General features: G+C 59.6%; 57 protein-coding genes (2 of these 57 only partly in view). 28 read left to right on the plus strand and 29 right to left on the minus strand.

Going from position 1 to position 56,130, the window contains the following annotated elements; translation table 11 throughout:
• The 3 genes from J8Z22_RS01675 to J8Z22_RS01685 all read right to left on the minus strand — a co-directional run.
• Positions 1-58: the beginning of a SulP family inorganic anion transporter gene (locus tag J8Z22_RS01675; RefSeq protein ID WP_028112812.1), read on the minus strand. It extends 1,430 nt beyond the left edge of the window; the window shows 58 of its 1,488 coding nt (coding positions 1-58); the start codon lies at positions 56-58; the stop codon falls past the left edge of the window.
• Between the two features lie 547 nt (positions 59-605).
• Positions 606-3,068 (minus strand): prolyl oligopeptidase family serine peptidase, encoded by a 2,463-nt coding sequence (locus J8Z22_RS01680; RefSeq protein ID WP_252008466.1) that lies wholly within the window; start codon positions 3,066-3,068, stop codon positions 606-608.
• 75 nt (positions 3,069-3,143) lie between these two features.
• Positions 3,144-3,731 (minus strand): aminodeoxychorismate/anthranilate synthase component II, encoded by a 588-nt coding sequence (locus tag J8Z22_RS01685; RefSeq protein ID WP_028112814.1) that lies wholly within the window; start codon positions 3,729-3,731, stop codon positions 3,144-3,146.
• A gap of 105 nt (positions 3,732-3,836) precedes the next feature.
• Between J8Z22_RS01685 and J8Z22_RS01690 the strand changes: the two genes are divergently transcribed.
• Positions 3,837-4,865 carry a kelch repeat-containing protein gene (locus J8Z22_RS01690; protein WP_252008468.1) on the plus strand — a complete coding sequence of 343 codons (1,029 nt, stop codon included), beginning with the start codon at positions 3,837-3,839 and terminating at the stop codon, positions 4,863-4,865.
• Positions 4,866-4,877: 12 nt separating this feature from the next.
• Here the strand turns inward: J8Z22_RS01690 and J8Z22_RS01695 are convergent, their stop codons facing one another.
• Both J8Z22_RS01695 and J8Z22_RS01700 read right to left on the minus strand, forming a co-directional pair.
• Positions 4,878-5,561, minus strand: coding sequence for a hypothetical protein (locus J8Z22_RS01695; RefSeq protein WP_028112816.1), 684 nt, complete (start codon positions 5,559-5,561; stop codon positions 4,878-4,880).
• A gap of 163 nt (positions 5,562-5,724) precedes the next feature.
• Positions 5,725-6,156, minus strand: a complete 432-nt coding sequence (locus J8Z22_RS01700; protein WP_028112817.1) for an autonomous glycyl radical cofactor GrcA — start codon at positions 6,154-6,156, stop codon at positions 5,725-5,727.
• A 305-nt stretch (positions 6,157-6,461) separates the two neighbouring features.
• Between J8Z22_RS01700 and J8Z22_RS01705 the strand changes: the two genes are divergently transcribed.
• The 5 genes from J8Z22_RS01705 (at position 6,462) to J8Z22_RS01725 (ending at position 12,430) form a co-directional block, all read left to right on the plus strand.
• Positions 6,462-7,547, plus strand: coding sequence for an HDOD domain-containing protein (locus J8Z22_RS01705; RefSeq protein ID WP_252008470.1), 1,086 nt, complete (start codon positions 6,462-6,464; stop codon positions 7,545-7,547).
• Between the two features lie 324 nt (positions 7,548-7,871).
• Entirely contained in the window at positions 7,872-9,089 is a 1,218-nt protein-coding gene (locus J8Z22_RS01710) for an aspartate aminotransferase family protein (RefSeq protein WP_305881810.1), read from the plus strand.
• 40 nt (positions 9,090-9,129) lie between these two features.
• On the plus strand, positions 9,130-10,152 hold the full coding sequence (gene astA / locus J8Z22_RS01715) for an arginine N-succinyltransferase (protein WP_252008472.1): 1,023 nt from the start codon (positions 9,130-9,132) through the stop codon (positions 10,150-10,152).
• An 11-nt stretch (positions 10,153-10,163) separates the two neighbouring features.
• On the plus strand, positions 10,164-11,624 hold the full coding sequence (astD, locus tag J8Z22_RS01720; protein WP_028112821.1) for a succinylglutamate-semialdehyde dehydrogenase: 1,461 nt from the start codon (positions 10,164-10,166) through the stop codon (positions 11,622-11,624).
• Positions 11,625-11,638: 14 nt separating this feature from the next.
• Positions 11,639-12,430, plus strand: a complete 792-nt coding sequence (locus J8Z22_RS01725; RefSeq protein WP_252008474.1) for a DUF1338 domain-containing protein — start codon at positions 11,639-11,641, stop codon at positions 12,428-12,430.
• Between the two features lie 73 nt (positions 12,431-12,503).
• Here J8Z22_RS01725 and crp read toward each other — a convergent pair whose 3' ends face one another.
• The 7 genes from crp to J8Z22_RS01760 form a co-directional block, all read right to left on the minus strand.
• Complete coding sequence (gene crp / locus J8Z22_RS01730) at positions 12,504-13,139, minus strand: cAMP-activated global transcriptional regulator CRP (RefSeq protein ID WP_028112823.1); 636 nt, start codon at positions 13,137-13,139, stop codon at positions 12,504-12,506.
• Positions 13,140-13,361: 222 nt separating this feature from the next.
• Positions 13,362-14,276: a phosphoribulokinase gene (locus J8Z22_RS01735; RefSeq protein WP_028112824.1), complete on the minus strand. Its 915-nt coding sequence runs from the start codon at positions 14,274-14,276 to the stop codon at positions 13,362-13,364.
• Positions 14,277-14,392: 116 nt separating this feature from the next.
• The gene (locus J8Z22_RS01740) at positions 14,393-14,638 is read right to left on the minus strand and encodes a YheU family protein (RefSeq protein ID WP_028112825.1); all 246 of its coding nucleotides are present in this window, start codon (positions 14,636-14,638) and stop codon (positions 14,393-14,395) included.
• A gap of 2 nt (positions 14,639-14,640) precedes the next feature.
• Entirely contained in the window at positions 14,641-15,588 is a 948-nt protein-coding gene (locus J8Z22_RS01745; protein ID WP_252008477.1) for a DUF3187 family protein, read from the minus strand.
• Between the two features lie 68 nt (positions 15,589-15,656).
• Positions 15,657-16,619 (minus strand): hydrolase, encoded by a 963-nt coding sequence (locus J8Z22_RS01750; protein ID WP_028112827.1) that lies wholly within the window; start codon positions 16,617-16,619, stop codon positions 15,657-15,659.
• Between the two features lie 89 nt (positions 16,620-16,708).
• Complete coding sequence (locus J8Z22_RS01755; RefSeq protein WP_252008479.1) at positions 16,709-17,209, minus strand: TIGR02444 family protein; 501 nt, start codon at positions 17,207-17,209, stop codon at positions 16,709-16,711.
• A complete protein-coding gene (locus J8Z22_RS01760; protein WP_252008481.1) occupies positions 17,210-19,114 on the minus strand; it encodes an ATP-binding cassette domain-containing protein in 1,905 nt (634 codons plus the stop codon).
• A gap of 73 nt (positions 19,115-19,187) precedes the next feature.
• On the opposite strand from J8Z22_RS01760, the gene J8Z22_RS01765 reads away from it, so the two are divergent.
• Positions 19,188-19,391: a YheV family putative zinc ribbon protein gene (locus J8Z22_RS01765; protein WP_028112829.1), complete on the plus strand. Its 204-nt coding sequence runs from the start codon at positions 19,188-19,190 to the stop codon at positions 19,389-19,391.
• Here J8Z22_RS01765 and lpoB read toward each other — a convergent pair.
• Genes lpoB through J8Z22_RS01785 form a run of 4 tightly spaced genes read right to left on the minus strand, consistent with a single transcriptional unit; the run spans position 19,388 to position 22,099 of the window.
• Positions 19,388-19,981: a penicillin-binding protein activator LpoB gene (lpoB, locus tag J8Z22_RS01770; protein WP_028112830.1), complete on the minus strand. Its 594-nt coding sequence runs from the start codon at positions 19,979-19,981 to the stop codon at positions 19,388-19,390. The genes J8Z22_RS01765 and lpoB overlap by 4 nt on opposite strands.
• A 14-nt stretch (positions 19,982-19,995) precedes the next feature.
• Positions 19,996-21,342, minus strand: coding sequence for a COG3014 family protein (locus tag J8Z22_RS01775; protein WP_252008483.1), 1,347 nt, complete (start codon positions 21,340-21,342; stop codon positions 19,996-19,998).
• Complete coding sequence (def, locus tag J8Z22_RS01780) at positions 21,342-21,887, minus strand: peptide deformylase (RefSeq protein WP_245595582.1); 546 nt, start codon at positions 21,885-21,887, stop codon at positions 21,342-21,344. Before def ends, J8Z22_RS01775 begins: the two co-directional genes overlap by 1 nt.
• Positions 21,887-22,099: a SlyX family protein gene (locus J8Z22_RS01785; RefSeq protein WP_028112833.1), complete on the minus strand. Its 213-nt coding sequence runs from the start codon at positions 22,097-22,099 to the stop codon at positions 21,887-21,889. Before J8Z22_RS01785 ends, def begins: the two co-directional genes overlap by 1 nt.
• A 141-nt stretch (positions 22,100-22,240) precedes the next feature.
• On the opposite strand from J8Z22_RS01785, the gene J8Z22_RS01790 reads away from it, so the two are divergent.
• Positions 22,241-22,621, plus strand: a complete 381-nt coding sequence (locus J8Z22_RS01790; protein WP_028112834.1) for a YacL family protein — start codon at positions 22,241-22,243, stop codon at positions 22,619-22,621.
• Here J8Z22_RS01790 and J8Z22_RS01795 read toward each other — a convergent pair.
• Both J8Z22_RS01795 and narQ read right to left on the minus strand, forming a co-directional pair.
• A complete protein-coding gene (locus J8Z22_RS01795; RefSeq protein WP_028112835.1) occupies positions 22,612-23,235 on the minus strand; it encodes a response regulator in 624 nt (207 codons plus the stop codon). The two genes, J8Z22_RS01790 and J8Z22_RS01795, sit on opposite strands and share 10 nt — an antisense overlap.
• A complete protein-coding gene (gene narQ, locus J8Z22_RS01800; protein ID WP_028112836.1) occupies positions 23,228-24,928 on the minus strand; it encodes a nitrate/nitrite two-component system sensor histidine kinase NarQ in 1,701 nt (566 codons plus the stop codon). The genes J8Z22_RS01795 and narQ overlap by 8 nt, the downstream gene beginning before the upstream one ends.
• A 203-nt stretch (positions 24,929-25,131) precedes the next feature.
• On the opposite strand from narQ, the gene nrfA reads away from it, so the two are divergent.
• The 4 genes from nrfA (at position 25,132) to J8Z22_RS01820 (ending at position 29,471) form a co-directional block, all read left to right on the plus strand.
• The gene (gene nrfA, locus J8Z22_RS01805) at positions 25,132-26,439 is read left to right on the plus strand and encodes an ammonia-forming cytochrome c nitrite reductase (protein WP_252010435.1); all 1,308 of its coding nucleotides are present in this window, start codon (positions 25,132-25,134) and stop codon (positions 26,437-26,439) included.
• A gap of 217 nt (positions 26,440-26,656) precedes the next feature.
• Positions 26,657-26,995: a P-II family nitrogen regulator gene (gene glnK, locus J8Z22_RS01810; RefSeq protein ID WP_028112838.1), complete on the plus strand. Its 339-nt coding sequence runs from the start codon at positions 26,657-26,659 to the stop codon at positions 26,993-26,995.
• 14 nt (positions 26,996-27,009) lie between these two features.
• Complete coding sequence (locus tag J8Z22_RS01815; protein ID WP_028112839.1) at positions 27,010-28,260, plus strand: ammonium transporter; 1,251 nt, start codon at positions 27,010-27,012, stop codon at positions 28,258-28,260.
• A gap of 266 nt (positions 28,261-28,526) precedes the next feature.
• The gene (locus J8Z22_RS01820) at positions 28,527-29,471 is read left to right on the plus strand and encodes a Dyp-type peroxidase (RefSeq protein WP_035415770.1); all 945 of its coding nucleotides are present in this window, start codon (positions 28,527-28,529) and stop codon (positions 29,469-29,471) included.
• Between the two features lie 65 nt (positions 29,472-29,536).
• On the opposite strand, the gene argR is transcribed toward J8Z22_RS01820, so the two are convergent.
• Positions 29,537-30,007, minus strand: a complete 471-nt coding sequence (argR, locus tag J8Z22_RS01825; protein WP_028112841.1) for a transcriptional regulator ArgR — start codon at positions 30,005-30,007, stop codon at positions 29,537-29,539.
• Between the two features lie 209 nt (positions 30,008-30,216).
• Here argR and mdh point away from each other — a divergent pair, with 209 nt between their 5' ends.
• Complete coding sequence (gene mdh / locus J8Z22_RS01830) at positions 30,217-31,155, plus strand: malate dehydrogenase (protein WP_028112842.1); 939 nt, start codon at positions 30,217-30,219, stop codon at positions 31,153-31,155.
• A 64-nt stretch (positions 31,156-31,219) separates the two neighbouring features.
• Here mdh and ispB read toward each other — a convergent pair whose 3' ends face one another.
• Complete coding sequence (gene ispB, locus J8Z22_RS01835) at positions 31,220-32,188, minus strand: octaprenyl diphosphate synthase (RefSeq protein WP_028112843.1); 969 nt, start codon at positions 32,186-32,188, stop codon at positions 31,220-31,222.
• A gap of 274 nt (positions 32,189-32,462) precedes the next feature.
• Between ispB and rplU the strand changes: the two genes are divergently transcribed.
• The 7 genes from rplU (at position 32,463) to J8Z22_RS01870 (ending at position 36,680) form a co-directional block, all read left to right on the plus strand.
• Positions 32,463-32,774, plus strand: a complete 312-nt coding sequence (rplU, locus tag J8Z22_RS01840) for a 50S ribosomal protein L21 (protein WP_028112844.1) — start codon at positions 32,463-32,465, stop codon at positions 32,772-32,774.
• A 16-nt stretch (positions 32,775-32,790) separates the two neighbouring features.
• Complete coding sequence (gene rpmA / locus J8Z22_RS01845; protein WP_028112845.1) at positions 32,791-33,048, plus strand: 50S ribosomal protein L27; 258 nt, start codon at positions 32,791-32,793, stop codon at positions 33,046-33,048.
• Between the two features lie 148 nt (positions 33,049-33,196).
• A complete protein-coding gene (gene cgtA / locus J8Z22_RS01850; protein WP_028112846.1) occupies positions 33,197-34,360 on the plus strand; it encodes an Obg family GTPase CgtA in 1,164 nt (387 codons plus the stop codon).
• 135 nt (positions 34,361-34,495) lie between these two features.
• The gene (locus J8Z22_RS01855) at positions 34,496-35,203 is read left to right on the plus strand and encodes a threonine/serine exporter family protein (RefSeq protein ID WP_051252633.1); all 708 of its coding nucleotides are present in this window, start codon (positions 34,496-34,498) and stop codon (positions 35,201-35,203) included.
• Positions 35,200-35,661 carry a threonine/serine exporter family protein gene (locus J8Z22_RS01860; RefSeq protein WP_028112848.1) on the plus strand — a complete coding sequence of 154 codons (462 nt, stop codon included), beginning with the start codon at positions 35,200-35,202 and terminating at the stop codon, positions 35,659-35,661. Before J8Z22_RS01855 ends, J8Z22_RS01860 begins: the two co-directional genes overlap by 4 nt.
• Positions 35,662-35,670: 9 nt before the next feature.
• On the plus strand, positions 35,671-36,168 hold the full coding sequence (gene folA / locus J8Z22_RS01865; protein WP_252010436.1) for a type 3 dihydrofolate reductase: 498 nt from the start codon (positions 35,671-35,673) through the stop codon (positions 36,166-36,168).
• Between the two features lie 122 nt (positions 36,169-36,290).
• Positions 36,291-36,680, plus strand: a complete 390-nt coding sequence (locus J8Z22_RS01870; protein ID WP_028112850.1) for a DUF3718 domain-containing protein — start codon at positions 36,291-36,293, stop codon at positions 36,678-36,680.
• Positions 36,681-36,786: 106 nt separating this feature from the next.
• Here J8Z22_RS01870 and J8Z22_RS01875 read toward each other — a convergent pair whose 3' ends face one another.
• From J8Z22_RS01875 to lptD, 7 genes are all read right to left on the minus strand, one after another.
• Positions 36,787-38,811 carry a methyl-accepting chemotaxis protein gene (locus tag J8Z22_RS01875; RefSeq protein WP_028112851.1) on the minus strand — a complete coding sequence of 675 codons (2,025 nt, stop codon included), beginning with the start codon at positions 38,809-38,811 and terminating at the stop codon, positions 36,787-36,789.
• Positions 38,812-38,954: 143 nt separating this feature from the next.
• Entirely contained in the window at positions 38,955-39,776 is an 822-nt protein-coding gene (locus J8Z22_RS01880) for a symmetrical bis(5'-nucleosyl)-tetraphosphatase (protein ID WP_252008485.1), read from the minus strand.
• A gap of 2 nt (positions 39,777-39,778) precedes the next feature.
• On the minus strand, positions 39,779-40,159 hold the full coding sequence (gene apaG / locus J8Z22_RS01885) for a Co2+/Mg2+ efflux protein ApaG (protein WP_028112853.1): 381 nt from the start codon (positions 40,157-40,159) through the stop codon (positions 39,779-39,781).
• 4 nt (positions 40,160-40,163) lie between these two features.
• Positions 40,164-40,964 carry a 16S rRNA (adenine(1518)-N(6)/adenine(1519)-N(6))-dimethyltransferase RsmA gene (gene rsmA / locus J8Z22_RS01890; protein ID WP_028112854.1) on the minus strand — a complete coding sequence of 267 codons (801 nt, stop codon included), beginning with the start codon at positions 40,962-40,964 and terminating at the stop codon, positions 40,164-40,166.
• Positions 40,961-41,947 (minus strand): 4-hydroxythreonine-4-phosphate dehydrogenase PdxA, encoded by a 987-nt coding sequence (pdxA, locus tag J8Z22_RS01895; RefSeq protein WP_028112855.1) that lies wholly within the window; start codon positions 41,945-41,947, stop codon positions 40,961-40,963. Before pdxA ends, rsmA begins: the two co-directional genes overlap by 4 nt.
• Positions 41,944-43,233, minus strand: a complete 1,290-nt coding sequence (gene surA / locus J8Z22_RS01900) for a peptidylprolyl isomerase SurA (protein WP_028112856.1) — start codon at positions 43,231-43,233, stop codon at positions 41,944-41,946. Before surA ends, pdxA begins: the two co-directional genes overlap by 4 nt.
• 83 nt (positions 43,234-43,316) lie before the next feature.
• Entirely contained in the window at positions 43,317-45,644 is a 2,328-nt protein-coding gene (gene lptD, locus J8Z22_RS01905) for an LPS assembly protein LptD (protein ID WP_028112857.1), read from the minus strand.
• A gap of 281 nt (positions 45,645-45,925) precedes the next feature.
• On the opposite strand from lptD, the gene J8Z22_RS01910 reads away from it, so the two are divergent.
• From J8Z22_RS01910 to J8Z22_RS01945, 8 genes are all read left to right on the plus strand, one after another.
• Complete coding sequence (locus tag J8Z22_RS01910; protein ID WP_252008488.1) at positions 45,926-46,921, plus strand: aminoglycoside phosphotransferase family protein; 996 nt, start codon at positions 45,926-45,928, stop codon at positions 46,919-46,921.
• Entirely contained in the window at positions 46,918-47,589 is a 672-nt protein-coding gene (gene murU / locus J8Z22_RS01915; RefSeq protein WP_252008490.1) for an N-acetylmuramate alpha-1-phosphate uridylyltransferase MurU, read from the plus strand. Before J8Z22_RS01910 ends, murU begins: the two co-directional genes overlap by 4 nt.
• Complete coding sequence (gene djlA / locus J8Z22_RS01920; protein WP_028112860.1) at positions 47,573-48,334, plus strand: co-chaperone DjlA; 762 nt, start codon at positions 47,573-47,575, stop codon at positions 48,332-48,334. Before murU ends, djlA begins: the two co-directional genes overlap by 17 nt.
• A 21-nt stretch (positions 48,335-48,355) precedes the next feature.
• On the plus strand, positions 48,356-49,408 hold the full coding sequence (locus J8Z22_RS01925; RefSeq protein WP_252008492.1) for a hypothetical protein: 1,053 nt from the start codon (positions 48,356-48,358) through the stop codon (positions 49,406-49,408).
• 51 nt (positions 49,409-49,459) lie between these two features.
• The gene (locus J8Z22_RS01930) at positions 49,460-49,786 is read left to right on the plus strand and encodes a hypothetical protein (protein ID WP_252008494.1); all 327 of its coding nucleotides are present in this window, start codon (positions 49,460-49,462) and stop codon (positions 49,784-49,786) included.
• A 355-nt stretch (positions 49,787-50,141) separates the two neighbouring features.
• On the plus strand, positions 50,142-50,522 hold the full coding sequence (locus J8Z22_RS01935) for a hypothetical protein (RefSeq protein WP_028112862.1): 381 nt from the start codon (positions 50,142-50,144) through the stop codon (positions 50,520-50,522).
• 40 nt (positions 50,523-50,562) lie between these two features.
• Positions 50,563-51,516, plus strand: a complete 954-nt coding sequence (locus J8Z22_RS01940) for a D-2-hydroxyacid dehydrogenase (protein ID WP_252008495.1) — start codon at positions 50,563-50,565, stop codon at positions 51,514-51,516.
• A gap of 112 nt (positions 51,517-51,628) precedes the next feature.
• Positions 51,629-53,578, plus strand: coding sequence for an exoribonuclease II (locus J8Z22_RS01945; protein WP_252008498.1), 1,950 nt, complete (start codon positions 51,629-51,631; stop codon positions 53,576-53,578).
• A 56-nt stretch (positions 53,579-53,634) separates the two neighbouring features.
• Here the strand turns inward: J8Z22_RS01945 and J8Z22_RS01950 are convergent, their stop codons facing one another.
• On the minus strand, positions 53,635-55,965 hold the full coding sequence (locus J8Z22_RS01950) for a zinc-dependent metalloprotease (RefSeq protein ID WP_252008500.1): 2,331 nt from the start codon (positions 55,963-55,965) through the stop codon (positions 53,635-53,637).
• Between the two features lie 47 nt (positions 55,966-56,012).
• Positions 56,013-56,130, minus strand: the 3' end of a protein-coding gene (locus tag J8Z22_RS01955) for a YbaN family protein (protein ID WP_252008502.1). The gene runs 356 nt beyond the window's last position; 118 of the gene's 474 nt are visible here — the last part of the coding sequence; the start codon falls outside the window, past its right edge; the stop codon is at positions 56,013-56,015.

Below are 56,130 nucleotides of genomic sequence, written 5' to 3' on the forward strand. Positions count from 1 at the left end.
CGGCCAAAAGGTCGGCGCGAGTGTTGGAAAACCAGTGGGTTTTTAGGTGTTTTAGCATGAATATTCCAGGTTGCACACAGCCGCACGCCCTCCAGAAAGCCTGGAAGCGACTCGGTGTGTTAACAAAAGTGACGGGCACAACAAACCCTGCAGCGAGGTGCAGTCAGTCGCAGAGGACCAGAGTGTGTGGCGCGTGAATTGGCAATGAGTGCCGAGGGGGAGGATGAATTAAGGCGGCGTAATGGACACGGGGATCGAATCGTTCTCTTGTGGATTGTGGGGGCCGCAGTGTAGCAAAAGTCGCGGTGAAGCGTCCATGTGAAATGCGGGTCACCTTCCGGGTTAGCCGGGCTAACGCCTCGAACGATTTATCCTGCTGCCGGTGTCGCCGCAGTGTTGTTGCGGGCAAAAAAGAAAATGCCCCACCAACTCCGTGGCGGGGCAAAAGTAGGACGAACACAACCATTCAAGGTAGTCACAGTGTCAGTGACAGTTTCAAGTTAACGTGATGTGATTAAATATTCAACATTTTAAAATAAATATTTAACCTTTTTTAAACCACATTTCAGTCATTGTCATTAATAGTCACCCGTGACTGCGTTTTGCTAGGGGTTGAGATTTTCCTCGAACAACTCAAAAATGCGTCGATATTCATCCAGCCAACTGGAAGGCTGGCGGAATCCATGCGGTTCCACCGGGTAGATGGCGGTCTCAAACGTCGGCTTTTCCAGTTCAATCAGGCGCTGCACCAGGCGAACGCTGTCCTGGAAGAATACGTTGTCGTCCAGTACGCCGGTCATGATCAGCAGCGGTTTCTCCAGCCCCTGGGCAAACTCGATGGGCGAGCTGCGTTCGTAGGCGATGGGATCGACCTGCGGCGTATTGAGAATGTTGGAGGTGTAGCCGTAGTTGTAGTGGGCCCAGTCGGTGACCGGCCGCAGGGCGGCACCGGCCTGAAACGCCTGAGGCTGGGTAAATAGGGCCATAAAGGTCAGAAAGCCGCCGTAGGATCCACCGTAGGTGCCGACGCGCTGCTCATCCACCTGCAGCGCCTGGGCCATCCAGTTGACCCCATCGAGCATGTCTTCCACCTCGCTGTGGCCCATGTTGCGGTAGATGGCGGTGCGCCAGTCGCGGCCATAGCCCTTGGAGCCGCGGTAATCGATGTCCATCACCACGTAACCCTGCTGAGCCAGCAGGTTGTGGAACATGAACTCACGGAAATAGCCGGACCAGCCATAGTGGGCATTCTGCAGGTAGCCGGCACCGTGATTGAAGATCACCGCCGGATAGCGGCCCTGCCGCTTCTTGCTGTCGTTCTGTGGACGGTAGATGCGGGCGTACACCGGTTTGTCCTGATGGCTGGAGGGGATGGCGACCACTTCTGGCGTTTGCCAGGCGTAATCAAGAAACGCGTCGCTGCTGGTGTGAGTCAGCTGGCGGGCCTGGCCGCCAATGGGCTGAATGAACAGCTCCGGCGGGCGGGTGCGGCTGGAGGCGCTCAGCAGCAGCTGGCTTTCGTCCGGGCTGAGCCGGTAGTCCAGTCCCCCTTTGAGGTCGGTCAATTGCTGAATGTCGCCGCTGGCGGTGGCCACGCTGAACACCTCGTACTGGCCCGGGTGGTTGGCGTTGGCCTTAAACAGAAACTGGCTGCCATCGCGGCTCTGGGTCAGGTTGGAGACCACGTACTGCCCCTGGGTCAGGGCACGGGCCTTGCCATTCAGCGGCTTCAGATACAGCTGCGAGTAACCGGACTCCTCAGACAGGTAGTACAGCGATTCGCCATCGCGGCTCCAGCCAAACTCATTGTGGGTGTAGTTGACCCAGGCGTCGTCATGGAGTCGATGCTGACTGGTCAGGGTGCCCCGCTGCAGATCGACGGTGGCCAGCCAGCGATCCTTGTTGTCGGCACCGGCCTCCACCATCACCGCCAGCTTGCTGCCGTCCGGTGACCACTGAATGGCGCTCTGCTCCCAGCCCCAGTCCTGCATCAGCCGCAGGGTGCGCAGCGCCTTGGTCGACTGGTATTTTTCGCCATTGCGGGCGGCATTTTCCCGCTTCACCTCGGCCAGAACGTCGGCGTCGAAACCGGGCAGTCCTTCCCAGCTGACGTCGGTATGCTGGCCGGTGTCAGTATCCAAAATCACCAGTCGCTGCGAGGCCACTTCGGCTTCGGCGACCCGGGCGCGGGCTTTGACCGCCTCGACGTAGCCGCGTTTATCCAGGTAGTTGGGCATGATGTCGTGGTCTTTGCGCCAACTGCCGTCTTTGTCGGTGACCACCGCCAACAGGTAGCGCCCTTGGGGAGACGGGCTCAGGGTTACCAGCTTTTCGCTGCCATTGAGGTAGAACGGGCGCGGCGCCAGGGTCGGATCCGCCTGTTGGCGCTGCTGCTGACGTTGGGCCTTGTCGGCGGCATCAAGGTACTGCTTGTCGACGTAGCGGATCAGCCGCTTCTGTTGCTGGGCCAGGTAACTGTCCGGCACCTTGGTGGCATCCGGTTTCTGGCCGAACACCAATTCGCTGTGCAGCCGGGTCAGGCCTGAGCTGGGATCGATGCGAAATAGCTTATTGCCACGGCGGATCAGCAGTTGGTTGTCCAGGGTAAAGCTGAAGTCATCCAGGGCACTGCTGTCCCGGGTCAGCTGACGCGGGCTACCGTCGGCAAGATCCATCACCATCAGGTTGCCTTCGTACAGCCAGGCGGCCAGTCGACCGTCTTCGCTCAGGCGCTTGTGTTCGGCCCGGTGCCACTGTGGGTAGGCCAGGGCCTCGGTGTGGCCTTGCGTGTCCACAAAAAACGGTACGCTCAGTTCAGAGCCGGCCTGTTTCTGCCAGTAAAAGAGGCCACTGCCGTCCAGGGCCCAGCTGGGGTCTTGCGGGGCGTTGCCCATCCAGTCCGGGTTGGCCATGATCCGCTTCAGGGTCAGGGGTTGGTCAACGGTCAGTGGTGCCAGTGCCGGCAGGGTGACGGCGGTGGCGGGGGAGGGGTCGGTGAAGGTGGGGGTGACCGAGGCGCAGGCCGTCACCAGGCTGAGCGTGCAACCCAGTCCAATCCATTTTTTCATTGTTGTGTTTCCTTCATGGGGGATAACTGTGGGTTATATCACACCTTGAAGGGCAGCTTAAAAGTTCGCGCCGGCTCAGTTGTGGCTGTTTTGTTTCAAGAAGTTATTCAGCAGTGTCAGCCCCTGTTCGGTCAGGATCGATTCCGGATGGAACTGCACCCCCTCCAGTGGCAACTGCCGGTGACGAAAGCCCATGATCTCTTGCTCGCCGGCGGCGTTGTCGCACCAGGCGGTTACCGTCAGGCACTCCGGCAGACTGGCAGGGTCCACCACCAGGGAATGGTAGCGGGTGACCCTCAGCGGCTGGTTGAGGCCCTGAAACACGCCGCGGCCATTGTGGTTGATCAGCGAGGTTTTGCCGTGCATTACGGTGTGGGCCCGCACCACCCGGGCTCCCAGGTGCTGGGCGATGGTCTGGTGGCCCAGACAAACGCCAAGAATCGGAATTCGGCCGGCAAAGTGGCGCACCAGCGCCAGCGACAGTCCCGCTTCATTGGGGCTGCAGGGGCCGGGGGAGATCACCAGGTAGTCCGGCGCCAACGCTTCGATCTCCGCCAGACAGGTCTGGTCGTTGCGACGCACCACCACTTGCTGCCCCAACTGCTGGAAATACTGCACCAGGTTGTAGGTGAAAGAGTCGTAGTTGTCGAGCATCAAAAGCATGCGGTCATCCGTTGTCTGCGGTTGCTGGGGGTAGTCGGGCGGTGGCATTCTACCTGTCCGGCACGCCAAGATCACCTTGGGGTGCACCATCAGTATGAGGTAAGGATGTCTCTGTTTGCGCTTTTGTTGGCGACGGCGCCGCTGTCGCTGCCCCCCATGCCTGAGCCGGTCAGTAACAACGCGGTGGCTGGCGTTCACGTCGATGGCCGAAATTACCTGCTCAGTTTTAATGGTTTGGGGTCGAACAAAGACCACCGGGATGTGCACAACCGGGCCTGGGCACTGGCGCTGGATGGCGTCTCCCGTTGGCAGTCATTGGCTCCGGTACCCGGCCCGGGGCGATTGGCGTCGGTGGCGGTGGGCATCGGTGAATCGGCGTATGTGTTCGGTGGGTACACGGTGGCGGCAGACCACTCTGAGGTGTCGCTGGCGGACGTATGGCGGTTCGATGTGGCCAGCAATCGCTATACCGCGCTGGCGCCCATGCCGGTGCCGGTGGATGATGCGGTAGCGGTGGCTTATCAGCAGCGCTACCTGTACCTGATCAGTGGCTGGCATAACGACGGCAACGTCAACCTGGTGCAGCTGTATGACACCCACACCGATCGTTGGCAGCAGGCCAGTCCCTACCCGGGCACGCCGGTATTTGGCCATGCCGGTGCCCTGGCCGGCAATAGCCTAGTGGTGTGCGACGGTGCCAAAGTGGTGTATCACGAGAGTCGGCGCCGCAGTTTTGCCGCCGAACCGGGCTGTTACCGGGGCGAGATTGATGCCGATAATCCGGCTCGCATCGACTGGCGCCAGGCTGCGCATCACAGCGGTGTGGCCCGATACCGAATGGCCGCCATTGGCCTGCCCGAGCGCGGTGAGCTGTGGTTTATCGGTGGTACTGAGACCCCGTACAACTACGACGGTACCGGCTACGATGGCATTGCCGCCCGTCCCAGCGATCGCATCAGCGTGTATGAGCTGGCCAGTGACCGCTGGCGCAACCATCAGGATGCGGTGGCCACGATGGACCACCGCGGTGCCCTGAAGCTGGGGCAGCAGTTGTTGATACTCGGCGGTATGGGGCCGCAGCAGCGGGTGCTCAACACGGTGCGTCAGATTCCGTTGTCGGCGCCTAACCCCTGATTGCCGCCACGGTTACAGGTCTTTTTCTGCCGCTTCCGTCAGGCCTTCACTGGCGTCTTTGATCAGGGTAATGGGCGCGGTCAGTACCCCTTTGACCGAGCCTTGGACCACCCCTTCGGTGGCTTTGGCCACCACTTGCTCGGCGTCTTGAGTCAACCGCTGTGCTTCAGCCAGCACCTGGGGCGTCAGGGTACGGACCTCGGCGGACTCCGCTAACAGGGCTGGAATGGTGTGATCCTGCAGTTGTCGGCTCTGGGCCAGCAGCGCCGGAATGGTGTGGTCCTGCAGTTGTCGGCTCTGGGTCAGTAGCGCCGGAAGGCTGTGTTCGTTGATCAGCGCCACTTGAGTCAGCAGCGGCGGCATCACCTGAGTGCGAATCAGGGTCACCTCGTTGAGGATCGCCGGTACCGTCTGCTGCTGGAGCCGGGTCACCTGCTCCAGCAGCGCCGGCAGCTGTCGGTTAACGGCTTCCACTTGCTTGAGGGCGCCGGGCAGTTGCTGATTCACCCGTTCCGCCAGAGTCAGCCAGCGGCCGATTTGCACGCTCTGCTCCAGAGTCTGAACCTGCTGCACCAGTTGCGGCAGTTGCTGGCGAACCTGACGCACCTCCTGGCCGACCTGAATCAGGGCAAAAGCCAGGTAGGCGATGGCGGCGGCCAGGGCCAGCTGGACGATCGGTTTCAGTGTGGCTGTCATGATGCGGCTTCCGCTCCGTAGGGTTGTCACTGCTCTAACGCGATGAAAATGGGGGGGATTTCTGTATGAGGCGAGTGTATCACGTTGGCGGTGGGCGACGGCAGGGGCAAACAACAACGCCGCTCGGTGAGCGGCGTTGTGGGGGTAAGCGCGCAGGGCGAACTTACATGCTCTGGGTAAAGGTACGGGTGATGACGTCCTTTTGCTGTTCCAGAGTCAGGGCGTTGAAACGCACGGCATAGCCGGAGACGCGAATGGTCAGCTGGGCGTTGTCCGCCAGCAGCGCATGGTCGTCGTCGTTGGCGGCACCGGCTTCGACGCGCTCGCGGGCGTCCATTAGCTGCTGCAGAACTTCACGCTTGAGCACGTTGACGTTCAGGTGCTGACCGCCTTCACGGCCACTGGTGGTTTGACCTTCAACCGGCAGCTCCCGGTACTCAAACTCACCCAGTTGATCCAGAGAAACCGTTTCATCGGCTTGGTACTGGTCCTTGGCGGCCAGGCAGCGGGCTTGCTGTGCTTGCTTATCGATGAGCCAAATACTGCCTACCAGAGAAGCAGTTGCGGATTGTGTAATTTGAATACCTGTAACCATCTTCATACTTCCTATATTGAGGATTGGGTCAAGATTACGACATTCAAACCGCATTGACACATGATCAATTTCGTGGTGGTAAATGAAATCCACTCATCCGACAGGGTTTTTGCTTCATGTGAACCGCTGCTAATCCAGCTGTCACGGGCGCTGCAGCCGGATTTGGGTGTTGGAAAAATGATCAGAAAAAGCCGCTAACCCCCCGGAAAAGAAGTTGAAATTGAGTAAATTGATGCAGATTTTTAGTGCGGTTCCGGTAAATGCTTATGTTATAAATGGGACAAAATCATCGACACCGAGACTCCGTGAACGCCCATCTTCCCAAGCCTGAGGTTCTGCAAAACCTCGAACGCCAGTTCTGGCAATACCAAAGTCTGGCCGAGCCGGTGTTTTCCAACAAGCCCTCCATGGACGACGAAGTGGCCTTCGTCTGGCGACATAAACTGGCGGTGGAGCGGGCGGCAGAGTTCAAGCGAATCCAGAGAAACCGTCAGCGGGACGAGCAGGAGCAGCGGCTGAGGCTGTTCTTTGATCGGGCCTATGCCGCCGAGCTGGATCGGCACCTGGAGCAGCCGCAATGGCTGCAGCGGGATCTCGGCATTCAGATAACTCAACTGGAGTTGCTGGAGGAGTTGCTGGACGACGATGGCGACATTCGCCGCCTCAGTCGCCTGATTGAGGCGGACATCTGGCTGAGTAAGGCACTGATTCGACACATCAACTCCAATCGATTCGATTTTCGGCGGGTCAATGACGTTCAGGATGTGCAACTGGCGATCAACTACCTCGGTTACGAGCGACTGCGCAATCTGTTGCCCGGGTTGATCTTCGAGCATTGGAGTTGGTCACCGAACCAGAGCCAGGGAATTCATCAACGCAAACTGTGGCGCTGGTGCCGGTTGATGAAGACCCGCAGCGCCCATTGGTTGAAGCTGGAGGAGTTGGATCCGCAGACTGCGCGGGTGTATTCCTGTGTGTTTGCCCTGGGGGCGATTCTGGTGCACCGTCAGGCCACCACTCTGTATCAGAGTATGCGCCAGTCCTGGCTGAGCCAGGCACGGTTGGAGTCCGGCAGTGAGGTGTATGAGGGGGTGCGGTTCTTACGGATGCCTTGTCAGCCCATCGCCGGGCACCTGCAGCAGCACCTGAAAGTGGCAGAGGCCTTTCTGCAGGGGATCGGCTATCAGGGCCGGTTTCTTGCTCTGATGCAGGGGCTACAGACGCCCTGGTTTAACAGCGATGCCGAGGCGCGCGCCCTGAGCCGGGCTTTTGGTGAGGTGGTGTACCTGACACTGGGCAGTCGAGTGATCAAGCAGGTGGAGGGGTTGGAGGTGATCACCGCCTATTATCAGATCCCTGAGGCCCGAGTAACGGCAGCGGTACGTTCCTGAAGCGGGTTTTTTCGCTGCATAGGCGGTCGTATTTGCTGCATGACTAAGTGAAACCAGCCTTTGGTGAAAGTTTTTTCGCTTAAATGCTAATAACTTGCATTAAGCCACGGCACGTCTATAAAAACAGCGGCTTAAATAATGTTCGTGAACGAAAGCGGGAAAAATCAGTGCCTTTTATGGTGAATAATTACCCTTTTTAGGCCGTTTTCTGTACCAGCCCGCAGTTTTGACTGCATTGCTACAATTTTATATGGTTGGTTGTTATCAGAATGATAATTAGGTCACGTTTGCATCCCCTGCAAAACAAAAGACCAAGGAGAATTTATGACAATGCAATCAACGCTAAACCGTGCTCTTTTCGACCAGGTAATGGTACCAAACTACAACCCTGCTGCGGTGATCCCCGTTCGTGGCCAAGGCAGCCGGGTCTGGGACCAGGAGGGCCGGGAGTTCATCGATTTCGCCGGAGGCATTGCCGTTAATTGTTTGGGCCACTGTCACCCTGCGCTGGTGGCGGCCCTGAAAGACCAGGGTGAGAAGCTCTGGCACCTGTCGAACGTGATGACCAACGAACCGGCCCTGCAGTTGGCCAAGACGCTGACCGATGCCACCTTTGCCGAGCGCGCCTACTTTGCCAACTCCGGCGCCGAAGCCAACGAGGCGGCCCTGAAGCTGGCTCGTCGTTGGGCACTGGAAAACGGCGGTGAGCAGAAAGATCAGATCATCGCCTTCACCAAAGCCTTCCACGGCCGCACTTTCTTTACCGTGACTGTCGGCGGCCAGCCGGCCTACTCTGACGGCTTCGGTCCTAAGCCGCAGGGCATCGACCATATCGAGTTCAACGACCTGGCGGCACTGGAAGCGGTGATCTCCGATCGCACCTGCGCGGTGATGATGGAGCCGATCCAGGGCGAGGGCGGCATCATTCCGGCCACTCAGGCGTTTATGGAAGGGGTGCGGGCCCTGTGTGACAAGCACAACGCCTTGCTGATCTTCGATGAGGTTCAGACTGGCGTTGGCCGTACCGGCAACCTGTACGCCTATCAGCACTACGGCGTGGCGCCGGACATTCTGACCACCGCCAAGGCGCTGGGCGGCGGTTTCCCTATCGCGGCCATGCTGACCACCGCCAAGATTGCCGAAAGCCTGAAAGTGGGCACCCACGGCTCCACCTACGGCGGTAACCCGCTGGCCTGTGCGGTGGCGAACGCGGTATTGGGCGTGGTCAATACCCCGGATGTCCTGGAAGGGGTGACGGTCAAGCATCGTAAATTCCTCGAGGGCCTGAATGCCATCAACGACAAGTACCAGGTGTTCAGCGAAGTACGGGGCCAGGGACTGCTGATTGGCGCGGTGCTGAATGACGACTTTGCCGGCCGCGCTCGAGATTTCCTGGTGGCGTCGGCGGACGAAGGCCTGATGTGCCTGGTTGCCGGTGCCAATGTGGTTCGATTTACTCCCTCTCTGGTCATTAGCGACGAAGAGATCGAGTTGGGCCTGGCACGCTTTGAAAAAGCCGTTGCCAAAGTGAAACTGGGCTAACTCCCTCCCCGCCAGGGGCGGGCTGGAGTGGAGACCGGCCATGCTGAAAGTACGACCGATTGCGGAGCGGGATTACCCCGCCCTGCTGCAAATTGCTGAGGATTCCGGACACGGATTCACCTCGTTGCCCATCGATGAGACCTTGCTGAAAAGCAAGATCCAGCGATCACTGCGCAGCTTCGCCAGGCAGGTGGAGGTGCCCGGTGATGAACTGTACCTGATGGTGTTGGAAGACACCGGCAGTGGCGATGTGGTGGGCACCTGTGCCATAGAAGCGGCGGTGGGCATCGAAGATGCCTTTTACCACTACCGGTTGGGGAAAGACGTGCATGTCTCGCCGCAACTTGGGATTCGCCGTGAAGTCAGCACCCTGACCCTGTGCAACGACTACACCGGTGCCGCCGAGCTGTGCACCCTGTATCTGAAGCCGGATTGGCGCAAAGACGACAATGGCCGCTTCCTGTCCATGTGTCGTTTCCTGCTGATGGCGGCCCACCCGCAGCGCTTCGGCGACAAGGTGATCGCCGAGATGCGTGGCGTCTCCGATGGCGACGGATCGTCGCCGTTCTGGCAGTGGCTGGAGCGGCACTTCTTTGGCATCGATTTTCCCACTGCCGACTACCTTACCGGCATCGGTGACAAGGTGTTTGTGGCTGAGCTGATGCCCCGCCACCCCATCTACGTCAACCTGCTGAGCCCGGAGGCCCAGGCGGTGGTGGGTGAGGTGCACGACAACACCCGTCCGGCACTGCGGTTGCTGGAGAATCAGGGCTTCCGTTGCCAGGGCTACGTCGACATCTTCGATGCCGGACCGACCGTCGAGTGTCAACGGGATCAAATCAAAGCGGTGCGGGAATCCGCCAGCTATACCCTCAAAGTCAGCGAGCACACCAGTGACGCCAACCTGATCGTCTGCGGCAGCGAACTGGCGCAGCTGAGTATCATTAAAGCCAATGCCCACATCGATGCCGAGGCCGGGGAACTGACCCTGAAGCCTGCCGATGCCAAGGCACTGGGATTAACCAACGGGGCAAAAGTCTGGGCCCTGGGACTGAACCGATAAGGATATAACCGATGAGTCTTTTTATTAATGGCCAGTGGGTCGAGGGGCAGGGTCATGAGATGCAGTCTCTTAACCCGGCCACCGCCGAGGTGATCTGGCGTGGCCACAGCGCCACTGCGGCTCAGGTCAGCGACGCGATTCGAGCGGCACGAGCGGCCCAGTTTGCCTGGTTCAGTCAGGGCATCGACGCCCGCCTGCAGGTGATTGAAGCCTACAAGGGGCAGCTGGAGCAGAACAAGGAGCAGATGGCAGTGACCATCGCCGAGGAGACCGGTAAGCCACTGTGGGAGACTCGCACCGAAGCGGCGGCGATGATCGGCAAAATTGGCCTGTCCATTACCGCCTACCACGAGCGTACCGGCAGCAAGGAGGGGGAAACCCCGGCTGGGCGTGCGGTGCTGCGTCATAAACCCCATGGGGTGGTGGCGGTATTTGGCCCGTACAACTTCCCCGGCCACCTGCCCAATGGTCACATCGTGCCGGCACTGATTGCCGGTAATGCCGTGGTGCTGAAGCCGTCGGAGCAGACGCCGAAAGTGGCGCAATTGATGCTGACTCTGTGGCAGCAGGCCGGTTTGCCAGACGGTGTCATCAACCTGGTACAGGGTGAGCTGGAAACCGGCAAGGCGCTGGCGTCCGACATCGACATCGACGGCCTGTTCTTTACCGGCTCCTCCCGCACCGGTCACCTGTTGCACCAACAGTTTGGTGGCGAACCGGGCAAGATTCTGGCGCTGGAGATGGGCGGTAACAACCCGCTTATCGTCCGCCAGGTGGCCGACGTCAAGGCGGCGGTGCACGACATCATTCAGTCGGCCTTTATCTCCTCCGGACAGCGCTGCACCTGTGCCCGTCGCCTGTACCTGCCGCGGACCGCACAAGGGGAGGCGATCCTCGAGATGCTGGTGGCGGCCACGGCCAAGATTCGCGTCGGTGAGTACAACGCCGAGCCTCAGCCGTTCATGGGGTCGATGATCTCCGCTCAGGCGGCTGCCGGGATGGTGGAGGCGCAGCAGCGTCTGCAGCAACTGGGTGGTCAGTCGCTGATCGAACTGGCGCCACTGGTGCCCGGCACTGGCCTGGTTAACCCGGGTATCATCGATGTGACCGCCATTGCCGAGTTGCCGGACGAAGAGTACTTCGGCCCGCTGCTGCAGGTGATTCGCTACGACGAGTTCGATGAGGCCATCGAGCTGGCCAACCGGACCCGTTACGGCCTGTCGGCGGGACTGCTGTCCGATGATCGCTGTGAGTGGGACTATTTCCTGGCGCGCAGCCGTGCCGGTATCGTTAACTGGAACCGCCAGATCACCGGGGCCGCCGGTTCGGCGCCGTTTGGAGGCATTGGTGCCAGTGGCAACCACCGGGCCAGCGCCTATTACGCCGCCGACTACTGTGCCTATCCGGTGGCGTCGGTGGAAGCGGACAAAGTCACTCTGCCAGCAACGCTGGCTCCGGGTCTGGATCTTTAAGGAGCGTTTGCGATATGGACATCAATACCCTGTTTAACCACATGTGGCAGGACTACCTGCATCAGTGCCCCAGTGCCGATGCCATTCATCGGTTGCTGGGCAAGGGCGAGGCGATCATCAATGACCACGTGGCGTTCCGTACCTTCCGGGCACCGGGGCTGGGCATCGACAAATTGGCTCAGCACTTCCTGGCGTTGGGCTACGAGGCCAAGGGTGAGTATCACTTCGAAGCCAAGAAGCTGTATGCCCGTCATTACGAGCATCCGGATGCCCGTCAGCCTAAGGTGTTTATCTCCGAGCTGATGCTGGAGCAATGCAGCGAGGCGCTGCAGGCCACCGTGGCCAAACTGGTGGCGCAACTGCCACCGGGCTACACCGACGAGGTGGCGCACCTGTACGGGGGCGCGCCCTGGCAGGTGACCCAGGAGCAGTATCGCAGCCTGCTGGCGGAGAGCGAGTACGCCGCCTGGTTGTCGGCCTTTGGTTTCAGAGCCAACCACTTCACGGTCAGTGTCAATGACCTCAGTGGCTTTGACACCCTGGAGGCCGTCAATGAGGCCCTCAAGGGGGCGGGATTTGTGCTCAACAGCGCCGGGGGGGAAATCAAAGGCAGTGCCGAGGTGTTGCTGGAGCAATCCTCCACCATGGCCGATAAGGTGGCGGTGGCGTTTAACGATGGGGCGCTGGAGATTCCGGCCTGCTTCTATGAGTTTGCCCTGCGCTACCCCATGGCGGACGGTGCGCTGTACAGCGGCTTCGTGGCGGCCTCGGCGGACAAGATCTTCGAGTCCACCAACGCCGGTTGATCGCCGTTTTCCGGACAGAAAAAAACCTCGCCAAGGCGAGGTTTTTTTTATGCCATTGTCAGGGCGGTGTTCCTTAGCGGGTACCGTACACAACAATGGTCTTACCGTGGGCCTGAATCAGGTTCTGCTCTTCGAGCATCTTCAGGATACGACCAACGGTTTCACGAGAACAACCAACAATCTGGCCGATCTCCTGACGGGTAATCTTAATCTGCATGCCATCAGGGTGGGTCATGGCATCAGGCTGTTTTGCCAGGCTCAGCAGAGTCTGGGCAATACGGCCGGCAACGTCGAGGAAGGCCAGATCACCGACTTTCTGAGAAGTGTTCTGCAGGCGGTTGGCCATTTGAGCAGACAACTTCATCAGGATGTCAGGGTTAACCTGAATCAGCTGACGGAATTTCTTGTAGGAGATCTCTGCGATTTCGCACGGAGACTTAGCGCGAACCCAAGCGGTACGTTCGGGCTGCTCTTCGAACAGTCCCAGCTCACCGATGAAGTCACCCTGGTTCAGGTAGGACAGGATCATCTCCTTGCCCTCTTCATCTTTGATCAGTACAGCCACTGAACCCTTTACGATGTAGTACAGGGTGTCAGACTCTTCGCCAGCGTGGATGAGCGTGCTCTTCGCTGGGTACTTATGAATGTGACAGTGAGAGAGGAACCACTCTAGAGTAGGATCCGGTTTTGGCTTGCCGATAAGCGCCATAAGTGTTGTCCCTCAGTTTGGTAAGGAAAAGATAAACAACTCAGAATTCTAGGTTCAAATGTTAATTAGGTCTAGTCCAAAGCACTATGACCTTGATCGAAGTTTTTTATATTAAATAAAAAAAATGCTCACTTCAGGTTAATTGTGTGCCTCCAGATGGCCATTTTTGGTCAAACACCATTACTCCACTACGGAGATTTTGTCAGTTTGAGTCATTTCTGGCTATTGTTCGCTGTTGCCGGTCCCCAATTCAAATTGTTCGGTGATCAGGGTTTGTTTTCGTTGTTGAATCAATTTTTTTATCACCGGAGTCAAAATCAGCTCCATGGCCAGGCCCATTTTGCCGCCTGGAACCACTAGCGTATTGATTCTGGACATAAAGCTGCCCTGAATCATCTGTAGATAATAGCTGAAGTCGACGTCCTTTACCCCTCGAAAGCGGATCACCACGAAGCTCTCATCATCGCTGGGAATGTCTTTGGCGCTGAATGGGTTGGAGGTGTCTACCGTGGGTACCCGCTGAAAGTTGATGTGGGTGCGGGAGAACTGCGGTGTCATGTGGTTGACGTAATCGTCCATGGAGCGGACGATGCTGCCCATCACTTTTTCGCGGCTGTGGCCCCGATCGCCGGTATCGCGGATGATCTTCTGAATCCACTCCAGGTTGACGATGGGCACCATGCCGATCAGCAGGTCGACCTTCTCGGCGACATTGGCGTCGTCGGTAACCACGCCGCCGTGCAGGCCTTCGTAATACAGCAGGTCGGTGTTTTCCGGCAACGGCTGGAACGGGGTAAAGGTGCCGGGCATCTGGTTGAAAGGCACCGCTTCATCGAAGGTGTGCAGGTAGCGGCGCACCTGGCCCTCACCACTGCTGCCGTAGCTGTCAAACAGCGACGCCAATGCCGGGAAGTCGTTGGCTTCCGGGCCGAAGTAGCTGATGGAGTGGTTCTCCTCGCGGGCTTTTCGAATCGCCAGTTCCATTTCGGCACGGGTATAGCGGTGAAAGCTGTCCCCTTCCACCAATGCCGCTTCGATGCCCAGCTGTCGAAAGATGTGCTTAAAGGCCTTAGTGGTGGTGGTGGTGCCGGCACCGGAACTGCCGGTAACCGCGATGATGGGGTGTTTGGCTGACATGTCCTTGCCCTTCCCTGCTGTTGGCCCTCTGTTATAAAAGGGTTACCGCCATCAGGTCAAGTGTTACAGACCGCGGGTCAATGGCGATGCTCATGAATTGATGACGGTTTCTCGTGTCAGTCCTGCCCGGCCAGAGACTCGGCGGAACGGATGGCCACCGATTCCTCCTCCTCGCTGAATTCCACCACCAACTCACCCCGCTTCAGGGCCGCTTCGATGCGGGGCAGGGCTTGGCTGACGCTGTCGCCATCCAGTTGGTCAAAGCCCTGATCGCCAATCTGCTGCAACAGGTACTCCTTGATCAGGTTGGCGAAGGCTTCCGGAGACAGGGCGGATTTCAGATCGTCATAGGGAATCAGCATGGTCAGAATTGGTACCGTAGTTTGGCGACCAGCGCCACGTCGGCGCTGTTGTCCGGGTATTTGAAGTTTTCAATGATAACCCCTTCCAGCGCCAGTTGGCGATAGTGGTAACGGTAGCCGGCGTTGATCTCATGCACCGAGCTCTTAAATTGCCCCAGATTATGCAGGATGCCGTCGGCGGCGTTGTATTCCAGCAACAGCTGGTGCCTCGGCGCCAGTTGATGGCGGAACCCCAGCCCCCAGTGCCAACTGCTGGTTTCCAGTTCGAAGCCGAACAGGGTATCGCCGTCGGTGTAGGCCATGGCCCCCATCAGGTAGGCCACGCTGTCGCCCCAGGCGTACTGGTAGTCCAGCTGCACGCTGCCATCCCAGCCGCCGCCACTCCTGGGGTTGTCGTCGTCTTCGTAAGCCAGCACCACGGTGGTGGAGAGGTTATGGCGATGGCGGTTGTACAGGGAGCGGCCGATGGAGAGCTCATACTGGCGGCCGATGGACTCGCCGCTAAAGTCCGCCACCTCGAAGTCGGCCTTGGGAATGCTCAGGTAGCTGCGGTGCTTCGGCACCTGGTCGCGGCCGTTCTGATCGATGCCGAACAGCTTATGGAAACTCAGGGTCAGTTGATCGAGATGGGCGTCGTTGGTGGTGCGACTGGCGATGGACCAGCCAAATTGCCACCGCTGCGACGGGCTCCACAGCATCCCCAGCCGGTACTCGATGGTGTAGTAGTCCATGACGTAGTCGGTATCGATGGCGTAGATGCTGGCGGCGTAGAAGGCGGCGTCAATCTGGGGGCCGCCGGGTTGGTAGTAGGCGGGCCGGAACATCGGGCTCAGTACCAGCGACTTTACCGGGGCCTGGGAGCGCACCATCAGTGGGCCATCGCTCCAGTTAACCGCCTGCACCAGGCCGGGAATAAATGCGATTAATAGACTGATTTTTATTGGTTTCATTCTGCCTTCCCCCTGCATACTGCCTCTGTTCCAGTGTAGGAGGGGTTTTTCGGCAATGACGGTTTTTCCTAGGCTGGGTTCAGGAAACTCTGAATTCTCGGCTCCAGATAGAACTGGGGGCGCCACGGTGGCCCATGGCTGATGAAGCCCACATGACCGCCCCGAGGGCACAACTCTAGGGTCACGGATTCAGACAACTCGTGGGCGGCCGGGATCACCGCCTCGGTCATAAAGGGATCGTCGGCGGCGTGCAGCAGCAACAGCGGCCGTTGCACCGTGCTCAGGAACTGCTTGCCACTGGCGCGGCGATAGTAATCGTCGGCGCTGGCGAAGCCATGCAGCGGAGCGGTGACCTGATGATCAAACTGGTAGAAGGTCACCAGCTGCTGGCACTGGCTGGCCGTCACCGGAATCTGTGGGCCATGGGGGCCCGCCAGTTTCTGGTGAATCTTGTGGCGCAGCTTTTTCAGCAGGTAGTGCTGATAGACCCGGGAAAAGCCCCGTTCCATGCGGCTGGCACAGGCGGCCAAATCCAGCGGCGGAGACACCGCCACGCCGCGCTCCAGCAGGCTGGCGTCGCCGGTTTCACCCAGGTACTTGCACAGCACATTGGCCCCCAACGAGTAGCCTACCGCCCGCAGCGGGTGACCGGGGTAGCGCTGCGTCAGGTGGGTCAGCACCTGGGCCAGATCGCCGGTTTCACCGCTGTGGTAGGTACGGGGCAGGGCATTCATGACCCCGCTGCAGCTGCGCTGGTGCACCACCACACCGACCTGGTCTTGTTGAGCCAGGCTGTGCAGCATCCGCCGCACGTAATGGGAGTCTCTGTCGCCTTCCAGGCCGTGCAGGATCACCGTGATCGGGGCCAGCGGTTGCGGTTGGCCCATCCAGTCCAGGTGGACAAAGTCGCCGTCGTCCAGCGCCAGGGTGTGTCGCCGCAGCGGCAACGATTGAGGCTTGGTCAGCAGCGGCCAGATGGTCTGCAGATGGGGGTTGCGCCACCAGCGGCTGGGTTGAAATCGGGAAGTCATCCGTGTGGTCGAATCCTGAGTGTTCGAATTCGTTAGAGTAGCGGATTGGTGACAGAATTTCAGCCGGCCCGGGGCCGGCTGATGGCAGGCTAGCGTACGGCGGCTAGCTGGGGCTGGTGAAACAACTGGCTGGCCAGGTCGAACAGCTCCGACAATTGCCCCAACAATTCAGACGGCAGGTCGCTGTTGTTGAGGCCGTGGGCTTGCAAACAGGCGCTGAGGTTATCGCCTTCGGGGTCGACGTTCAGGTGTTGCAGCGCTTTGACCATCAGTCGTTGGCTGCGTTTTTCCATCACCAATTCCACTTCCAGCATCTGGCGGTAGCTGTCCTCGGGCAGGCTGGACTTGGCCAGCTTGCGCAGTTGCCGGTAGGGGCCGACCATGCGCTCTTCCCATTCGTCTTTGGCCTTGCGCAGGGTGGTGAACTTGGCACCGTCGAGAAACATCTGTTCGTGTTCCATCAGGATGGCCAGCAGCAGCAGGTTGGGGTCGATCTGGTACTCGTCCTGCATCAGCAGGCACAGCTGACGGGCCTGGGGTTGTTGCCAGACCTTGTCGCCAAATTGCCACAGGCTTTCATGGCTAATCATCTATTGGTGCTCCTTTGCGGCGTCCCGAATGGCTTCCATCTGTTCCTGGATGTCCAGCCATTCCATCTCCTGTTGTTCGAGTGAGGACTGCAGTTCGCCGCGCTCTTGTAAAAGCTCGTTGAGCGCTTTCTTGTGCTCATCGCTGTAAAGGCGACTGTCGGCCAGGGACTCTTCAATCTCAGTCAGTCGAGTTTGCGCCTTTGTCATGCGTTTATCGATGGCAGTTTCGATTTTTTTGAGCGGTGACAGTTTTTGCCGAAGCTCTGCTTCCTGACGCTTGCGATTCTTGCGCTGTTCTGACTGGGAGGGGCCGTTGTCACTGTCATCGATGCTGCGGGCCTGCTGAATCAGCCAGCTGTGGTAGTCCTCCAGATCGCCGTTGAAGTCGGTGACCCGGCGCTGATCCACCAGGTAGAACTCGCTGCAGGTGGCGCGCAGCAGGTGGCGGTCGTGGGACACCACCACCATCGCCCCTTCAAATTGTTGCAGTGCCAGGGTCAGCGCTTCCCGCAGTTCCAAATCCAGGTGGTTGGTGGGTTCATCCAGCAGCAGCAGGTTGGGCCGTTGCCAAATCACCAGTGCCAGTACCAGCCGGGCTTTCTCGCCACCGGAGAACGGTGCCACCACCTCCAGGGCCTTGTCGCCACTGAAGCCAAAGCCGCCGAGGTAGTCGCGCAGTTGCTGCTCGGTGGCATCTGGCGCCAGCAGGGCCAGATGCTGCAATGGCGTCTGCTGAGGGTGCAGGGTTTCCAGCTGATGCTGGGCGAAGTAGCCAATCTTCAGCGCCGGGTTCGGCGACAGCTCGCCACTCATGGGCGTCAGTTCGCCGGCCAGCAGCTTGATCAGGGTCGACTTACCGGCGCCGTTGCGGCCCAGCAGGCCGATGCGGCTGCCCGGCACCAGGTTCAGTTTGATCTGCTCCAGTACCGTGGTTTGACCGTATCCCCCTTGGACCTTATCCATCTGAATCAGCGGATTGGGCAGGGCTTGTGGCTCTCGAAACTCGATGTGGAATTGGCTTTGGGCGTGCAGCGGTGCCAGTTCGGTCAGCTTCTCCAGTGCCTTGAGCCGGCTCTGGGCCTGGCGGGCTTTGCTGGCCTTGTAGCGGAAGCGATCCACAAACGCCTGCATGTGGGCTTTCTGCCGCTGCTGCTTGTCGTATTGGGCTTGCTGCTGCGCCAGTTGCTCGGCCCGTTGGCGTTCAAACTGGCTGTAGTTGCCCTTGTAGTGATTCAGTTTCTGGTGTTCGATGTGCACCACTTCGCCGGCCACCTGGTCGAGGAAGTCGCGGTCGTGGCTGATCAGCACCAGGGTGCCCTGATAACGCTTTAACCAGGTTTCCAGCCAGATCAGGGTATCCAGATCCAGGTGGTTGGTGGGCTCGTCCAACAGCAGCAGATCCGAAGGGATCAGCAGGGCTCGGGCCAGGTTCAGGCGCATCCGCCAACCGCCGGAAAAGGCTTTCACCGGTTTGCCCTGGGCCTGTTGATCGAAGCCCAGGCCATCCAGCAGCTCCGCCGCCCGGGCTGGAACCTGGTAGCCGTGATAGGCCTCGAAGGCGTCGTGGCTGGCGGCAATGGCCCGGCCGTCGCCGCTGTCCTGGGCACTGACCAGATCCTGCTCCAGCTGGCGGTAGTGGCGATCGCCGTCGAGGACATAGTCCAGCGCGGTGGTGGCCAGTGCCGGGGTTTCCTGGTCGACGGTGGCCAGGCGCCAGCCCTTGGGCTGATACAGGTCGCCGGCGTCGGGTTGCACCTGTCCGGTCAGCATCGCCATCAGGCTGGTTTTACCGCAGCCGTTGGCGCCGACCAGGGCGACTTTGTGACCGGGGTAGATGGTCAGTGAGGCGTTATCCAGCAGGCGTTTGGCGCCGCGGATGAGTTGCACCTGATTTAGCGTTATCATGGGGATCGGACATTAACAGTGAATTGGTCGCAGTGTACCACAAGGGTCGCTGCCGACGCATGGGAGTCAGACAATGGGATCCAACCGGAAGAAGCGGTTTATTGCCGGTGCCACCTGTCCACAATGTCATGCCATGGACAGCATCATGTTATACCTCGAACAGAACGTGGAGGTGATGGAGTGCGTTGAGTGCGGCCATCAGCAGCGTCAGGCCGAGGCACCCGCCCAGAAGCAGGCGGGTACCGGTCAGGTTATCGGGGTGTTCCAGCCCGATTAGAGTCCCAGGAACGAGCGATTTTTCTGCTTACGAATCTCTTTCTCGTCGGCCCATTCGATCAGGCCGGTTTCCAGATCCATCAGTCGCATGGTCATCTTGTAGTACACATCCTTGGTGGAACCGTCCTGCTTAACGATGCTGGACAGGTTGCCGTACAGCATGTACTGGGCACCGATCTGGCGACCAAACTGAATGGCGGTGGAGGGGTTGACCAGGCCACCGTTGTTCTGGAAGTCCAGCTGTTTGCGCACGGTCTCGACCTTGGTCATGTCGACGAAGCGGAACTGACCGCTGCGCAGCAGACGGGTGCTGATGGTGTCGGTGATGGACTCGGTGTCGATGTGCTCCGAGGTCTTGTTCTTGATCTTGTCCACAAACACGATGGGACGATCATTGGCGGTCAGCACCATCACCGAGGGGGTGGTCAGCATCGAGTCCACCATCTTGGCAGCCACCGACTGCAGATCGGAGGAGCCGAAGTCGACGGTGACGGTTTCAGTTTCCGTTGCGTCCCGGTACTCCACCTTTGACTGACAGCCGCCGAGCAGGGCGATGGCCGCCACGGCCACTACGAATTTCAAGCTTTTCATCTTCGGTTTCCTTCTTACAAAATTATGGAATGGATCCGGTAACGGGGTCCGGTCTGTACGGCCCAGATCAGGGTGGTTTTGCCCGCTTGTACCTCTATCGGCTGCGGGCTGCCGTTGATGGTCAGTTGGTACTGACCCGGGGTGACCTGATGGGGCCACATCCACGCCTGATGGGGCAAGGTTAACCAGCTGCGCCGGTCGGCCTGCTCCGTCAGGGCGTTAAACAGTTGCATGGCGATGGCGCCGACGTCACCGCCTTTTTTCTCGGCCCACTGGTTGGTGCCGGCTTTGGCGGCCACCCTCAGTGCCTGGCGCACCAGGATGCCCGGGTACTGCTCCTGCAGGGCCCGCACCGCCAGATGGTCCATGTTGCCAATGACTTCCGCCTGGCCCTGGTATTGATGATCGCCGCTGAGGCGCACGGTCACCGGTTGGGTGATGGGGCGCTGACTGCGGTAGGTGGGCATGGAGACCTGCTGATAATAGCCATCGATGGTAAAGGGGATGGTGATCGCCTGCTTGGCGGCCACGAAGCCGGTTTCCACCAGTACCACTACCCGCCCCTGGCCCGCCTTGGTGGCCGGGGCTTGGCCGAAACGTTTGCGGGCGCCGTCACAATCGATCTGCAACTGACAGGAGAGGCGGACGTACTCGCCCCCCAGCAGTTGGTTGTCCGGGTAGGCCTGCAGCGCCTTGCGAATGTCGATCAGGGCGTCGTTGGCTTCGCCCTGAGCCTCAAACAGCACCGCGTTCTGATACAGGGTGTAGCTGTTGAGGAAGGAGTTGAGGGCGCTGCCTCCCTGGCTGTCGAGCCGGGACAATTCGGCGTTGATGCTGGCGTTGTTGAGGGTTTTGACCTCGTCGCGGTTGCGGTACGCCTGCAGCGCCAGAGTCTGGGCCTGGTCGGCGCGGCGGGCTTCGACGGTGGCGCCGCTAAGATCGCCGCTGAACAGGTAGTTGAGCGCCTGATACTGGTGCACCATGATCCGTTCGTAGGCCTGGCCACGGTAGGGGATCAGCTGATCGGACACCGTGCTGGCCGCGGCCTGGGCGCTCAGATCGGTGAGGCTGACCATGGCTTTCCAGTCCCGCTGGTCGTACTGTGCCATCGCTTGTTCGAAATAGCCGCGGCTCTGGTCAAAATCGCCCTGCAGAAGGGCCACCCGTCCCGCCTCTTGGGCGTACAGCAGCCCATCCTGGCTGTCGAGGCCGTTTTGCAGGGGCACCAGTGGCTGACCGTTGTCACGGCTGAGCTGGGTTTTGACCTCATCCAGTTGATGAGGGTAGGACTCCAGCAGGCCGCGAGAGGCGCAACCGGCCAGCAGCAGTGGGGTCATCAGCAGCAAAATAAGGGATCGCATTAAGGCTGCTCCATCTGTCTGGCCAGCACCTCGGTGGCCATCAGGTTGCGGTTGTTGTCGACCCGATCCAGGAAAGTCAGTCCCTGCAGGTGGTCGTACTCATGGCAGAAGATGCGCGCCACGAACCCTTCCAGTCGGCGTTGATGCAGGCCGCCGTCGAGATCCTGGTAGGCCACCTCAACCCAATCGGGACGACTGACCAGGCCGCGGATGCCGGGCACCGACAGGCACCCCTCCCAATCCTGGTTGCAGGCCTGGGCCTGGTTCAGCAACCTGGGATTGACCATCACCAGTGGCGCCATCACCGGAGCCTGGGGATAACGGACATTGGGTCGGGAGGCGATGATCATCAGGGCCAGGCTGTGGTGTACCTGGGGGGCGGCGATGCCGACGCCGCTGCGGCTCAGCATCAGTTGCAGCATACGCTCACTGAGGGATCTGGCCTCGTCGCTGGGGAGGCTCAGCTGACGAACCGGCTGGCGCAGCACCGCCTCGCCCAGCAGGGCGATGGTCAGAGGGGGTGGCGTGGTGGCGTCTGTCATCATCAATAATGGGGTGGTGGGGTCTCTTCCGACGCCGACGCAATCTGGCTATGGCCGGCGTTCAGCAGTTTTTCCGCCAGCTGTTTGAGCTGTCGCTGCTGCCGTTCCAGTTGCTGGCTGAGATCAACCACGGTCTGGTTCAAGCTGTCGATGGTCATCTCCTGGAAGGCCAGTTTGGACTCCAGCTCGCTAATGCGGTGTTCTAAATCGGACATGGGATACTGCTCAATTCAATTTGGCTAACTATGATAGTGGAATGTGGTGTCGGTTTCATGTCCAAGCGTTCAGCCAGTGGACAGCCTTATGGGCCACTGTAGGTTACACTTTCGAATTCAATCTATTTTTAAGACCCTGATATGGAATACGAGTTCAAATCCGGATTGACCGGTGAGCGTCTTGCTCAGATGTCCATGGGACACGAAGCCTTCGGCCGGCTGCTGACCGAGGAACTGAATCGGCCCGAAGCGGTGGAGCAGTTACTGCAACAACTGCAGGCGCCGCTCAGCGACCCGTTTGAAGTGCGACAGCTGTTGCTGGGGGAGTGGGCACTGGTGCTGGAGCAGGGGGAGGTGGATCTGAAGGCCACCGCCCTGGGCATGGAGCAGGATCATGACCTGGAGCCGGACATCGAGTATTACGATGCCGAAAGCGCGGCCTGCTGTGGCCTGGAAGACCTGTGCCAACTGCTGAGCAGCTGGCACACCTTTCTCGGCACCGGCCGCCGTCGTCAGCCCTGAAGGACTTTAACCGCCAGTTCCACCCGTGAACGGCAATCGGTTTTGCGCAGCAGGTTTTTGACGTGCACCTTGACGGTGCCTTCACTGATGAACAGCTTCTCGGCCAGAATCTTGTTGCTCATCCCTTCGGCGATCAGGCGGGCGATCTCCTGTTCCCTTGGGGTCAGCTCCTGCCACCAGCCGTCGCTCTCTTCGTTGCTGGACAACAGGTAGGCCTGCAGTCGTTCGGTAATCACCTGTTGGCCGTTCAGCACCAGCTCCACCTGGTCCAGGATCTGTTCCGGTTCGCTGTCTTTGAGCAGGTAGCCGTCGGCGCCGGACTGAATCAGGGTGCGTACGTCTTCGGCGGCGTCGGAGACGGTCAGAATGACGATGTGACTGGTGACCTGCTCCTGGCGCAGGGCCTTGAGGGTGTCGAGGCCGGACATGCCTTTCATGTTCAGATCCAACAGAATCAGGTCGGGCTCGTCGTCGCTGACGGCCGCCAACGCGTCGACCCCGGACCCCACTTCGGCAAACAGGGTAAAGCGGTCATCCAGAGTCAATAATTGGCAGATGCCTCGGCGCAACAGCGGGTGGTCATCGACGACCATGACGCTCCTGGTCTCACTCATGGGTGGTTTCCTCTTGTGGTCGGAAGGTCACTTTTACACACAGGCCTCCGCCTGTGTTGGGGATAAACTGTAAGTCGCCTCCCAGTTTGCGGGCGCGCTCATGCATGATACCAATTCCGAAGTGATTTTCCCTCTCCTTCAGATTCTCAATGCCGACGCCGGTGTCGCACACGCTCAGTTCAATCTGCTGATCCAGGGCGGCGCAGGCGCGCAGGGTAATGGTATCGGCACCGGAGTGCTTGATGGCGTTCAGCACCGCTTCACGGCTTAACTGCAGAATATGGACATGCTGCTGAGCCGACAGCGACGGCGAGTTGAGCTCGTAGTTGAGGGTCAGCTTAGACTCGGTGCGAGACTCCAGTTGCGCCAGCATCTGTTCCAGGCTGGCTTGCAGATCGTGTTCGGAGATGGTCAGGCGGAAGGTACTGAGCAGCTCTCGCAGTTGCTGGTAGGCCTGATTGGTGCTGGAGGTAATCTCGCTTAAGGTTTGCTCCATCAGCTCATCATTGCCGCTGGAGATGGCGCGTTTCAGCAACGAGGTCTGAATCTTCATGTAGGCCAGCACCTGGCCCATGGAATCGTGCAGCTCCCGGGCAATGGTGCCGCGCTCCTCCATCAGGTACAGGCGCTCGCGCTGCTGTGAGGCCCGGTCCAGCAATACGGCCCGGGCAACGATGATGGTGAAGTTGTGCAGCAGCTGCGGCGGCAATGGCTGGTGGCCGAACAGCGACAGGGTGCCCAGGCGCTCCTGCTCGAAAATCAGTGGTTCGCGGGTGGAGATGGGGCCGTTCTGGCCGGTGTCACCCAGGGCCACGTCCAGATCCGGGCGTTCGTCGATCATCAGTTGAATGCCGTGGGCGCCGCTGTGCTTGCGTAACCGGTCCAGGGCCTGGGTCAGGGTGTCGCTGCCGAGGCGGTCACGGTGGAACCACAGTGAGGTCTGGTACAGGAACAGCAGGCCGGCGTTGGCCTGTTCCAGCTCCTGGGTTTTTTCCTCTACCTGCTGTTCCAGGTTGCTGTACAGGCTTTCCAGTTCCCGGGCGGTCTGTTCAAAGGTATCACTGAGGGTCTGCAGCTCATGGAAGTCACTGCTGGGCAGGTCCAGATTGAACTTGCGCCGGCTGATGGACAGGGCGGCATTTTCCAGCTGTTGCAGCGGGTGCAATACCCGCCGGCTGATGCCCCGCATCAACCAGAACCCCATGCCCATTACCGTAAACAGTCCCATCAGCTGGCTGGCCAGCAGCAGCATGATCTTGTTTTCCGCCTGTTGCTCCAGCATCGCCACCAAGCCATCGATCTGGTCAACAAACTGGCGCACCTCGTTGACGTAGGAGCGGGAATTGCCGTTGACCGCATAGCGCTTCATCTGCTGCCAACTGGCCATCACCTGATCGTATTGCTGATGCAGTCTTTGCGGGTTGTACCAGCTGCGGGCCTTGCCCAGTTCGTCGGAGTAGAGGATCTGTTCAAACTCCTGAATCTTCTTATCCAGGGTGCCACTTTCGCTGTTGGCCAGAAAGATCAGCTGGTAGGAGCGCATGCGCAGGGAGCCGGAGGCGTTGATCGCCTTGGCGTCATCGACGCTGTACATCAGGGTGATCAGGGAAAACGCCGCCAGACCACCAAAGATAAAGATGACGGTGACGATCAGCGACAGCACGGTGGCCGACAGGCTTTTGGTTCGGGTCATGGAGCGGCAACAATTAGAGACTGTGCGCCAAGCCTATCGCCTTCGTCGCTGGAATTACAAGCCACCGCCGTCCGGGGAGGCGAAATAATTCAGGTTATCTATTCTTAGTGGGCAGTAATTGGATTCAAACAAACAACCAATAGTGGAGCGCAATCGTGAACAGGATGAAACGAATGGCCATTTTGGTCGGCTTGTGTGTCCCGATGGGGGCGTGGGCGGTCACTGAGGCGGACAGCAGCAAGTTTGCCAAGTTTAAGAATCAGTATGCCAGTTGGCAGCAGACGGAGCAGAGCAAAGAGATCGTGGATGTGCTGGGTGAAGACCCCAGGCTGGTGGTGTTGTGGGCCGGCTATGGCTTCGCTAAGGACTACAACAAGGCCCGGGGCCATCACTACACCATTACCGATCTGCGCAATACCCTGCGTACCGGGGCACCCAAGACCAAAGAGGATGGGCCGATGCCCATGGCTTGTTGGTCCTGCAAGAGTCCGGATGTGCCACGCTTGATTGAAACCGAGGGGGAAAAGGAATACTTCCACGGCAAGTGGGCCAAGGGCGGCGATCAGATCACCAATGCCATCGGCTGTGGCAACTGCCACGACAACAAGATTAAGTTGAGGCTGTCGGTGCCCTTTGCCGAACGGGCCCTGAAGACCGCCGGACTGGAGTGGAAGACCGCCTCCAAGTCAGACAAGCAGACCATGGTCTGCAGCCAATGCCATGTGGAGTACTACTTTACCAAGCCCGACGTGATGGTGAAGTTCCCTTGGGATAACGGCACCTCGGTGGAACAGATGGAGGCCTATTACGACGCCATTCAGTTTAAGGACTGGACCCACAAACTGTCTAAGGCGCCCATGCTTAAGGCTCAGCACCCCGGCTTCGAGACTTCACGTAACGGGCCTCACGGCCGCAATGACGTTTCCTGTACCGATTGCCACATGCCCAAGGTCACCAATGCCGACGGGCGCAAATTTACCGATCACAACGTCGGCAATCCGTTCGATCAGTTCGAGTTCACCTGTAAGCGTTGTCATGACCAGGATAAAGAGACCCTGGAGAAGGTGATCGCCGGTTACAAGAAGCAGGTCAATGATCTGAAGCTGCAGGCGGAAGACCAGTTGGTCAAGGCCCATTTCGAGGCCAAAGCGGCCTGGGATGCCGGTGCGACCGAGGCGCAGATGAAGGACGCGCTGACCGCCATCCGCCATGCCCAGTGGCGTTGGGATTACGCCATTGCGTCACACGGGGTGCATGCCCACAACCCGGCGGAAGCGATGCGGGTACTGGGTACCTCGTTGGAGCGCAGTGCCGAGGCCCGGGCGATGCTGGCGCGGGTGCTGGCAATGAACGGCGTCATGGCCGAGGTACCGGTGCCGGACATCTCCACCAAGGCCAAGGCCCAGGCGGTGGTCGGGCTGGACATGGAGAAACTGCGGGCCGAAAAGGCCGAGTTTAAGAAAACCGTGCTGCCCCAGTGGGACGCCAATTACCCGGGCAAAACCGACTGAGTTTGTGGTGTGACTGCCAGCCCCGCTTCGGCGGGGCTTTTTTGTGGCTGTGGCTGCACTAATTTGGGGCACTCACTGAATGACCATGCTTATTTTGGTGCATAACCATGCTGCTCGTTTTTGTCGTTTAATCCATGTTTTTGAAATATAAAGAAATAAATTTTTGGCACGGGAGTTGTAAAGGATTGGTTAACTGATTTTGGTTGAGGGATTGGACATGAAACTGGTTAGCGTAATCATCAAACCGTTCAAGCTGGACGACGTTCGGGAAGCCATCGCCGGCATCGGCGTCGAAGGGCTGACGGTCACCGAAGTCAAAGGCTTTGGGCGTCAGAAGGGCCATACCGAGCTGTATCGCGGTGCGGAATATCAGGTGGATTTTCTGCCAAAGGTGAAGCTGGAGATCGCCACCTCTGCCGACAACGTGGATCACCTGATCGAGGTGATCAGCGAGGCCGCCCACACCGGCAAAATCGGTGACGGCAAGATCTTTGTGTATGACCTGGAGCGGGCGGTGCGGATTCGTACCGGCGAGCACGACGCAGAAGCGATTTAACGGAGGGGGAAACCATGGAAGAGTTATCAAAACTGGGTACCACGGTAACCGAATTACGATTTGCACTGGATACGTTCTACTTCCTGATGTCCGGCGCCCTGGTGATGTGGATGGCGGCGGGGTTCGCCATGTTGGAAGCGGGCCTGGTCCGCTCCAAGAACACCACCGAAATTCTGACTAAGAACATCTGTCTGTATGCCATTGCCTGCGTTATGTATCTGCTGGTGGGGTACAACATCATGTACGTCGATAACGCCGAAGCGGGCTGGTTGCCGAGTCTGGGCAGCCTGATTGGCACTCAGGCCGAGGGGGCGGATCATGCCCTGGAGTCGGACTTCTTCTTCCAGGTGGTGTTTGTGGCCACCGCCATGTCCATCGTGTCCGGGGCCGTGGCAGAGCGTATGAAATTGTGGGCATTCCTGGTGTTTGCTGTTGTCCTTACCGGTTTTATCTATCCAGTTGAGGGATATTGGACCTGGGGGGGTGGCTTTGTTTCTGAATTGGGCTTCGTGGATTTCGCCGGTTCCGGCATTGTTCACATGGCCGGTGCGGCAGCGGCAATCGCAGGAGTGCTCCTCTTAGGCGCCCGTAAGGGCAAATACGGTGCCGATGGCAGCGTGCACCCCATCCCCGGTTCCAACATGCCGATGGCAACCCTGGGAACCTTCATTCTGTGGTTGGGGTGGTTTGGCTTCAACGGTGGCTCCCAGCTGCTGGTGTCCGATGCGGAAAACGCCTCGGCGGTAGCCAAGATCTTCGTCAATACCAACTCGGCAGCGGCCTTTGGCGCGGTAGCGGCATTGATTGTGTGTAAGCTGATGTGGGGCAAGGCGGATTTGACCATGATTCTCAACGGTGCCCTGGCCGGGCTGGTGGCCATCACCGCCGACCCGCTGTCGCCGTCGCTGATGCTGGCGGGGGTCATTGGCTTGTCGGCCGGTGGTCTGGTGGTGTTCTCCATCGTCGCCATGGACAAAGTTAAGTTGGATGACCCGGTGGGCGCCATCTCGGTACACGGTGTCTGCGGCCTGTTTGGCCTGATGGCGGTGCCACTGTCCAACGCCGATGCCGGTTTTGGCACTCAGGCCCTGGGGGCATTGATCATCTTTGCCTGGGTGTTCGGCGCCAGCCTGCTGGTGTGGCTGGCTCTGAAGCTGACCATGGGCATTCGAGTCACCGAAGAGGAGGAGTATCGGGGCATGGACATCGCCGACTGTGGCATCGATGCCTATCCGGAGTTCGTGACGGTCAAAGGCAGCAACTAAGCACGAACCCTGTCGATACCCTGACAACGCCTTCTTCGGAAGGCGTTTTTGTGTTTCGGCCGCCAGTGGCGGCGGCGGGGACGGAAAAAGGGACGGTTTTTCATTTTGTTCACCCCAGTTCATGCGTTGGAGCAAAGTCAGGGCGCGATCCATCAGGCACACTGGGCGGATGCCGGCGGGATAAAGTACTGGCTTCCTAACAGGATGACGATTATATCTTTATGTTGTTCGGTATTATTTTGTATTCTAGGTAATCAGGAGCAACGATGACCACAAACACAGGGAGCGATATGCCTCGCGAACAGGGAGGGGTGTGTGCAGAGGGCAACCTTCATGGGTTGTATCTGCTGTTTAATGCGGAAGATCAGGCCGAGCCGACCCTGCGTAAGGTGTTGGCCGAGATTGCTGTGTGGCTGCAGGCCTCGGTGGATCAAAATGCCGATTCCGCCTTTAATGGATTTGTGGCCATTGGGGCCAACTATTGGGATACCCTCTACCCCGAGGCGCGTCCACAGCAGCTGCGGCCGTTTCCCTCTTTCGAGCAAGACGACCGCAAAGCCCCGGTGCAACCGGTAGACATCTTCGTTCATATCCGTTCCGATCGTCTCGACATCAACCACATCGCCGCCATGGAGGTGTGTCACCGTCTCAAGGGACTGGTGCAGTTGGTGGAGGAGGTGCGCAGTTTCCGCTACCTGGATAACCGCGACCTGACTGGCTTCGTCGATGGCACCGAGAACCCTCAGGGTAGCCATCGCCGCACTGTGGCGTTGGTGGGCGACGAAGACGCCGGTTTTGTCGGCGGCAGCTACATCCATACCCAGAGGTATCAGCACCAGATGGCGCGCTGGAACAGCATCAGCCAGAAACAGCAGGAAGACACCATTGGCCGTACCAAGGTGGAGAATGAGGAATACGCCAGTCAGGATAAGCCGCTGACCTGTCACATCAAGCGTACTAACCTCAAAGACGCCGATGGCAACTCCATGGAGATTCTGCGCCAGAGCATGCCTTACGGCGACATGATGGAGCAGGGGCTGTTCTTCATCAGCTGCTGCCGCACGCCGGCTCACTTCGAAGCTCAGCTGAAGTCGATGATCCACGGCGATGGCCACGGCCATTACGATCACCTGCTTAACTTTACCCAGGCGGTCACCGGATCGGCGTTTTTCGCACCGTCGCTGGACTTTATGGAGCAGGCGGCTGGCTAAGCTTCCGCACTAACAGCAAAAGGCCCGCATTGAGCGGGCCTTTTTTAATTCTTGGGTTGTTTGGCTTAGCCCTTGTAGTTGAACAGGTCTTTGACCGTTTCCAGGGCGTGGTTGATGTTGTCGGCATTGGTGGGGGCGATAAAGATGGTGTCGTCGCCGGCGATGGTGCCAAGAATGCCTTCCGGCTTGCCGATGGAGTCCAGCAGGCGAGCAATCAGTTGCGCGGCACCGGGGCTGGCCTTCACCACGATCATGGCACCGTTGTGATCCACGTCCAGCACCAGGTTCTTCAGCGGGCTGGTGGCGGTGGGCACGCCCAGCTCGGCCGGCAGGCAGTACACCATCTCCTGTTTGGCATTGCGGGTGCGTACCGCTCCAAACTTGCTCAACATCCGAGAGACTTTGGACTGATTGATGGTGCTGAAACCGGCGGCTTGCAGCGCGGTCACAATTTCGCCCTGGGAGCCAAATCGTTCCTCTTTCAGCAGAGATTTAAACACGCGGATGAGCTCATCCTGGTTTCGGGTAGACTTCATGTGTCAGCTCGTTGTTTCTTGGTTGTTATTCACATTTTGCCTAACTGCCTGAAGATAGGCAACCGGCGGCGGATGTTTGACCTCACCACGTCGGCGGGACCGGGTCAATAAGAGATTGGTAAAATTGCCTTTAAACGCCTGTTTGGGTATGGTGGGCGCAGAAATAGAAACGCGATCCATGTCACATCAAAGGATAGATGGAGAACACCATGAAAGTAGCAGTACTCGGTGCGGCCGGGGGAATCGGACAGGCCCTGGCATTATTGTTGAAATTGAACCTGCCAAAGGGCACAGACCTGGCCCTGTACGACATCGCTCCCGTCACTCCAGGGGTTGCCGTTGATATCAGCCACATCCCTACCGCCGTCAATGCTCAGGGCTTTGCCGGAGAAGATCCGACCCCGGCCCTGCAAGGCGCCGATGTGGTGCTGATCTCCGCCGGTGTTGCCCGTAAGCCCGGCATGGATCGTTCCGATCTGTTTAACATCAACGCCGGCATCATTCGCAACCTGGTGGGCAAGTGTGCCGAGGTTTGTCCCGGTGCCTGCATCGGGGTGATCACCAACCCGGTGAACACCACTGTGGCCATCGCCGCCGAAGTGCTGAAAAACGCCGGTGTGTATGACAAGCGCCGCCTGTTCGGGGTCACCACTCTGGACGTGATTCGCTCCGAAACTTTCATTGCCGAGGCCAAAGGGCTGCAGCCGGATGAGGTCAAGATCAATGTCATTGGCGGCCACAGTGGCGTCACCATTTTGCCACTGCTGTCCCAGGTTGAGGGCGTCAGCTTCAGTGACGATGAAATCGCCAGCCTGACCGACCGCATTCAGAATGCCGGCACCGAGGTGGTGGAAGCCAAGGCCGGTGGCGGCAGCGCCACCCTGTCCATGGCCCAGGCAGCCTGTCGCTTCGGTACCGCCCTGGTGCGTGCCTTGCAGGGTGAGCAAGGGGTGGTCGAGTGTGCCTATGTCGAAGGCAATGGCGAGCACAGCCGCTTCTTCGCTCAACCGGTGCTGCTGGGCAGTAACGGTGTTGAAGAGGTGCAGGCTTACGGTGAGTTGAGTGCGTTTGAGCAGCAGGCCGTGGCCGAAATGATGGATACCCTGATTGGGGACATCAGCAAGGGCGAGGCCTTTGTGAACGGCTAAAGCCGGCGTTGAATCCGCAATAAAAAAGGCCTCCCATCGGAGGCCTTTTTTGATTGACGATCTCTTAGCTGCGGCGGTCCACGGCGATGCGGGCCAGGGATTCCAGCGCGGTTTTGGCCGGGCTGTCCTTGAGGGCCGCCAGGGCGGCAATGGCCTTGTCGGCTTCCTCGTTGGCGCGCTGCATGGTGTACTCCAGGGCACCACAGTGGTGCAGGGCCTTGAGAATCGGATCGATCTCTTCGGTGCCGCCGTTCTCGATGGCGGCGCGGATCATCTGCTTCTCGGTGTCGTTGCCCTTCTCCATGGTGTAGATCAGCGGCAGCGTCGGTTTGCCTTCGGCCAGATCGTCACCGATGTTCTTACCCAGCTCGTCGGCTTCGGCGGTGTAATCCAGCACGTCGTCCACCAACTGGAAGGCGGTGCCCAGATAGCGGCCGTAATCGGCCAGGGCGTCGCAGATGGCCGGATCCTGCTCCGCCACCACGGCGGCAAGGCCGGTGGCGGCCTCAAACAGCTTGGCGGTTTTGCAGTAGATCACCTGCATGTAATTTTCTTCGGTGGTGTCGGGATCGTTGCAGTTCATCAACTGCATCACTTCCCCTTCTGCCAGTACGTTGGTGGCCTCGGCCAGCCCTTCCAGCACCTTCTGGCTCTTCATCTCGGTCATCATCTGGAATGAACGGGTGTAGAGGAAGTCACCCACCAGCACACTGGCCTGATTGCCGAACAGGGCGTTGGCGGTTTCACGGCCGCGGCGCATGGTGGACTCGTCCACCACGTCATCGTGCAGCAGCGTCGAAGTGTGGATAAATTCGATGATGGCCGCCAGGCGAATGTGGTTGTCGCCTTGGTAATCTACCGATTGGGCTGCCAGCAGGGTCAACAGTGGCCGCATGCGTTTGCCGCCCCCGTTGATGATGTAGAAGGACAACTGGTTAATCAGTACTACGTCAGAGTGCAACTGGTCGTAGATCATCTGGTTGACCAACTTCATGTCGTTGTCGGCCAATTGGCGGATGGCGTTCAGGTCCATAATTTATCCGGCTTTGGGCTGCCAAAATCGGCAGCTGTAAGTATAATGTGCTCAGTATGGAAGCGAATTCTACCCAAATTCCGCAATCATAACAGCAGCATTTAGCGATTCATTGCGGTGATCCTCAAAATGGTCGGATCCTTTTGCGATCTTTTTCATCGTAGTGCTTGCCTGTTTTGTGTCCTTGGCGTAGAATGCCCGCCCATTGTCAACAAGTTTTAAGCCACACCCTGACCCCATAAGGCGCGGTCGGCGTGTGAAGCGGAGTTTTACTATGTACGCGGTTTTCCAAAGTGGTGGTAAGCAACACCGTGTTAGCGAAGGCCAGACTCTTCGTCTGGAGAAGCTAGACGTTGAAACCGGCAGCACCATTGAATTTGATAAAGTTCTTCTGGTTGCTAACGGTGAAGACGTAAAGGTTGGTGTTCCTTATGTTGATGGCAGCAAGATTGTTGCTGAAGTTGTGACTCACGGTCGTGGCGATAAAGTTAAGATCGTTAAGTTCCGTCGTCGTAAGCATCATCGTAAGCAGATGGGCCACCGTCAGTGGTTCACTGAAGTTAAGATCACTGGCATCAACGCTTAATCGGAGTTACTGAGAAATGGCACACAAAAAAGCTGGCGGTTCTACTCGTAACGGCCGCGATTCAGAAAGCAAACGCCTTGGTGTAAAGCGTTTCGGTGGTGAGTCTGTACTGGCTGGTAACATCATCGTTCGTCAACGTGGTACTAAATTCCACGCGGGTACCAACGTAGGCATCGGTAAAGATCACACTCTGTTTGCAACTGCAGACGGTAAAGTGAAATTCGAAGTGAAAGGCAAGCAGAACCGCAAGTTCGTAAGCATCGAAGCCGAGTAAGTCGAAAACCGACCGAATACGAAGCCCCGCCAATGGCGGGGCTTTTTGCGTAATACAGATACCTTCTGAGCCACCGCAGGGCTGTTGCCTTCGCGGCCTGGGCGATCCCAAGGTATACTAGAAACAGATTTTCTAACGGGTTAAAGCGATGAAATTTGTAGATGAGGTGCTGATCCGGGTTGAAGCCGGAGACGGCGGTAGCGGCATTGTGAGTTTTCGCCGTGAAAAGTACATCCCTAAAGGCGGCCCTGATGGTGGTGACGGTGGCGATGGCGGCGACGTCTTTCTGATCGCCGATGAGAACCTGAACACCCTCATCGACTATCGCTTTGAACGTTGTCACCGGGCGCTGCGCGGCACCAACGGCAAGAGTGCCGATTGCACCGGCAAGCGCGGTGAAGACAAGATTCTGCCTGTGCCTGTGGGCACCCGGGCGCTGGATTCAGAAACTGGCGAACTGGTGGGGGATCTGACCACCCACGGTCAGAAACTGCTGGTGGCCAAAGGCGGTTATCACGGCCTGGGTAACACGCGCTTCAAGAGCTCGGTTAACCGCACGCCGCGGCAGAAGACCCTGGGCACCCCGGGTGAGCACCGTGAACTGAAGCTGGAGCTGTTGCTGCTGGCGGACGTGGGCATGTTAGGGCTGCCTAATGCCGGTAAGTCCACCTTCATTCGGGCGGTGTCTGCCGCCAAGCCGAAAGTGGCCGACTACCCCTTCACCACTCTGATCCCGAACCTGGGTGTGGTGCGGGCCAACATGTCCGAAAGCTTCGTGATTGCCGACATTCCCGGTCTGATCGAAGGCGCCTCCGATGGCGCCGGCCTTGGGGTGCGCTTCCTTAAGCACCTGGAACGCTGCCGGGTGCTGGTGCACCTGATCGACGTTGCCCCCATCGATGAAAGCGATCCTGTGGAGGGCGCCAAGGCGATCATCAACGAGCTGCAAAGCTACTCACCGAAACTGGCGGACAAGCCGCGGGTGCTGGTGCTGAACAAGCTCGACCTGGTGTTGGAAGAGGAGCGTGACGCCTTGGTGGCCAGCATCGTTGACGGCCTGGGCTGGGAAGGCGAGGTTCGCACCATCAGTGCCATCTCCCGCACCGGCACCGATTCTCTGGTAAAAGAGTTGATGGAGATCATTAACGCGTTGCCGAAAGAGGAAGAGAATCAGGTGGACGACGCCGAAGTGGAATTCAAGTGGGAACAACACCACAAGGATCAGATGCAGCAGCCGGTCGTGGAAGACGACGACTGGGACGATGACTGGGACGACGACGATTACGATGTCGAAGTGGTATACCAGCGCTGATCGTTGATGATTCACAATTAAGGGGCCCCGTTGCCCCTTTTTGCTGCCTGTAACAGACGTTTTTGGGGAGAAACGAGTTTGGAGATAGCACAGCAAAATGAGGTCACCCGCCTGGCGGTGCGGGCGGCTCAGTTAATGCTGGCCTGGGGGGCGGAGAGTGAGCTGGTGGAAGACATCGGCCAGCGACTGGGGATTGCCCTGGGGGCGGAGAGCGTGGAGCTGTCCATCTCCTCCAATTCGCTGGTGATGACCACCCTGTTTCGTCAGCGTTGTGTCACCACCACCCGGCGGCTGCGGGATCATGGCCTCAACATGGCCATGGTGTGCGAGGTGCAGCGCATCTGCGTCATGGCCGAGAAGGGACTGCTGGACATCGAGCAGGTGGGCAGCAAGCTGCGTAACCTGACTCCCTGGAGCTGGAACCCCTGGTTGGTGGTGGCCATCATCGGCCCCTCCTGCGGCAGTTTTGCCCATCTGTTTGGTGCCGACGATACCGCGGTGCTGTTGACCGTGCTGGCCTCTTGCATCGGCATGGTGGTGCGCCAGCAACTGGCCAAACGCCATTTCAACCTGTTGATCAACTGGGCGTCGACCGCCTTTGTTACCACCCTGGTGGCCAGGCTGGCGGCCATGGTGTGGCCAACCCCGGACGCCGAAGTGGCGATGGCGGCGGCGGTGTTGATGCTGGTGCCTGGCTTTCCGCTGCTCAATGCCATCAGTGACATGGTCAAGGGCCATTACAACGTCGGCCTGGCGCGCTGGGGCCAGGCGACGTTGATGACCGCCTCGGCGGCCATCGGCATTACCCTGGCGATGCAACTCACCGGGATGGGCTGGTTATGAATCTGATCCAGTTACTGATTAATGGTGCCTACGCCGCCGTTCCCGCCGTAGGCTTTGCCATGGTGTTTAACGTCCCCGGTCGTTTCCTGTGGCGCTGCGCCCTGGCCGGTGCGGTCGGCCATATGTTGCGGGCGGTGTGCATGCACTGGGGGGCGCCCATTGAGTGGGCCACGTTTGCGGCGGCCGTTGCGGTCGGCGGCCTGTCTACCTTATGGTCGCGACAAACATTGGCGCCGATGCAGTTGTTCGGCGTGGCGGCGATCATTCCGATGATTCCCGGCACCTTTGCCTTTAACACCGTCATCGGCCTGGTGGAGATGAGTGCCATCGGCGTGACCGATGCGACTCTGATGCCGGTGGTGTATAACGCCTTGAAAACCATCTTTATACTGGGGGCGCTGAGCGTTGGCCTGGCGATGCCGAGCCTGTTGCTGTTTCGCACCAAATCAATCATTTAGGGACTCATGATGCGTATCTCAATGATCGCCTGTATGGCGGCCGATCGGGTGATCGGCAAGGACAACCAGATGCCCTGGCACCTGCCGGCGGATCTGAAGCATTTCAAAGCGGTGACCATGGGTAAGCCGGTGGTGATGGGACGGCGCACCTATGAGTCCATTGGCCGGCCATTGCCCGGCCGCCACAACGTGGTGATCAGTCGTCGCCCGGACTATCGACCCGAGGGCGTCAGCGTGGTGACCAGCATCGAGGCGGCGCTGGCCCTGCTTGAGTCTGAGGAGGAGCTGATGATCATCGGCGGCGGCCAGCTGTATTCGAGCCTGATGGCGCGGGCAGATCGCTTGTACCTGACTCTGGCGCAGATGCAGGTAGAGGGCGACACTCGTTTTCCCGATTATAATTCAGAGGCTTGGCAGGAGGTTGAGCGACAGATCCACCCTGCCGATGAGCGCAATTGCTGTGATCTGCATTTCGTTACCTTAGAGCGAATTGTGAGCGACGTTTAATCCATCGATTTTTGTTATGACATCTCCCTTGTTCAATTTGAATCGTTCAGGTCTTACGGTATCCTGTCGCTGTTAGCTAAAGGTAACCGGATATAACGATAAGTAACAAGGAGTGGCAAAAAATGAAAACAAGATTGAGTCTGGTGGCAACAGGTGCCCTGGCGTTGAGCCTGGCATGGGTAGCCCCGGTTCAAGCTAACGACCAGCTGATTGCCAATATTTGTCAGTACGTTCAAGCCGACAATAAAAGCCGTTTGCGCAAGAAACTGAAAGAGTCCCGCATCAAGGTGCGCACCATCTACGACGGCATTAAGTGCAATGGCGAAAGCATGATTCGCAGTGCCATGACCAACAATGCCGATGGCGTAGGGGTGTTTCTGGTGAAGAAACTGTCGGCGGCCCAATTGAAGGCCAAAGAGCAGGATGGCCAGAGCGTGTTGGAGTGGGCCAGTGCCCACGGCCATGGTGACAGCACCATCGTCAGCGCCATCAACGATCGCATCGGCGGCTGATCCTTTCCCTCTGTACTTTGAAAGGGCGACTTCGGTCGCTCTTTTTTGATCTGGAACCGCGAACAAAAAAGGCGGCCAGTGGCCGCCTGATTGTGTTGAGCGTGGATCAGGACACCTTGAACTCCCGAACCTGCTGCTGCAACTCTTCCGCTAACTGGGCCACCTGCTGGCTTGAGGAGGCGGTTTGCACCGCCCCGGACGAGGTCTGTTCGGAGATGGTGGCGATCTGTTCCAGTTTCTCGGAGATGGTTTGCGACACCGTGTTCTGCTCACTGGCCGCCTGGGAGATCTGATTGCCGGCGTTGACCACTCGACCCATGGAGTCGCTGATGGCTTCCAGGGCGGCGTTGGCCTCTTCGGTGGTGGTCACACTGCGCTGAGCCTGCTCCTGGCTCTGCTGCATCACTCGCTCCGCTTCCTTGGCGCCAGCCTGAACCACCTCGATCATCTGTTGAATCTCGGTGGTGGACTCCTGAGTCCGTGAAGCTAGCGAGCGCACCTCGTCGGCCACCACGGCAAAGCCACGGCCCTGTTCGCCAGCCCGGGCTGCCTCGATGGCGGCATTCAATGCCAGCAGGTTAGTCTGCTCGGCGATGCCGCGAATCACGTCCAGAATGCTGCCGATGGCGGCGGTGTCGCTGTTGAGTTTGTTGATGACGCCGGCGGCTTGCTCTACCTCATTGGCCAGGGTCTGAATCAGCTGGCCGTTGGTTTCCGACAGTGTCCGGGCCTGACGGGTTTCGTCGTCGGCTTGCTGGGTTTCACCCAGGGCGTCGTTGGCGTTGGTGGCCACCTGATTGGCGGAGCTGGACAGTTCATTGGTGGCACTGGCCACCTGATCGATCTGGCTGGATTGCTCCTGAATGCCCGAGGTGGTCTGGGCGGTTACTGCGGAGGTTTCCTCGGCGGCGGCGGCCAGTTGGTCGGCCCGCTCCAGAATCGAGCGAATCAGTTCTCTGAGGCTGTCGGACAGGGCATTGATGTTGCGGGCCAGGCGGCCAAACTCATCCTGGCTGTCGATCTCGATCCGCTTGGTCAGGTCGCCACCGGCCAATACCGCCAACGCCTCGTTGACGTGGGCCAGAGGCCGGGTGATGGAGCGGACGGTAACCACGCTGATGAAGGTGGCGACCACGATGGACAGCAGCATCACCGCCAGGGTCTCGGTGCGGGTAGATTGCAGCGAATCGATGGCCAGGTCACCGGTTTCGGTGTTGATGGTCGCCAGCCGCTGTTGCAGGTCCTGGCTGATGGCCATCAGTGCCTGATAGTGACGCTGGCTGCTGGCCAGTTGGGCATCGATGGACTGAATCAGGCGCAGGTTTTCCGCCTGCAGCTGGATCAGGCTTTGTTCGGAGGTGAGCTGGTCGGTCATCAGCGTCAGGTAGTCGGTCAGTTCGGTCACCAGTTCCTGCTGACCGACCTCGGCGGCGTCTTTCTTGAGGGATTCGATGCGGTAGTCGACACTGCGCAGCAGGAATTCGGTTTCTTGCCTCAGGGTGTCGAGATCGGCACTGGTGCTGATCTTGTCCATCTCCAGGGCGATGGACACCATGCTGGCCACGGCGGTATCCAGGTTGTTGGCTTCGCCGGCCATCTGCTGTTCGATGCGATTGTCAGAGGCTTCCAGATCCATGATGTCCAGCAGAATCGAGCTGGCATCATCGCCGGCGGTTTCCATCTCTTCCACCAGTTCGGCCAGGTTGGCCCGTTGGGTGACCAGGCTGCGCTTGTCGGTCAGCATCTGCTGCCAGCTGCGCTGGAACTGCTGGTACTGCTGCTCACTGTCGCCGGTGTTGAGGGCGAAGCTTTGGCGACTGCTCAGCAGAGTCACCAGCTCCTGGTAACGGCGCTGAAACTCGGAGTCCAGGGTGTTGAGGCCAGATTCTGCCTGAGTCAGGCGGCTGGTGTCGGTGGTGTTGTACGCCGACTGGATGTCGATGTACTGGTTATTGAGGTTCTGAGTAATTTCGTTGACCTTATCCTTGGCCGGTACCGAGAAGCTCTGGAACACACGGGTGTGTTCTTCGACGTTGTTGATGCTGGCCAGAGACAGGCCGCCCAGTATCAGCAACAGCAGGGTGACGAACGTGAAGCCGCCAATAACGCGCAGCGAGACCGTTAGTTTCATTGTTAGTATTGTCCTTAGCTTAATTTTCCCCCATTCGAAATCATGGTATCAAGCTGAAGGCGGGTTTGCAGTAAATAGTTACGGTTCTGAGGTCGGGAAAACCGAACCGATATTCGATTGACCTTTGACCAAATTTTGACGATTTAACCCCAGCTGCGATGGGCGTGTTCGATGTAACGGGTGTCGTTTTCCAGGCACCAGAACGTCAGCCAGTGGCCCCAACAGGCGCCGGTATCCAGGCTGATGGCGTTGGCATGGCGGGTGCGTCCCATCAGGGCGGCCCAGTGGCCGAACACGATGCGATAACGATCCAGCAGCGGGTGGGGGTGGCTGAACCAGGGCAGCAGCTCGCCTTCACCGTCGGGGCCGCCTGCCTTGCTGTAGAAATCCAGTCGGCCATCGGGGTGGAGCAGCCGCATCCGGGTCAGGCAGTTGATGGTGTAGGTCAGGCGCTGATAGTCATCGCCGTTGGGATCCCAGTGGTCCGGCTTATCGCCGTACATCTGGGCGATGAAGTCCAGGTAGTTGTCCGACTGCAGGGTGCGGCTGACCTCGGCGGACTGGTGCAGCACGGTGTCCAGATCCCACTGAGGCGGCACCCCGGCGTGGGTCATCAACAGTCGGTGCTCCGGCAGGTGGCAGTGCAGCGGTTGCTGGCGCAGCCATTGAATCAACTGGTCGCACTCGGCGGAGTCCAGCAACTCCTGTTGGCGATCCTTGGGTTTGGGTCGTTTGAGGCCGGCGTGGACCGCAAACAGGTGCAGATCGTGGTTGCCCAGCACGGTGCGACCGGCATCGCCGAGTTGGCGAAACAACTGCAGCACCTGCAGCGACCCCGGCCCGCGGGCCACCAGGTCACCGGTAGACCAGAGCACGTCGTGGTCCGGGTCAAAGCTGACCTTGTCCATTAGCCGACGCAACTCGTCGTAGCAACCCTGAATGTCACCGACAAAGTAGTTGGCCATGCTTAATGCAGACTCCGGGGTTTACGCAGTGGAAAGCGGTCGATGGGGCTCTGCAGCACTTCGCCGTTATCACTGAGCAGGGTGTAGAAGCCGGTCATGCTGCCTACCGGTGTCGCCAGGGCCACCGAACTGCTGTACTCAAAGCGCTCCCCCGGCGCCAGGGTCGGTGTCTGTCCCACCACCCCTTCGCCGCTGACCTTATTCAGACTGCCGTTGCCGTCGGTGATCTGCCAATGGCGGTGGGTCAGGGTCAGCGCCTGTTCGTGGCGATTTTCCAGGGTCACTGTGTATTGAAACAGGTAGTGCTGCTGGTCCGGATCGGATTGAGATTCAATGTACTGACACTGAACCTCAACCTTGAGGGGGGCGAGTCGGCTGGGCATCAGCTTATTTGCGGCACAGGTAGTTGGCGATGGCCACGAATCCGGAAACCGGCAACTGTTCAGGCCGCAGGGTCGGGTCGATGCCAATGGCGGCAAAGGCGTCGTCGTCCAGCTGGCCCTTGAAGCTGTTTCTCAAGGTCTTGCGGCGTTGGTTGAAGGCGGTCAGGCACACCTTGCTGAGCACCTCGACCTTGTCCACCGGGTAGGGCTTGACGGTGTGTGGCACCAGGCGCACCACGGCAGAATCCACCTTCGGCGGCGGGGTAAAGGCGCCAGGGCCCACTTCCAGTACCGGGACAGCCTTGCAGTAGTATTGGGCCATGACCGTCAGGCGGCCATAGTTCTTGTGACCCGGGCCGGCACACAGTCGCTGCACCACCTCTTTCTGCAACATGAAGTGCATGTTTTCCAGATGCTCGGCGTACTCGAACAGGTGGAACATCAGCGGCGTGGAGATGTTGTACGGCAGGTTGCCGAAGATCTTCATCTTTTTGCCCGGTTCAATCAGGCTGGAGAAATCGAACTTCAGGGCATCGCCCTGGTTGATCTTCAGCTTCTTGCCCCAGCCGGGTTGCTCGGTCAGGCGGGCAGCCAGATCCCGGTCCAGTTCGACCACGTTCAGGCAGTCCACCTGTTCGGCGACCGGTTGGGTGAGGGCGCCCAGACCCGGACCAATCTCGACCAGAGTGTGGTCGTTGGTGGGGTGAATGGCAGCGACGATGCGGTCGATGACCGTCATGTCGTGGAGGAAGTTTTGGCCGAAGCGCTTACGGGCGCGGTGGCCCATATGAACATTGTTGCTCATCGATTGTGGTTACTTGTCAGTTCAATTGCTTTATTCAGGGCGACGACGAAACTGCCGGAATCGGCCTGGCCAGTGCCAGCCAGATCCAGGGCGGTGCCGTGGTCGACGGAGGTGCGGATAAAGGGCAATCCCAAGGTAATGTTGAGGGATTTTCCAAATCCTTTGTATTTTAGCACTGGCAGGCCCTGATCGTGATACATCGACAGCACCACATCGCAGTTTTCCAGGTATTTGGGTTGGAACAGGGTGTCTGCGGGCAGGGGACCGATCAGGTTCATGCCTTCGGCTCGGAGTAGATTCAGAGTCGGTTCAATGACTTCGATCTCCTCTTTGCCCAGATGGCCGCCTTCGCCTGCATGGGGGTTGAGGCCACACACCAGGATGCGCGGATCCGCCAGGCCGAACTTGTCCTGCAGATCCCGGTGCAGAATCCGGGTGACCTGCTCCAGTCGCTGCGGGGTGATCGCCTTGGACACGTACGCCAGCGGAATGTGGGTGGTCACCAGCGCCACCTGCAGGCCTTCGGTGGCCAGCACCATGACCACGTCCTGACAGTTGGCCTGCTGGGCAAAGTACTCGGTGTGACCGGAGAAGGGGATGCCCGCCTGGTTGATGATGCCTTTGTGGACCGGGCCGGTGACCACGGCGGCGAAATCGCCGCTCATGTTCTTCTCGCTGGAAAACTTGAGGGTGTCCACCACGTAGCTGCTGTTCTTGTCGTTCAGCTCGCCACATTTAACCGGTGCATTGACTGAAAATGGCGCGATGGTCAGGGTGCCCGCCTGCTGTGGCTGGGCGGCCTTACCGGGCTGATAGGGCTGCAGCTTGATCGGCAGCCCCAGCATTTTTGCCCGCTCAATAATCAGGTCAGGGTCGGCGCAGACCACCAGTTCAACCGGCCAGTCCTGCTGAGCCAGTTGCACCACCAGGTCCGGGCCGATGCCGGCGGGTTCCCCCGGGGTTACCGCGATACGTACGGTCATTTAGTCTCCACAACTTCGATGTAGGCTTTGGCCCGCATCTCCTGAGACCAGGCGTTGGCCTGTTCATTGAATTTACGACGGAACAGCAGTTGATAGGCGCGGTCGCTGTTCATCTTGGCGGTGGTATCGGTGGTGCGGCGCTCCAGCAGTTGCACCACGTGCCAGCCGTGGGTCGAGCGGAAGGGCTGGCTGTATTCGCCTTGCTTCAGCGACGCCAGGGTGTCTTTGAACGCCGGCACGTACATGCTGGGATCGGCCCAGCCCAGGTCACCGCCTTTGACGGCGCTGCCCGGATCTTCCGAGTATTGCTTGGCCAGATCGGCAAAGTCGGCGTCGCCATCGCGCACCTGCTTGAGGAAGTCATCCAGCATCTGCTTGGCCATGTCTTCGCTCAGGATCGGTGACGGCTTCAACAGGATGTGACGGGAGTGAACCTCGTCCACTTCCTGAATCTGCTGACCGCGGGTGTCCAGAATCTTGATGATGTGGAAACCGGCGCCGCTTTTTACCGGGCCGATGATGTCGCCGGCTTTGCGGCCGCGCACCAGCTCGGCAAACAGGGTTGGCATCTCGTTGACGTTCATCCAGCCCCAGTTACCGCCTTCCAGGGCCTTAGGGCCGGAGGATGCGGAGATGGCGGTCTTGGCAAAATCGGCGTCATCGTTCAGCAGTGCCAGTACCTTATCGGCACGGGTACGGGCTTCTTCCACTGCCTTGGGAGTGTCATTGGCGACACTGATCAGGATGTGGCCCATGTTGAATTCGGTGCTTTGCAGGCCCTGGTCTTCAATCATCTTCACCAGTGCGTCGATCTCCTGAGGAGACACCTGCACACGGCGCTGAACCTGTACCCGCTGCACCTGGCCGAGAATGATCTCGCGACGGATGTTTTCCCGGTACTGGGCGTAGTTGTCGCCGCCGGCTTCCACTTCCGCTTTCATCTGCTCCAGAGTCAGATCCTGATCCTTGGCCATGTTTTCCAGGGTCTGATCCAGCTGAATGTCGCTGATGACCATGCCCATGCGATCCGCCATCTGCATCTGCAGGCTCTCATTGATCAGGCGATCGATCACCTGAGTGCGTAAGGCGGTGTCGGAGGGAAGGGCTTGTCCGCTTTGCAGCGCCGAGCGTTTGATGTTCTCGACCCGTTCGTCGATCTCACTTTCCAGAATAATGCCGTCGTTAACCAATACGGCGACGCGATCCAAGAGCTGTGGCTGTGCCAGCGCGGATCCTGCCATGGCGAACGCCGCCACGGCACTAATAATCAAATTGCGAACCTTCATCCTTCATCCATTTTTTTCGGTGCAGTTATCGCTTAGAGCCTCGACTTCAGCGACGGTTCCTGCACTGTAACACATTTGTTTTGTCAGTTTTTGAGGTAGTAGGGGCGCCGGTAGTTGAACAAGCCCTCATCCAACATGTCGCTGACGCCCAGTGGACCGGAGGATCCCAGCCCTTTCAACTCAAAGGTCAGGGACCAACTGGTGTCGTAGTCGTCCCTCTGACTGATGGTGGTAAAGCCACTGTCACTGTAGTTGGTGTTCAGGTGACGATCGTAGGTCAGGCGCACGGCCCAGCAGCACGATTCCCACTGAACGCCGGCATAGCTTTCGACGGTCCGGTTAAGGTTGCCGTCGTAGTAATAGTTGCCTACGAAGTAGGTGTCTTTGGCGATCGGCCAGGTGGTACGGAAGCCAAACTGGTTGATGTCGATGAACTCACCGGTGTCCTCGTCGATGGCCAGTTCCGGCACATAACGATGGGAAAATTGCACCAGCTTGTTGTTGCCGGGACGGTAGTCCAGGGTCACTTCCGACTTGTTGGTGGCGCCGGCGTTGGTGTCCAGTTGCAGTGAGCCGGCCAGGAACCAGTGGGTAGCGGCCTGCATGTCCAACTCCATGGCCAGAGCCGAGCTGGATTGCTGAATCTGGTTGGACTCGTTGGGCAGGCTGACTTCGCTGTCGGACAGGTAGAAAATCTGGCCGAGGGCGAAACGCATCTTCTCCTGGTTGTCGCCGTCGAAGAAGCGGGTGGCGACACCCAGAGTCAGCTGGTTGGCGTCGGCGATACGATCCAGGCCAGAGAAGCGACGATCGCGGAACAGACCGTTGTAGTCGTCCTGCAGCTGAGCGGTATCGTAGACGCCGATGTCAGACTGATCCTGATGGGGAATGAACAGGTACTGGGCCTGGGGTTCCAGGGTCTGCCGGTAGGGGCTGCCGGAGAACGTCAGCTGACGCTCGAAGTTGGCCTGACCGTGCACCCGGAACTGGGGCAGAGTCCGGCTGACAAACTGGTCCAGGTCCTGATACAAGGGGTCGTTGTTGTTGCTGGGCACGTCCTGCTGATAGAAGGTCTGCATCAGCTTCATTTCGGTGGTCAGGCTGCCTGCCGGCGTCTGGTAGGGCAGGGTCAGCGTCGGCTCCATGTGCCAGCGAAGGGCACTGAGCTGTTGATTGTCCTGGTGGGTAAAGTTGGTCAGCTCGGTATCGAAGTTGAAGTCCAACCCCTGATAGAAGGCCGGCATCCGGTATTGGAAGGCCAGCTGCGGCATCACCTGAAACGGGTCCTGATCGTCGCCCAGTACCTTGATGTCCTGCACCTTGATGCCCAGGTTCCAGTTCTCCTGGAAGTAGGACGCTTCGCCCACCCGGCTCAGCTGGTTGTCGGTACTGGCACTGATGGCCGAGTCGAAATCGTTGAAATAGTTGTCGTCACTGATGGTGGCGTAGTCGGCGTGCAGGCGCCAGCCATTGTCCAGTCGGGCACTGTGTTCCCAGGAATAGGCGTAGCGATCCGGGCTGCCGGTGAGGCTGCTGAGCCGGTCGTTGCCGATGTACTCCAGGTTGACGATGCCGGCGTTTTGCTCGGTCAGGTAGCGGCCTTCGGTGGCCAGCCAGACGCCGCGGGAGCTCATCACCTGGGGGGTGATGGTCATGTCGAAGTTGGGCGCGATGTTCCAGTAGAACGGGGCCTTAACGTCGACGCCATTTTTGGTGCTGGTACTGAACGAGGGAAACAGGAAGCCGGTCTTGCGCTTGTCCGACACCGGTACCGTCATGTAAGGCACGTAGAACACCGGGGTATCAAACAACCGCACCTGGGCACTGTAGATCTCACCCCACTCTTCGTTGCTGTCGATGATGATCTTGTCGGCCTTCAGCTCCCAGTCGGGCACCTCGGCGGGACAGGTGGTGAACGAACCGCCCTGGAGGACGATGTTGTTGTCGTCGGTGATCTGCAGTTCATTGGCGTCACCATGGACCTGCTGGCCGTGCAACCAGTATTTAGCCTGACTCAGGGTGGCGTTGTATTTGTCGGTGTCGGCGGTCAGATCGTCAGCGGTGATGGTGACCTGAGGGTCCTGATACACCAGATCGCCACTGGCCAGCACTTTCTGTTCCAGCTGCAGCACTTCGGCGTTGTCGGCGTTGATGGCCCGGTTACCCTGGCGCAGCTTGACGTCACCCTGAAACTTGGCTGAGACGCCGGCGATGGCCTGGCTCGAATCGGCGCGTACGGTCACCGGCGCGGATGAGGCTTGTTCATCATTAGTGGCGTTGGGGTCGACCATCATGGGTACGGGAAGGGTAATGGTGCACTGGGTGTCCGGGACCAGCACCTGTCCTTCCTGGCTCCACGCCGCAAAGGGCAGGCAACAACATGCAACTGCGAGTTGATAGCGCATTTTTATCCTTTTGGAGTGTTTGCAATTGGCAGGGGCGCTCTGCTCCCTATACCATTGCAAAAGAGTCCCCGTCCGTTGGCCGGGACACCGCTCCCCAAAGGGCGTTAAACCGACCGATTCTCCCGACGCCACACTGGCCATAGAGGAGTTTAGTATGCTGGACAGAGACTTAATAAAATTGGTTAAAACAACCTAATTATTTTACCGGCAAACGAAAACCATTTTTCGCCCGCGCAAAAGACGTATGATAAAGCAATTTTCAACTTTGGGCTATTCAAGGGGCAGAGATGCAAGATAGCCGTCGAGATCAGCTACAAGGCTGGCTTAATCAATGCTTTAGTCCATCGATTCAGGATTTGGTTCTGATCTTCGGAGACGCCAGTTATCGGCGTTATTTCCGCTTTTCCCATCAGGGTCACAGTTACATCGCGGTGGATGCACCACCGGACAAGGAAAACAGTGCCCCCTTTGTGGCCATGACCCGGGCTTACCACCAGGCCGGTTTACCGGCTCCAGAGATAGTGCATTCGAATCTTAAGCTGGGCTTCATGTGCCAGAGCGATCTCGGTGATGACCACCTGCAGCGCTACTTGTCGGCCTCGACGCTGGCGAACTGGTACTCTCAGGCGCTGTCGCTGTTGGCGCAGATTGGTGCCATTACCGCCACCGAAGACGGCCCTTTGCCAGCCTACGACGAGGCCCTGCTGCGGCAGGAGTTGTCGCTGTTGCCACAGTGGTTCCTCAAGATTCACCTGGGTCAGGAGCCGAACCGCGACTTCGACGCCCTGTGGTCGCCACTGTGTGATCTGTTGGTGGACAACGCCCTGTCTCAGCCTCAGGTGGGGGTCCACCGGGATTACCACTGCCGTAACTTGATGGTGGTGGATCAGCACCTGGCGATCATCGATTATCAGGGCGCAGTGCTGGGGCCGGTGACCTATGACCCGGTATCGTTGCTGAAAGACTGTTACGTCCGCTGGGCGCCGGAACAGTTGACGCCGCTGCTGGACGGTCACTATCAGCGCTTGTCGGCCCTGGGCTGGCTTGGCGGTGCCGATCGGGCCCAGTTCCAGCGTTGGTATGATCTGACCGGCCTGCAGCGGCACCTGAAAGTGCTGGGGATCTTTGCCCGCCTGTGCCATCGCGACGGCAAACCCGGTTACCTGGCGGATCTGCCGCGGGTGCTGGAGTACGTCATCGAGGCCGCCGACGGCTATGATGACACCCGGCCGCTGGCGCAACTGGCCCGCCAGTGGCGCCAGCAACTGGAGGTGCTGGTGTGAAAGCGATGATTCTGGCCGCCGGCCGCGGCGAACGGATGCGGCCGTTGACTGACACCACCCCTAAGCCGTTGCTGCCGCTGGCGCAGACGCCGCTGATTGAATACCACCTGCGGCGACTGGCGGCGGCGGGCATTCGCGAAGTGCTGATCAATACCGCCTGGCTTGGGCAGCAGTTTCCCGAGCAGCTGGGCGACGGTGGCCGTTGGGGGATGAAGATTACCTACCAGCATGAACAGCAGGCGCTGGAAACCGGTGGCGGCATCCTCAAGGCGCTGGATTGGCTCGGGGCGGCGCCGTTTCTGGTGGTCAACGGCGACGTCTATTGTGAGCTGGAGTTCGACCGGCTGCCGATGCTGTCCGAAACCGACCTGGCTCACCTTTGGCTGGTGCCCAATCCGGCTCACAACCCCGGCGGCGACTTTGTGCTGCAGGCGGGGCGGGTCAGTGATCAGGGTCAACCCAGGCTGACCTTTTCCGGTATCGGCCTGTACCGGCCGGCGCTGTTTGATGGCTGCCAGCCGGGCCGATTTGGCCTGGCGCCGCTGCTGCGGCGGGCGATGGCACAGCAGCGCATCAGCGGGACAATCTATTCAGGGCGGTGGTGTGACGTAGGCACGCCACAGCGGTTACAACAGTTGGAGCAGGGTTTAAATGCAGATTTGGGGTAAGGTATTCGGCGGTTTGCTGGGGTTCTTTTTTGGCCGCATTGCCGGACTGATTTTTGGTGTCTGGTTGGGGCACATTTTGGTGGACAAACGACGTACCCCGACCTCGGGTCCACGCCAGAACCTGTTTTTCCACACTACGTTCGCGGTGATGGGCCACGTCGCCAAGGCGTCGGGGCAGGTGACCTCGGCAGACATCGCCCTGGCTTCGGCGGTGATGGACCAGTTGCGGCTGTCTGGCGACGCTCGCCGTGAGGCTCAGGCGGCGTTCCGGGAAGGCAAGGCCGCCGATTATCCGCTGCAGGAGCGGCTCAAGCAGTTGAAACTGGTGATGGCGTTTCGTCGGGATCTGGCGCGGATGTTTCTTGAGATTCAGATTCAGATCGCCCTGTCCGATGGCAGCATCGACGACAAGGAGCGCGCCATCCTGGCGGAGATTGCCCGTCAGCTCGGGTTCTCGCCCCAGGAGCTGGAACAGATGCTGTCGATGTGGCAAGGGGAGCATCATTATCGTGCCAGCGGCTCACAGGGACCGAGCCTGGACGACGCCTACCGCCTGCTGGGGGTGACGGCCGACGATGACGACCGCCAGATCAAGCGCGCCTACCGCAAACTGATGGCGCAGCACCATCCGGACAAGCTGGCCAGCCAGGGCCTGCCCGAGGAGATGATGACCCTGGCCCGGCAGAAGAGCCAGGACATTCAGGCCGCCTGGGAGGTGGTTCGCAGCGAACGCAAACTGAGATAAGTCAGCCACAGGGGAGCGGCCATGAGCTGGGATAACCGGGAAGCGGATGCCCTTAAGCGGGCGCTGAAGCAATGGCAGCAACAGGGATTGCTGGATGCCGACACCGTGCGGCGGTTAACGGCCACCATCGAGGTGCGGCGTTTCGACTGGCGGCGGCTGGCCCGGTACAGCTTCCTGGTGGCCCTGGTTTCTCTGGGGGTGTCGGTGGCCAGTGTGCTGCTGGATCAACGGGTGATCGACTGGATCGCCAGCGTGTTTCAGGCGCCGGTGCTGGTGCGCGCCATTGGACTGGCGCTGCTGGCGTTGGGGCTGCTGATTCAGGGGCAGCGATTACGGCGGCGGGACCACCGCCGCCGCTATCAGGTTGAAGCCCTGTTCCTGGGGGCGGTGGCGGCCATCGCTGGGGCACTGATCTATCTGGCAGACTACCTGTCGGTGGACGAGTCGGTGTGGCGCTGGTGGCTGCTGTCGGCGGTCATGGTGTATGCCTGGCTCGGGGCGTGGCTGAGGTCGTCGCTGATCTGGGCGGTGGCCCTGCTGACTCTGGCGACCTGGCTACTGGTGCATTCGGTGCAGCAGGTGGGTTGGGAGGCGTTGTGGTATGGCATGAACCCCCCGGCGCGCCTGGCCCTGTTGGGGGCGGCGCTGGCGCTGTCGGCTAGCGCCATGTCGCGTCCGGCCTGGCGGCCGTTGCGTGCACCTACCTGGCACATCGGCCTGAGCCTGATGTTCATCAACCTGTGGTTGCTGAGCCTGTTTGGCAACCACCATGATCCCCAGTTGTGGTCAGCCCAGCCCCAGTGGCAACTGTGGCCCTGGGCGCTGCTGGCGGCACTGGTGAGCGTGGCGGCCATGCTTTGGGGCCTGAGGCGAGAGGATGTCGGACTGCGTCTGTATGGGTTGGGGTTTCTGATACTCAACCTCTACAGCCGCTTCTTCGAGCAGTTCTGGGACAGCCTGCACAAGGGGCTGTTGTTTGCCATTGCCGGGGCGGGCTTCTGGCTGCTGGGGCGCCAAGCTGAACGAATCTGGAACCGCAGTCACTCTCAAGATGATTCGCCGCCACTGCAGTGATATTATTGTCACTCAACTCATTGTTTAGTGGTGCTTATGAATATCTCCTCCATGACAGTCAGTTATGCCTCTCTTCGCCCAGCGGTTACGGGTACGCCGCCGGTGGAAAAGCTGCAGCAGAATAAAGAGGTGATACTGGCGGCCAGTGCCCGCCAGCAGCAGCAGGCCACCGTGGACGCCTACCTGACCGCGGTCGGTGCCTCTGTCGACGACGGTGGTGAGGTCAAGCAGGCGATGGCGTTTGCCGACAGCGTTCGTCGAGCCGAGACCCTGGCGCAGATCGATCAGCATTACACGCCCAGGCCCTCCGATCCGGTGGCAGAGCACTACTATCCGTCTGAGCCCGTCTCGGGTCAGTACCTGAACGAGAAGGTTTAAATAAGAATTGTTTGCATTCAGTGCCAGTTCGTCGTACAGTGACCACGTCGGCTGGCAATTCCAAACCGACTCTCATCATCTCCTGCACGATCTGTCTTTTCGAAGACCCGACGCCCTCTGACGCACCATCAGGGGGCGTTTGTGTTTTTGCTGTGTCCATACTCTCTGTGCTTCCACGGCTTTTTTGGGTTAACGACCTGGGCGCGATTGGCGGTGGCCAGGCCAAGCGTACTGACACTTCATTTGTAAAAACAACGCACTGTGGAAATGCCGCAGCGAGGTTCGGTTTTTCGGCATTGACCCGAGGGTCGCCACTCCTACAATGAGCCGCCTTTTTTCAGTGGAGACAAACGAGATGAAACAGTGGTTGATGATGGCGTTGGGGTTGACCTTGGCTGCGCCGGTCTGGGCGTCGCCGCGGGTGGGGATTCAACTGGGCAGCGATAACGGCGTTACCGTGCACGCTCAAGGCTGGGATGTGGGGGTCAGCGTCGAGCGCTTCGCGGTCAGTGTCGACCGCCGCATTCCGTCTAACATCAATCCGGCGTTGTATTTTGGTGTCGGTGGCATGATCAGCGACACCGACGATGAGGAGATTGGTCTGCGGCTCAAAGCTGGCCTGGCGACGCAGATCGACCAGGTGGAGCTGTTTGCCGAGCTGGTGCCGGTGTTTTATCCCGGCAAGGATCTGGAGATGGATCTCGACTATGGCGTTGGCCTGCGGATTCGTTTCTAATGAGCGCTGACCCCAAGCATTAACTGGCTGAGGAGCGGCAATGAAGCAATTGGTGGTATTGGACGGACACACCTTGAACCCCGGTGATTTGAGCTGGGAGCCGCTGCGGGCACTGGCCTCGACTCAGGTGCATGAACGAACGCCGGCGTCACAGGTTGTGGCCCGGGCGTCCGCGGCCGAGCTGCTGATGACCAATAAGACGCCGCTGACGGCCTCGACCCTGGCACAGCTGCCGAAGCTCAAATACATCGGCGTGCTGGCCACCGGCGTCAACGTGGTGGATGTGGCGGCTGCCCGCGAGCGTGGCATCGTGGTCACCAATGTGCCTGCCTACGGCCCCGCGTCGGTGGCGCAGATGGCGATGGCGCACCTGCTGCATCACAGCAGCCGGGTCGCCTGGCACCACCAGCGGGTGGCCCGGGGGGACTGGAGCGCCAGCGACGACTTCTGTTTCTACGATGGGCCACTGCAGTCGCTGCAGGGGCAGATTCTGGGGCTGGTGGGCTACGGCGAGATCGCCCGTCGGCTGGCCGCCATGGCGGAGGGCTTTGGCATGCGGGTGGTGTTGACCACGCCCAGCCGCAAAACCGATCTGCCCGAAGGGCGCCGCTGGATGCCGCTGGAGGCGTTATTGCAGTGCGCCGACGTGGTCAGCTTGCACTGCCCGCTGACCGACGACAATCAAGGCATGATCGATGCCCGTCGTCTGGCGCTGATGAAACCCACCGCGATGCTGCTCAACACCGCCCGTGGGCCGCTGGTGAATGAGGCGGATCTGGCCCGGGCCCTGCATCAGGGCACCATCGCCGCCGCCGGCCTGGATGTGCTCAGCAGCGAACCGCCCCGGCCCGACAACCCGTTGCTGTCGGCGCCCAACTGCAGTATTACTCCCCATAATGCCTGGGCCACCCTGCAGGCGCGGCAGAACCTGCTCAATATTGCGGTGGCGAACCTGGCCGCGTTTCTCCAAGGCAAGCCGCAAAACCGGGTCTGAATCCGGGGGGAAAGGCGTGGTGATTGACTCGTTTATCCCTTAAACTTGCCTCTCTTTGGGTCACCCGGCTGGGGTGGCTTAACTCCCTTTTGGCAACCACGGAATTCTTTGGATGTTCCAGGACAACCCGCTGCTGCAGCAGCTCAAAGCACAGATTAAAGAGACCCTGCCCACGGTCGAAGGCCAGGTCAAGGCCACCGAGCGTGGCTTCGGTTTTTTGGAAACTGACAAGGGCGACAGCCACTTTATTCCGCCGGCCTACATGAAGAAAGTGGTCCACGGCGATCGGGTCTCGGCGGTACTGAGAACCGAAAAAGACAAGCCCGTCGCCGAACCGGATCAGTTGCTGGAAGTGGGGTTAGACCGGTTTATCGCTCGAGTGAAGTTCGTCAAAGAGCGGCTCAACGTGGTGCCGGATCACCCATTGATGCGCGAGCCGATGCGGGCCAAGTGCAAGGGCCTCAAGGGCTCTGAGTTGTCCAACGGCGACTACGTGGTGGCCCAGCTGGTGAAGCATCCGCTGCGTCCGGATGAGCCCCATTTTCAGGTGGAGATCACCGAGTTGGTGGCGGCACACAACGATCCCCATGTGCCCTGGTGGGTGGTGTTGGCCAAACACGACCTGGCCAAGGCCGAGCCGGCCGATCCTCAGGGGTGGCAAACCCCGGGCGACAGCCAGCGTCAGGATTTGACCCAGCTGCCGTTTGTGACCATTGATGCCGAGTCCACCAAGGACATGGATGACGCCTTGTATGTGGAGGCTCGGGAGCAGGGCGGCTGGTGGCTGCACGTGGCCATTGCCGATCCGACCGCGTACGTGCAAGCCGGCGACGAAGTCGATGTGGAAGCGCGTAAACGCGGTTTTACCCAATACCTGCCGGGCTTTAATGTGCCGATGCTGCCGCGGCAGCTGGCCGATGAGCTGTGCTCTCTGGTGGAAGGCCAGCAGCGCTACGCGGTGGTGGCGCGGATTCCTGTGGCCAGCGACGGCAGTGCCGGTGACGCCGAGTTTTCACTGGCGACCATCGCTTCCCACGCCAAGCTCGCCTACGACAAGGTCTCGGATCGTCTCGAGGGACAGGAGGGGGCCTGGCAGCCACAGGATGCGGTGATCGCCGAGCAGATCGATTTGTTGCATCAATTGGCTCAGGCACGCATCGATTGGCGCGAACAGCACGCACTGGTGTTCCCGGATCGCCCGGATTACCGCTTCGAGGTGGACGATCAGGGTAACGTGGTCACCATTCATGTGGAGCCACGCCGAATCGCCAACCGCATCGTGGAGGAGACCATGATTCTGGCCAACTCGGCGGCGGCGGCACTGCTGGCGGAACGGGTCGGCGGCGGCGTGTTTAACGTTCACGCCGGCCTGGACAGCGAGCGGGTAGACGCAGCCCGGCAGATGCTGGCGGACAATGGCCTCGAATTCGATGGCGAGCGACTGCAGACTCTGGCTGGCTATTGCGAGTTGCGCCGGGCCCTGGACGCTCAGCCCGACGGCTATCTGGACGCCCGCTTGCGGCGGATGCAGGCGTTCTCCGAGATGGCGGCCACGCCGGGTGCCCACTACGGCATGGGCTTGCAAGGCTACGCCACCTGGACCTCGCCGATCCGCAAGTACGGCGACATGGTTAATCACCGTCTGCTCAAGGCGGTGATTCAGGGCGGCACGCCAGAGTCTCTGCCGGATGCGGCGCTGATTGACCACCTGACGGCGATGCGTAAGTTGCACCGCTTGTGCGAGCGGGACGTGGGTGACTGGCTGTTCGCCCGTTACCTGGCACCGAAGGCCGGCACCGATGAGGTGTTTGTGGGTGAGATCATCGACATCAATCGTGGCGGCGTGCGGCTACGGTTGCAGGAGAACGGCGCGGTGGTGTTCCTGCCGGCGCCCCTGCTGACTGACGACAAGTCCAGGCTGACTCTGGTCGGGGATCAGGGGCTGGCCCAGTTCGACGGTGAGCAGGTGTTCCGCTTGTCCCAGAGCCTTGAGGTGGTGATCCACGAAGTGCGGGTCGCCAATCGCAACATCGTGGTGGCACCGCGGCATAAGCTGGTCTAAGTCGTCGAGACAGAGAAAAACGGGTCGCTGCGGCGACCCGTTTTTGTTGGCGGCGGTTAAATCGGTGACCCCGGCGGCAGCGGCAGCGGCGCCGGGATGGCCCGAATGCTGTCGTCGCCGAGTCCGCGCTTAATCACCTCGGCCAGTTGCCGGTAATGGGCGGCGGCGGTGCTGTCGGAGCGGCGCGCTTTTCGCTGCAGACGGTCGCCAATGTCGGTCAGGGTCGCACTCAGCAGCGCTTGCACCTCCGGGGCGCTGTCGTCGTCGTGGCGGGCGCTCAGCAGGGCATCGACGCTAACGGCGTTGACCCGCATCTGCAGTGCGCCACGGCGGCCTTCGTCAATCCCCTCCAGTAGCGTTGCCTCGGCGAGCGGCTCCAGCAGTTGTGTTAATCCGGGCAGTTCATCGTCGTCGAGGTGCTGTTGCATCAGTCGGTTGAGGCGTGCGGGGGCCAACATCAGGGTCAGGCAATGGCGGGCAGCCACCTCGGCCATCCCCAGGGGATCGCTGATGGGGCCCAGACGCGAGCCGAAGTGCTCGCGGCTGCTTTGGTAGCCGGCGGGGTGGGGCTGAAGGTAGTGGCGCGCCGATTCCGGCAAGGCCAGAGTCGACGGCATCAGGGTAGTGATCAGGGCATCGATGGCCTGTTGCTGGCGCTCAGGGCTGACCCAACGGGGACTCGACGTGCCGTAATCGTAATCCACCCCGGCTATCAGCCTTGCCACAGCCTCGGTCTGGTAGCGATGCAGCAGGTAGGTGGGCACCAGCAGGGTGGTCAGTTCGCTGACGGGCTCGCCGCTCAGCAGCGCTGCGGGATTCAGTTGGGTCAGCGCCAGTTGTCGAATTCGAAGTAACCGCGACAGCTCGGCGATGGGGTCCTGGCCGTTGTCCCACAGGTTGGCGGCCGGATGGGCGCTGCCCGGGGCCCGGGCATCGGCGTCACTGAGGTACAGCAGCCCCTGCTCGGTGGCCTGGGCGGCCAGGCTGTGCTGACGGCTGGGGTTGCCGTAACCAAAACGGATGGCGTGGTAGTCCCACTCCCCCAGCCCGGTATCGTAGGCGCCGGCCAGCTGCACGCGATCGTTTTCCAGTCTCAGCTTCGGATGGGGGTAATCCATCACCGAACCGTGGCCGCTGGCAGAGCCGGCAAAGTTGTGGGCCAGTCCCAGGGTGTGGCCGACCTCGTGGGCCGCCAGTTGCCGAAGCCTGGCCAGGGCAAACTGCTGGGCATCGGCGAACGCTTGTTGCCGGTCAGGCCAGCCGGCACTGAGGGCGCGGGCGATGCGATCGTCCTGGCGTACCCGCAGCGACCCCAGGGTCACATGGCCTTTGAGGATTTCACCGCTGCGGGGATCGAGGATGGCGTCACCAAAGGACCAGCCGCGACTGGCGCGATGAACCCACTGAATGACGTTGTAGCGCATGTCCTGGGGATCGGCATCCTCGGGCAGCATCCGCACTTCGAAGGCATCCAGGAAGCCCGCTTGCTCGAACGCCTTGCGCCACCATTCCGCGCCGTCCAACAGGGCGGTGCGCATCGGCTCGGGCACGGCATTGTCCAGGTAGTAGACGATGGGGCTGGCGACCGCCGACGGCGCTGCGCCAGGTGTCAGTTTCTGCAACCGGTGCCTGGGCTGCCAGCGCACCTGCAGCGGTTGCGACAGTGGTTGGCTGTAATCATTGAACTGGTAAGCAAAAAAGCCGGACTGCGGGTGGAACGGCACCGGGGTCATCGGTGTTTCGGGCAGACGGATAAAGGAGAACCGCACCTTCAGAGACAACCGGGAAGGATCGGCGGCAACCCGCTGCAGCTCTGGTCCGCCCTGATCTCCGGTGAAGCTGACCTGAATGTCGATGTCGCTGTTATCGACAAACCCCTTGATGCCCTGATCGGCGACGAAACTCAGTGACGGTTGCAGTTGAAACTGGCCCTGCTCGGTGGCTCTCAGGCGCTCGGCGATGCCGTGCAGATCCTGTTGCAGCAACGGGTCTAGCGATGCTTGGCCGTTTTGGTCCAGGCGGCCCCGCCACAGAATGGTTTCGGCAAAGGCGTGTTTGACCGCTTGGGTTTCGGCGGCCGAATTCGAGTCGGCGCGAAATCCACTGTTGAGCTGACGCAGCACCAGGGCGGCGCCGTGGCGCTCAAACTGCACCAGCCGTTGACTGCCCAGCTGGCCCCGATCCAGGCCGACGTCGTTGGAGCCCAGCCCGCCAGGCAAACTGGTGACCAGCAGCAGCGGCGTGTCCAGGGGCGGCTCGGTCAGCATCACTTCGCCGTTGTCGCTCAGGCTCAGAGTCAGGAAGGTCGGGGCCGGCTCGGCGTGAACCGGCCACAGTAACAGCAGCGCCACCACAGAAAGCAGGCGGCGCACCAGCAGGGAGGGCATGGCGCATCCTTGTCGCAATGGGGGTAAGCCCCGGAGTTTTCTCCAGTCTATGTGTCTTTGCCGGTGGGCTCAACCTGTGGCAGCACTGGCCCGACTCGTCGCCACAGATGCACAGAGACGCCGAGGCCGATGCTCAGCAACAGCAACTGCACCGGCAGCAGCGGC

This window comes from Ferrimonas sp. SCSIO 43195 (assembly GCF_023716685.1).
Taxonomy (GTDB): domain Bacteria; phylum Pseudomonadota; class Gammaproteobacteria; order Enterobacterales; family Shewanellaceae; genus Ferrimonas; species Ferrimonas kyonanensis.

Coding starts and splice junctions, on each gene's coding strand:
- J8Z22_RS01680 (WP_252008466.1), bottom strand. CDS start 3,068: ATGAAAAAATGGATTGGACTGGGTTGCACGCTCAGCCTGGTGACGGCC.
- J8Z22_RS01685 (WP_028112814.1), bottom strand. CDS start 3,731: ATGCTTTTGATGCTCGACAACTACGACTCTTTCACCTACAACCTGGTG.
- J8Z22_RS01690 (WP_252008468.1), top strand. CDS start 3,837: ATGTCTCTGTTTGCGCTTTTGTTGGCGACGGCGCCGCTGTCGCTGCCC.
- J8Z22_RS01695 (WP_028112816.1), bottom strand. CDS start 5,561: ATGACAGCCACACTGAAACCGATCGTCCAGCTGGCCCTGGCCGCCGCC.
- J8Z22_RS01700 (WP_028112817.1), bottom strand. CDS start 6,156: ATGGTTACAGGTATTCAAATTACACAATCCGCAACTGCTTCTCTGGTA.
- J8Z22_RS01710 (WP_305881810.1), top strand. CDS start 7,872: ATGACAATGCAATCAACGCTAAACCGTGCTCTTTTCGACCAGGTAATG.
- astA (WP_252008472.1), top strand. CDS start 9,130: ATGCTGAAAGTACGACCGATTGCGGAGCGGGATTACCCCGCCCTGCTG.
- astD (WP_028112821.1), top strand. CDS start 10,164: ATGAGTCTTTTTATTAATGGCCAGTGGGTCGAGGGGCAGGGTCATGAG.
- J8Z22_RS01725 (WP_252008474.1), top strand. CDS start 11,639: ATGGACATCAATACCCTGTTTAACCACATGTGGCAGGACTACCTGCAT.
- crp (WP_028112823.1), bottom strand. CDS start 13,139: ATGGCGCTTATCGGCAAGCCAAAACCGGATCCTACTCTAGAGTGGTTC.
- J8Z22_RS01735 (WP_028112824.1), bottom strand. CDS start 14,276: ATGTCAGCCAAACACCCCATCATCGCGGTTACCGGCAGTTCCGGTGCC.
- J8Z22_RS01740 (WP_028112825.1), bottom strand. CDS start 14,638: ATGCTGATTCCCTATGACGATCTGAAATCCGCCCTGTCTCCGGAAGCC.
- J8Z22_RS01745 (WP_252008477.1), bottom strand. CDS start 15,588: ATGAAACCAATAAAAATCAGTCTATTAATCGCATTTATTCCCGGCCTG.
- J8Z22_RS01750 (WP_028112827.1), bottom strand. CDS start 16,619: ATGACTTCCCGATTTCAACCCAGCCGCTGGTGGCGCAACCCCCATCTG.
- J8Z22_RS01755 (WP_252008479.1), bottom strand. CDS start 17,209: ATGATTAGCCATGAAAGCCTGTGGCAATTTGGCGACAAGGTCTGGCAA.
- J8Z22_RS01760 (WP_252008481.1), bottom strand. CDS start 19,114: ATGATAACGCTAAATCAGGTGCAACTCATCCGCGGCGCCAAACGCCTG.
- J8Z22_RS01765 (WP_028112829.1), top strand. CDS start 19,188: ATGGGATCCAACCGGAAGAAGCGGTTTATTGCCGGTGCCACCTGTCCA.
- lpoB (WP_028112830.1), bottom strand. CDS start 19,981: ATGAAAAGCTTGAAATTCGTAGTGGCCGTGGCGGCCATCGCCCTGCTC.
- J8Z22_RS01775 (WP_252008483.1), bottom strand. CDS start 21,342: ATGCGATCCCTTATTTTGCTGCTGATGACCCCACTGCTGCTGGCCGGT.
- def (WP_245595582.1), bottom strand. CDS start 21,887: ATGATGACAGACGCCACCACGCCACCCCCTCTGACCATCGCCCTGCTG.
- J8Z22_RS01785 (WP_028112833.1), bottom strand. CDS start 22,099: ATGTCCGATTTAGAACACCGCATTAGCGAGCTGGAGTCCAAACTGGCC.
- J8Z22_RS01790 (WP_028112834.1), top strand. CDS start 22,241: ATGGAATACGAGTTCAAATCCGGATTGACCGGTGAGCGTCTTGCTCAG.
- J8Z22_RS01795 (WP_028112835.1), bottom strand. CDS start 23,235: ATGAGTGAGACCAGGAGCGTCATGGTCGTCGATGACCACCCGCTGTTG.
- narQ (WP_028112836.1), bottom strand. CDS start 24,928: ATGACCCGAACCAAAAGCCTGTCGGCCACCGTGCTGTCGCTGATCGTC.
- nrfA (WP_252010435.1), top strand. CDS start 25,132: ATGGGGGCGTGGGCGGTCACTGAGGCGGACAGCAGCAAGTTTGCCAAG.
- glnK (WP_028112838.1), top strand. CDS start 26,657: ATGAAACTGGTTAGCGTAATCATCAAACCGTTCAAGCTGGACGACGTT.
- J8Z22_RS01815 (WP_028112839.1), top strand. CDS start 27,010: ATGGAAGAGTTATCAAAACTGGGTACCACGGTAACCGAATTACGATTT.
- J8Z22_RS01820 (WP_035415770.1), top strand. CDS start 28,527: ATGACCACAAACACAGGGAGCGATATGCCTCGCGAACAGGGAGGGGTG.
- argR (WP_028112841.1), bottom strand. CDS start 30,007: ATGAAGTCTACCCGAAACCAGGATGAGCTCATCCGCGTGTTTAAATCT.
- mdh (WP_028112842.1), top strand. CDS start 30,217: ATGAAAGTAGCAGTACTCGGTGCGGCCGGGGGAATCGGACAGGCCCTG.
- ispB (WP_028112843.1), bottom strand. CDS start 32,188: ATGGACCTGAACGCCATCCGCCAATTGGCCGACAACGACATGAAGTTG.
- rplU (WP_028112844.1), top strand. CDS start 32,463: ATGTACGCGGTTTTCCAAAGTGGTGGTAAGCAACACCGTGTTAGCGAA.
- rpmA (WP_028112845.1), top strand. CDS start 32,791: ATGGCACACAAAAAAGCTGGCGGTTCTACTCGTAACGGCCGCGATTCA.
- cgtA (WP_028112846.1), top strand. CDS start 33,197: ATGAAATTTGTAGATGAGGTGCTGATCCGGGTTGAAGCCGGAGACGGC.
- J8Z22_RS01855 (WP_051252633.1), top strand. CDS start 34,496: ATGCTGGCCTGGGGGGCGGAGAGTGAGCTGGTGGAAGACATCGGCCAG.
- J8Z22_RS01860 (WP_028112848.1), top strand. CDS start 35,200: ATGAATCTGATCCAGTTACTGATTAATGGTGCCTACGCCGCCGTTCCC.
- folA (WP_252010436.1), top strand. CDS start 35,671: ATGCGTATCTCAATGATCGCCTGTATGGCGGCCGATCGGGTGATCGGC.
- J8Z22_RS01870 (WP_028112850.1), top strand. CDS start 36,291: ATGAAAACAAGATTGAGTCTGGTGGCAACAGGTGCCCTGGCGTTGAGC.
- J8Z22_RS01875 (WP_028112851.1), bottom strand. CDS start 38,811: ATGAAACTAACGGTCTCGCTGCGCGTTATTGGCGGCTTCACGTTCGTC.
- J8Z22_RS01880 (WP_252008485.1), bottom strand. CDS start 39,776: ATGGCCAACTACTTTGTCGGTGACATTCAGGGTTGCTACGACGAGTTG.
- apaG (WP_028112853.1), bottom strand. CDS start 40,159: ATGCCCAGCCGACTCGCCCCCCTCAAGGTTGAGGTTCAGTGTCAGTAC.
- rsmA (WP_028112854.1), bottom strand. CDS start 40,964: ATGAGCAACAATGTTCATATGGGCCACCGCGCCCGTAAGCGCTTCGGC.
- pdxA (WP_028112855.1), bottom strand. CDS start 41,947: ATGACCGTACGTATCGCGGTAACCCCGGGGGAACCCGCCGGCATCGGC.
- surA (WP_028112856.1), bottom strand. CDS start 43,233: ATGAAGGTTCGCAATTTGATTATTAGTGCCGTGGCGGCGTTCGCCATG.
- J8Z22_RS01910 (WP_252008488.1), top strand. CDS start 45,926: ATGCAAGATAGCCGTCGAGATCAGCTACAAGGCTGGCTTAATCAATGC.
- djlA (WP_028112860.1), top strand. CDS start 47,573: ATGCAGATTTGGGGTAAGGTATTCGGCGGTTTGCTGGGGTTCTTTTTT.
- J8Z22_RS01925 (WP_252008492.1), top strand. CDS start 48,356: ATGAGCTGGGATAACCGGGAAGCGGATGCCCTTAAGCGGGCGCTGAAG.
- J8Z22_RS01930 (WP_252008494.1), top strand. CDS start 49,460: ATGACAGTCAGTTATGCCTCTCTTCGCCCAGCGGTTACGGGTACGCCG.
- J8Z22_RS01935 (WP_028112862.1), top strand. CDS start 50,142: ATGAAACAGTGGTTGATGATGGCGTTGGGGTTGACCTTGGCTGCGCCG.
- J8Z22_RS01940 (WP_252008495.1), top strand. CDS start 50,563: ATGAAGCAATTGGTGGTATTGGACGGACACACCTTGAACCCCGGTGAT.
- J8Z22_RS01945 (WP_252008498.1), top strand. CDS start 51,629: ATGTTCCAGGACAACCCGCTGCTGCAGCAGCTCAAAGCACAGATTAAA.
- J8Z22_RS01950 (WP_252008500.1), bottom strand. CDS start 55,965: ATGCCCTCCCTGCTGGTGCGCCGCCTGCTTTCTGTGGTGGCGCTGCTG.